The sequence below is a fragment of the Colwellia sp. E2M01 genome, assembly GCF_018860585.1.
Lineage (GTDB): Bacteria > Pseudomonadota > Gammaproteobacteria > Enterobacterales > Alteromonadaceae > Colwellia.
On the sequence record NZ_JAHKPR010000020.1, the window covers coordinates 1 to 57671 of the forward strand.

The window sequence follows — 57671 nt, forward strand, 5'->3', positions numbered from 1 at the left end:
CTAAACAAATTCGCCTTGTTATTGCACATCGGGCATAGTTCTGAGTTGGGAAGAAATTTAATCAAATTGGTATAAGTTTAAAACCAGAATTCAAAAACTAAAAAGGCTGATGAAATTTACATAATTTCATCAGCCTTTTTTAATCTTAACTTGAAGTATCAGTATAAAATAAAGTTTTTATATTAGTTAACAGTAATACGAGCAAATTTACGCTTACCTACTTGGTAAATAGCGGTAGAGCCAGCAGTGATCACTAAACTGCGATCTGTGATTTTTTCACCTTCAATTTTAGCCGCGCCTTGCTTGATCATTCTAAATGCATCAGAGGTACTAGCCACTAAGCCTGCTTCTTTAAGTAAGTTAGCAATCGCTATTTCGCCATTTTCAGCAGTGATAGTTAGCTCAGGCATTTCATCAGGCATTGCGCCTTTTTGGAAACGATTAATAAACTCTTCATGTGCGGCTTGTGCTGCTGCTTCATCATGAAAACGAGCAATAATTTCTTTGGCTAGATCAATTTTCACATCACGTGGGTTTTTACCGTTTTCAATATCGGTTTTATAACCTTCAATTTCTGCTAATGGTTTAAAGCTAAGTAATTCATAGTAACGCCACATTAATACATCAGAAATAGACATAATTTTACCGAACATATCGGTAGGGCTATCAGTAATACCAATATAGTTACCTAAAGATTTAGACATTTTTTGTACGCCGTCTAAGCCTTCAAGTAACGGCATCATTAATACTGTTTGTGGACGTTGTCCTTCAGATTTTTGTAATTCACGACCCATCAATAAATTGAATTTTTGATCGGTACCTCCAAGCTCAACATCCGCTTCAAGGGCTACAGAATCCCAACCTTGCACTAACGGGTACATAAATTCGTGAATAGCAATGGCTTGACCATTAGCGTAACGTTTTTTAAAGTCGTCACGTTCCATCATACGAGCAACTGTTTGACGCGAAGCCAATTGCAACATACCAGCAGCGCCAAGTTTTTCCATCCAAGTTGAGTTAAACGCAACCGTTGTTTTAGCAGGGTCTAATATTTTAAAAACTTGCTCTTTGTATGTTTCAGCATTAGCTAAAACATCTTCTTTCGTTAATGGCTTACGGGTAACATTTTTACCGGTTGGATCACCAATCATGCCGGTAAAGTCACCGATTAAAAAGATAACTTCGTGACCTAGTTGCTGAAATTGACGTAATTTATTAATTAAAACCGTGTGGCCTAAATGTAAATCTGGTGCTGTTGGATCAAAGCCCGCTTTAATTTTAAGTGGTTTACCCGTTTTAAGTTTTGCTAATAACTCTTCTTCAACTAAAATTTCTTCTGCGCCGCGTTTTAGCTCGGCAAATGCTTGGTTTACATCGGTCATGTATGACTCCGCTGACTGGCTTATTGTACTTAGTCTTTTACTTTTTTATAAAAGAAGTAATAACTCCGGCGTGACTAGGCTAATAATATAAGCGCTAAACTTGATAAATACGCGGTTATCTTGACTAGGTAAAGATTATTTAATGCTCGAATTCTACTGTACTTTGTAGCTAGGTTAAAACCTTAAAATGTGTTTTTGTGAAAGAAACCGTGATCTTTGAGGTAAATAAAGTTTATTGCCTAGTTTCCTTAGTGCTATATGGGTGTTAGTCGCCAAGATAATGAGATTTGCTAACTAACTGTTATGTGATAAATCACCTTTTTTAGTAACTATTTCAGGCAAAATATCAGATAATTAACTGAACAGAGTAATGTTTGAGCATATTATACCAATTTAATTAAATTTCGCTGAGTGGAAAATAACTTAATCAACTTGGTATTATCTAGTTATCGCCCGGACTTAAATATCACTTTGAGAAAAGACCTCAATTAAACCACTTAAAAATCTAATTAAATGAGTATTTATGAAAAATAAACTAATGACTCTTATTGAAAAGCCTAATGATGACTTTCCGTATTATAACGATCAACCTTGTCATATAAGCGGTATGCAATGGTTGTTTGTTATAATGGCCGTGTTTGTTGGTTTTTTCTTTCTGGTGACGCCTTTACCTTATGTTGAAACGTTAGTCGGAAAATTTGTTGTTAGTATACTGTTTTTTGCTGTACCCCTAGCCAGTTTGATAAAAGTTGCCCCAACTGGTTGGCGAGCTATTTTTAGAAAAGTTGGCGGTAGAGACATAGTCTCTATGTTTTTTTATGCTTTTTTAAATATTATCGTTACCTTGAGTGCTGGTGTGTTAGTAGTTAAATATTTTGGCGCCAATGCTAATGAATTGATTGTGAACCTTGGCGATTTGTCATCTTCTGAGCGTGTTGTATTTTTTATTAGAACAATCCCGCAGCTTTTTGGTGAAGAGGTTTTTTCAATTCTGATCTTTCTCGGGGTGTTACAACTGTTTTCATCTAAATTTAATTGCTCACGCTGCTTAGCGGTTTTCTTTGCTTGGCTTGTGTGTGCTATTGCTTTTGGCGCTATTCATTTACCAACCTACGGCTGGAATGTTATTCAAGCCTTTGTAGTTATAGGTAGTTCTCGACTAATATTGACTTTAGCGTATATCAAAACAAAAAATATTTGGGTTTCCACAGGAGCGCATATTATTAACGATTGGACGCTTTTTGGTTTAGCTATCTTAGGCGCAAGCCGAGCCGCAGGTTAAGCGATAAAATAACGCTATATGAAAGCTTGGTAATGACTTAAGTCATGCACTGTTTGATTTTAATTATTGTTGCAACGGGTTGTAACAGTATTTTTTCTGTAGTTTATAACAAGTTTTGATATAGTGATGAAATTGTCAGTATCGTTAACTATTTATCTTTTTCTCTATATGAAATCTCAGATCTCCTTATTATTGCAAAAGCTGCTTATTACCTTTAATAATCTTCCTAAAAAGCACCGCTTAATTATTATTGGTATTAGTTGTTTTTTATTACTTTTGTTAATTCTTCCGTCGAATGATGACAAACAAAATACAAACGACGTACAGGTAAAAGAACGTATTCAGTTAGCTTTACCTGAAGATATAGTACCTGCAGGTAGTAATGCTCCACAAAGTGCTTTGCCACAACGTGCTATTATTAGTAAACCGAAAAAAGACGTAGTAACCACTGAAGAATTACCCTCTTTAGTCGACGTAACAGACCCCTCACAAGCAAGTGCTTTACCAACAGGCGCGCTGCATAAAAAGATAAAACCACAAGATCCTATTGAAGAGTTAAGTAATTTAGATTGGCAAACCATTAAAGTTCGTAGTGGTGACTCATTGGCATTAATCTTAAAGCGTTTAGGATTTACAGCACAAACCACTTATGCGGTGAGCACAGCTAAGGGCGAAGACAGTAAATTATTACGCAGAATTAATGTTGGTGATGAATTACGTATTGCCAAAAATGCAGAAAAACAACTTGCTGCACTTGAATATCCACTTTCTAAAACCGACACTTTGTTTATTCACTTAGTGGGTGACAGTTATCAATCTCACCGGGAAAGCAAAGAAGTAGAAATACGAGAAGATATTAGTTACGGCACTATCTCTTCTAGTTTTTGGTACGCAGGTTTAAAGGCGGGATTAAACGATACGCAAATTATTAACTTTGCTAATATATTTGGTTGGGATATGGATTTTGGTATGGATATTCGATCGGGTGATAGCTTCTCGCTTACCTATGAAAAAAAATATATTGATGGTGAATATATTGGGCCAGGCAATATATTAGCGGCAGAAATTACTAACCAAGGTGAAGTTTTTCAAGCTATCCGTTTTACAGATGGTGAATATTATAGTGCTGATGGACGAAGTATGCGTAAGGCTTTTTTACGGGCGCCAGTAAACTTTAAATATATTAGTTCTAGCTTCAAACCTAGACGTTTTCATCCGGTACAAAAAAAATGGAAAGCGCATCGCGGCATAGATTACGCTGCCAAAACAGGTACGCCAGTAGTGGCTGCAGGTAATGGTAAAGTTACTGACTCTACTTATAATAAATATAATGGTAATTATGTATTTATTCAGCACGGTAATGGCATAGTAACTAAGTACTTACATTTTTCTAAACGTGCGGTGAAAAAAGGACAGCGGGTAAAACAAGGGCAAACTATTGGTTATGTAGGTGCCACAGGTTTAGCATCAGGACCACATTTACATTATGAGTTTTTACTTAATGGTGTACACCGTAATCCTAGAACCGTTAAATTACCTGATGCTCGACCAATCGACAAAAAGTATAAAACTAAATTTTCAGCGCTAGCTGATGAACGCTTATCGGTATTAGCTAGCGCCAAAAATGCGTTAATTACGAGCCAACATAGCGATACAGCAACTGCAGTTGCAAGTGAATAGTAGCGTGAGTAGTAACCCCGCAAAGGCAGTAGCTCGTTACTATATAGGTTTAATGTCAGGAACTAGTGCTGATGGTATTGATTTGGCACTGGTTGATTTTGCAAATCCAGATAATAAGGCACAATTAGTTGCTAGCTATTACCAGGCTTACAGTGAAGCTTTAGCGCTAAAAATCACTTCACTTTATCAATCAGGTGATAATGAAATTGATCGCGCTTTTCATCTGGATATTGAACTTGCGCAGTTATTTTCTCAAGCTATTAGTGCATTTCTACAACAAGAGAATCTTACTGCAGCAGATATTATTGCTATAGGAAATCATGGCCAAACTATTCGCCATCGTCCTTGTGGTGAAGAATTAAATGGCAAAAATGCATTTACCTTACAAATTGGTTGTAGCCAAACGTTAGCAACGTTAAGTAGTATTCGCGTTATTGGTCAATTTCGTCGTAAAGATATGGCCTTAGGTGGCCAAGGCGCGCCATTAGTACCTATTTTTCATCAACAGTTGTTTAAGAGTAATGCTGTTTCTGTTTTTATAGTAAATATTGGCGGTATTGCCAATATTACTTTTTTGCCAGAAGTCGCAGAAGAAATAGCGCAAAAAAATAAGGTACTGGGTTTTGATACGGGACCGGGTAATGCGCTGCTTGATGACTGGTTTAGTAAGCATCATCCAGAAAGCGATGTTAAGTTTGATAAAAGTGGTGCTTGGGCTGCAAAAGGTAAGGTAGATGAAGGGTTATTGACTTGGTTAATGCATGATCAATACATTCAAGAAAAAGCACCTAAAAGCACCGGCAGAGAATACTTCCATCTCAGCTGGCTTGAACAACAACTTGTTTCATATGATTCTTCACTTAGTCAGGAAGTTACACAAACTATTAAACCTGTTGATGTTCAAGCGACCTTACTCGCTTTCACAGTGCAAACTATTCATGACGATATTCATGCCTTAGCGACACAGGGTAAGATTTATTTGTGTGGCGGCGGGGCACACAATATTGCTTTAGTTAATTTACTTAAACAAAAGTTTACTAGCTCAATAACCAAGTTTGCGGTGAACACTATGCAAGCAGTAGGTATTGATGGTGACCAACTTGAAGCCATGGCATTTGCTTGGCTTGCGTATGCATTTGATCATAGCTTAAATAGTAATATGCCTGCGGTTACAGGAGCTAGAGCAAGTTGCACTTTGGGTACTGAATTTTTGCCTTAATAGCTTCAGCTACTTGTTTATCTTATCTTCTAAAGTATCAAAATTAATTAATTTTTCTTTTATATAAATAATAATTACTTAGCTTAATTTACCCTCTGAATTTGAGCACTATTCAAAAATCCACTAGTAAATTAAAGACCCGAGCCTATACTTAAATACGGTACGGTTAAAAAACAGCCGTATTAATTGTCTTGCGTGAAAACGCATAATATTTCGAAAAAGCGCGATACAATAATTGTATATAGTCGCTAATATTACGGATAGAGGAGGGCTTATGGAATTTATAGATATTCATATCGGCATGAAGTGTGGCAGTAAAAAAGGGAGTGGTACTGTTACTTGGGTTGATGGTTCAACGCATACTATTTATATGGTTGATGCCAATAATAACAATAATTTTGAAGTAAATATCAACGAAATTATTGAAGATCCACAAGCACACAATAAAGAAGATGAATACTATTAACAAATGCATAAGCAGTAAATAATAGTCTTCTAACAGATAATCCAAGAGCCTAACAATTGATGAAATTGTTAGGCTCTTGCTTTTTATGAATGAAAAATAATCTGAATGTGCTTTTATATGAAGCATTGAATTTATTGATATAGATCAATTTTTACTGTCTATCATCATCGTTATCGGCTAAAATGCGCCGCATATTTTTAAGCAATTATTTTTTAATAGGAAAACTAAACCATGGCAAACCATGATGAAGATTTTAAAGATACTACCTCTGTATTAAGCTTAGTTACGATCCTTACGGTATTAATTTTCATGCCTTTACTCCCAATGCTTATGGGTTGGTTTACAATGTTACGTTAAGTAACAGAAAATATTGCAAGCCTAGTCATTTATCACTCACTCTTGATGCAGGCTACAATTAACAAATGTATTATTAAAAGATTTATTATTCAGATAATACTAAACATTAAAAAGGCTGCTAACGTAAATTACGTTAGCAGCCTTTTGCTTAGGCTCTGTTGATATTTTCAATAAAACTTGAACCGCATGTAATTGCTTTTATCACTCAGTAAACTTCAAAGTATTATTGTTAATAGCATTGAATCTAGGGTTATTAACTAACAACGAAAATAGTGCTCGCGATCCGACTTAAACTTTGTGAGTACATTGCACTATAGTAAATAAAGACTATGCTTATTAACACTATAGTAGTGTTAATAAGCCGACTTTTTATGGCTTCAAATAACTTGAAACATGCTCCATGAAAATTGTGCAATTATGAATAAGATGACTTTTAAAACACATCCTGATGTAATCATGATTTATCAAGATAAAGAAACAGTCGAACCTGCAATTCAACAAATTGTAGGTCTATCACTTAAGTTTAAAGCCTACAAATACAATCCTGAAACCATACATAAAATCGCAGCAATGAGTCCAAAAGTTTTATTGTTAGCCTCTAATAATGTCAAAAGAACAATAAAATACTATATTGATTATTTAGAAGATTATGAGCAAAACATATCACCACATAGAGCCATTTTACTAATTAATAACCGTGAAACTTCTCGTGCTTATTTAGCTTGTGAAAATGGCTTATTTGATAATTACGTCATTAGTAACCCATTAAACGAACCGCAGCGATTGAAACTTGTATTATTACAAGAATTAAAGTTAATAGAAAACCATCAAAATCATAGTCTAGAGCAGTTAGTTTTAGAAGGAGAAGACGAATTAGCTTCCTGTATAGAGCACGGTGTAGTCTTGAAAAAATCTTTTATTCAAGAAGTAACTAAGTGTGAAGTTGATATTTTGTCTGCGACCAATCAAGTAGTTGATATAAATAAAGAAGCTAAAGAGGTGCTACAGAATTTAATTGGGGTTTCGTTAGACGAAATGAATGAAAGTGTATCTAGCGGCATTCAAAATATTGTTGATCAATTAATTCAATTGAAAGCGAATAGTCAATCAATAAAGCAAGGGTTGTTGCATTCACAACACAAACAGTTAGCAACAAATAAAGCAACCGAACAAGATATTAAGAAAAAAGTATTAATTGCTGAACCCTCTAATCTATTTACTCGTGTCATTAAAGAGATATTTGAAGACACTTTGTTATATGAATTGGTAAATGATGGCCAAGATGCTATTGAAAAAATTAACAACTTTAAACCTGATGCAATATTACTTGCCTATGATTTACCTACAGTAAACGGTATTGAAATTACTAAACTCATACGTTCCGCGGGAAACAAGGTGCCGATTATTGCGTATGTGCACGAAAAAGATAAATTAGTGATTAAGCAGTGGATCCCATTAGGTTTAAATAATTACTTAATTAAACCCTCGAGAAAAAGCAAAATTTTACAAAGTGTTAATAAAGCAATAAGCAACCCATCGAATATTATTTTTCATAAGAAAGCCGCTGATAAAACTCATATTGAATGGATTCCAGAGTACTCTGTAGGTAATCAAGCTCTTGATGAACAACATAAAGTTCTTTTTACCATGGTAAATGAATTTTTACATGAAGAGAATAAACAGGGGGCTATAGCACTTTATCAAAACCTATCGTTATATATTGATTTGCACTTTGATGCGGAAGAAAACTTATTAAGACAAATTAACTATCCTGATACTGAAGATCATATAAAAAAACATGCTGAATTAAGAGAAAAATTTAATTTACTTGAAACTAAATTGGAAAATTATGATGTTGATATACATCACAAAATAGCTATTTTTCTTTATAACTGGTTAGCGAATCATATTTTAAAATCTGACATGGAATATAAGCATTACGCGTTATCGATAGAAGAAAGTAGCTTTATAGAGTAGTTCAATCCCATGAGTTAATTCATTAGAGAAATATTATGGTCGCCATGATAGCAGAGCAGAAGTCCTCCAACTTAAAACTGCCTACGCCCTACCAAAATTTTGCTGAACAAATTAGTCAATTTATTCCCCAAAATCGAGTGATTACTGATTATGCTCGTCGTTTAGCGTACGGAGTTGACGCCAGCTTTTATCGTTTAATACCGCAGTTAGTACTCATTTTAGCCAATGAAACTGAAGTTATTGAAGTTATGCAGAGGGCGGCAAAGGCCAAGTTAGCCGTAACCTTTCGCGCTGCAGGTACTAGTCTTTCAGGACAAGCACAGTCCGATTCTATTTTAATTATGCTTACCGATGCTTGGCGCGATCATCAAATATTAGATTTAGGTAATAAAATTAAGCTCGGTCCAGGTGTTATAGGTGCTGATGCTAATAGCTATTTATTACCTTATGGTCGAAAAATAGGTCCTGATCCCGCTTCTATTAATACCTGTAAAATTGCTGGTATTGCCGCCAACAATGCCAGCGGTATGTGCTGCGGTGTTGCCCAAAACAGTTATCAAACACTGGATAGTATAAGGCTTGTTTTACATGACGGCAGTGTGCTCGATACAGCTGATGAAACAAGTATTATGGCTTTTACACAAAGTCACCATCATTTGTTAGCACAGCTCAACATGTTAGCGGAACAAACTCGTAGCGACGAAGTATTAACGGCGTTAATTAACCATAAATATCGATTAAAAAATACTACAGGTTATGCGATTAATGCTTTGGTTGATTTTGAAGACCCAATCGATATTCTCGCACATCTTATGATTGGCTCTGAAGGCACCTTGGGCTTTATCTCATCTATTACTTATAACACGGTTGTGGAGCATAAATATCGTGCTTCTTCTATTGTATTCTTTCCCGATATGCCAATTACTTGCTCAGCGGTAAGTGCTTTGGCTGATGCCAATGTTTCGGCGGTTGAGCTTATGGATAGGCGCTCGTTGGCATCTGTTAGCGATATGCCAGGTTTACCTAACTTTATTAAAACACTCGGTATGAATGTTGGTGCATTATTAATAGAAACACGGGCAGCGAATCAGGATTTATTGAATAAGCAAATAGCGGAATTAGAAATACTACTAAGTACTTTTGAACAAACCAATGTTATTCCATTTACCGATATTGCAAGTGAGTACTCACAACTATGGGCGATACGTAAAGGCACTTTTCCTGCGGTTGGCGCAGTGCGAGAAACAGGCACAACGGTTATTATTGAAGATGTTGCCTTTCCGGTTGCACAACTTGCTGATGCGGTGGCTAAGTTACAAGCATTATTCACAAAACATCATTATCACGAAGCCATTATTTTTGGCCATGCGCTCGATGGTAATTTGCATTTTGTATTTACCCAAGATTTTTCAACAGCTGCAGAGGTAAAGCGTTATCAATCTTTTATGGATGATGTATGCCAATTAGTTGCGGTAGATTATAAAGGCTCTTTAAAAGCAGAGCACGGCACTGGCCGTAACATGGCGCCTTTTATCGAGCTAGAATGGGGTAAACAAGGATTCGCCTTGATGCAACAAATAAAAGCCTTGTTTGATCCAAACTTTCTGCTTAACCCCGGCGTTATTATTAATGATGATCCACTCGCACATATTAGTAATTTAAAAAACTTACCTGCCGCGAATAACATCGTAGATAAATGTATTGAATGTGGTTTTTGTGAGCCTGTTTGTCCATCAAAAGGTTTGAGTCTTACACCAAGGCAACGAATTACTACGTTTCGAGAAATTAAGCGCTTAACTGCAACTGCAGACAATCCTGCTTTATTAAATGAACTTGAGAACAGTTTTGCGTATTTAGGTGTTGATACCTGTGCAACTACCGGTTTGTGTGCAGATCGTTGTCCTGTTGGTATAAATACTGGCGATTTGGTTCGAGAGTTGCGCCATGTTAAAAACACTAAGCACCAAAGTTTATCAAAAAAATTAGCCGATAACTTTGCTGGTATCGAAAAGGCAACACGCGCTACATTAGCTATTGCGGGGTTTAGTCAGCGCTTATTAGGTAATAAAGCAATGGCTGGTTTAACGGCTAATATCCGTAAACTATCAGCAAACAACATTCCGTTATGGACTCAATACTTACCAAGTAAAGCCAAATATCAGCAATCAACTATTTCAACTATTTCAACTAAGCAATCAACTAAGCCAAAAGTAGTTTATATACCAAGCTGTTCTAGCCGAAATATGGGGCAAGCGCTTAATGCCAGCGAACAGCGCTCGTTAACTGAGGTAACTTTTGCAGTATTAGCGAAAGCAGGTTTTGAGGTGATCAGCCCAGACTTTAGCGGCGAGTGTTGTGGTATGCCATTTAACAGTAAAGGCATGTTTGACCAAGCAGTACAAAAGCAAAGTTCAATGTTAACCATGCTCACTACTTTAAGTGAAAATGGTCGTTATCCTATTTTAATGGATACCAGCCCATGTAAAGCGATGTTACTTGAAAATAAAGAGCTAACCGCGAAGTTAGCTATTTATGAGCCCGTCGGTTTTGTAACTGACATATTGGCAGAGCATTTAACATTTAAACCGTTAGATGAAACCATTATGTTGCATGTAACTTGCAGCAGCAGGCGAATGGGCTTAACGGATAAAATGCAAAAGCTAGCAATGCAGTGTAGTAACAAGGTTATTATACCTGAACATATTCAATGTTGCGGTTTTGCTGGCGATAAAGGTTTTACCACGCCAGAGCTAAATGCCAATGCTTTAGCTACCTTAAAAGCACAAGTACCAAGTAATTGTTCGGTTGGCTATAGTAATAGCAGAACGTGTGAAATAGGCTTATCGCACCATGCAGGTATCGATTATCAATCCATTTTATATTTGGTAGATAAAGCGACTTAAAGTGGGTAGATATATGAAAATTTTAGTCTATATTTAAGTTACTGGATATGGATCTTCTCATTATTATATTACTTCATGAGAAGAGATATAAATTTAATGGAAATGTTCGGCACTACAGCCGTCAAATTGAGAAATATATGTGCTTTTTAAAATGGATTTATTTTGTCTGCTGCTTATCTAAAGTGGTTAAAAGCCTGACATCGGTTACCGATGTAGGTACAAGTAATAATGAAGTTATATATAAAAGCATGAACACGCTTACCGACTGGCCAACACTTTAATTATTATAGGTACACATAATATGTTTGGCTCACTCTCAATACAAACCCGCTTTTTAATTGCACCGATTATTGGGGTGTTACTGACCTTGATACTTTATCTCACCAGTAATCAAGTGATTCGTGAAAATACCAAACTATTTCAAGAAATTAGTGAAACCAACTTAATTCAAATAAGTGAAATTAGTGAATTAACGCAATTAATAACTGCCAGTAATAATGAAATTATTACCTTGTTACTTGCAGCAGAACAGCTTGATCAGGAAGCTATTTACGCTGCGGGAAAAGTGCAACTAAATCACTTATATCAAATAGAGCAACGCGTACATAAAGACCTCAATGATAACGACCTGTTAATTATTGATGGCGACAATATCTTTAAGCAAGTGAAAATAGCTTTTTCTGATTACTTAAAGCAAGTAGTCTCTGCAATTGAAATGTCATCTGTCGACGTAAAGCAAGCACCTGCTGAACTGGTTTTAGTTAATGAAAAACTGAAAATGGTGAACACTTTATTGTTAGCACTATCTAAATACCATTCAAATAAGTTAACAGAACAATATCAATTGGTTGAAGGTACACTTTATAAAAAGACTTATATCACCGAAATAACCATAGGATTATTGATCTTAATGTTGGTGTCGGCGTTTCATTTTGCCAAAAACACTTCAGCTAGGCTTAACCAAGTTTATAACGCCTTGATCAAGCTATCAGCGGGTGATACCAATATAAAGATTTATGGTAATAAAGATGCTTACGTACAAAATATTTGGAATGCCGTAGCTGAATTTAAAGACTCTATTGAGCAAAGTGAAATTTATAAGAATGATTTACTCACGCAAAAATTTGCTTTTGATCAACACGTCATTATCGCAACAACAGATTTAAAGGGTACTATTACTTCTGCCAATGCTAAATTTTTGGAGATTAGTGGCTACAGTGCAGATGAGCTAATTGGTAGCAACCACCGAATGATCAACTCTGGACATCATTCAAAAGCCTTCTGGAAAAATATGTATAAAAGGGTGTCTCAAGGAAAAGTTTGGTCAAGTGAAGTCTTAAATAAGGCTAAAAGTGGTCAGTTTTATTGGGTGGATACCACTATTATTCCGATGAAATCGATAGCGGGTAAAGTGACAGGTTACATGGCTATTAGAACTGATATATCTATGCAGAAATATCAGCATAAAAAATTACTCGACGCTAAAGCTGTGGCTGAGTCAGCAGTGATTGCAAAGTCGCAATTTCTTGCCACAATGAGCCATGAAATTCGTACCCCAATGAATGGGGTTATTGGTATGCTAAGTTTGATGTTAGATGACAAGTTAAGCCACAAGCAAGAAAAGCGAGTACAGATTGCCTTAAGTAGCTCAAAATCATTACTGCATCTAATTAATGATATTTTGGATTTTTCTAAAATTGAAGCAGGTAAGTTGGAAATAGAAGCTTTAGATTTTGATTTAAAAACCATGATTGAAGAGCTAATACAGTTTATGCACTTTCAGATAAAAGGAAAGCCACTAACACTTACTGTGGACTGTAGTGACATGGCAGAGTCTATGGTGATTGGCGACTCTAGTAGAATACGACAAATACTCACTAATATTATTAGTAACGCCCTTAAATTTACTCATGAAGGGGAGGTTAAAGTAGTAGGTAAGCTTGTATCATTAAACAAAAAAAAATGGCAGTTTCAATGTAGTGTAACGGATACGGGCATTGGTATTGCAAGTCATAAAATAGCTAACTTATTTGATGCTTTTAGTCAGGTAGATATCTCCAATACGCGAAAGTATGGTGGATCAGGTTTGGGGTTGGCTATTTCTAATCAGCTTGCTAAGTTAATGGATGGCGATATAACCGTTACTAGTATTGAAGGTAAAGGTAGTTGCTTTACTTGTACAATCAACATAGATAAAAGCACAAAATCGTTAGTCGTTACCACAAAGGATGATGATAACTTGTCTACGGTTATTATACCGCAATGGCCGACAGATATTCGATTGTTATTGGTTGAAGACAATCGTGTAAATCAACTTGTCGCGCAAGGAATATTAAAACGTTTCGGCTTAACAGCAGAGGTTGCCGTGAATGGAGTAGAGGCGTTAGCATTATTAAAAAATCACCAACAACCGTTCAGCGTTATTTTAATGGATTGCCAAATGCCTGAAATGGATGGGTATGAAGCAACTCGGAAAATTCGTGAAAATAAATATAATGAATTTGATAACAGTATTCCAATCATAGCGATGACCGCTAATGCAATGAAAGGGGATCGAGAAAAATGTATGGCAGTAGGCATGAATGATTATTTAACCAAACCAATTAACCCTGATTTATTATTAGAAAAATTAAAGCATTGGATTTTAAAGTAACTTGAGATCGATTTAATAAATATTTTTCTACTCCCATCGTTAAATTTACTTGCAATAGAGCTACTGCTGACATGAAGTTTTTTGAAAGTAAAACAACTATCAAACGAGGTAGGTAGATAAAAAAACCGATTATTCAGTAGTTTAATTTTAATGGTGTTAATGAGGAGCGTTTAATATTTTGGAAATATTTGATTTCTACCCGCGTTTTTTGCTTGATATAAATACTTGTCAGCACGATTTATCACTTCATCAATGCTTTGCTCAGCTTTAAATTGAGAAATGCCTATACTGACTGTTACCTTGATGCTTTTACCTTGATAAGTCACTATATGATGTTCTAATTTATTTTGGATCTTTTTGGCAATATTATTGGCGTTTATAGCAAGGGTTTGTGGCAAAATAAATAAAAACTCTTCACCGCCCCAACGAGCAACACAATCTTGTTCTCTTATAGAATCAGTAAATAATTTCGCAAGATCTTTTAAAACAGCGTCGCCAGCATTATGTCCGTGTTGGTCGTTCACTTTTTTAAAATGATCAATGTCACATATAATGATAGATAGTGGTTCTTTGTTACGGGTAATTCTTACTCGCTCTTGCTGTAATATCCGAAGCGCGTCACGACGATTAGATAGTTGTGTTAATTGATCATAGTGAGCTAGTTGTTGGTATTGCTTTGTTAATTCTAAGATATGTTTGAACGACTGACCTCTTGAATATTCGTATAACGCAGATAAAGAAGTGACAGTTAAAAAAGAATAAATTAAGCGTAATTTAAATTCAGTACTGTATTGAGCATGTATAATGAGCTCGTTGGGTATAAACATTATGGCGCTAATTATGATCATAAACACAGTAATATCAATTAAACCTCGCTTCAAACCATGAATAAATAAAGATACTGGAGCAACAATATATATCCATAAAGGGCCTGTATTCTCAACACCACCTGAGAAGACGAGATAAAACATTAATAAATAAAGTGAGTAGAGAATAATTGCCGAGCTTATGACTAGGTTGTTGAATTTTTTATGAGCATAATAACCGATGAAATAGGTCAAAGACGCTAAAAATAAGCCTGAAGCTAAAATATAATTTTGATTAAATAGCGCAATAATCCCCATTATTGCAGTAATTGTCATGCCGACTAATGAAAATACAGACACTACATGTGGTTGCTTGAACTTTAGATTCTCGCTGCTATCTATTTGGGAAGGCTTAATCAAGTAATATAATCCAATAGTGAGTCGTATTAATTATTAATTAAGTATATGAAACTTTCTACTAGTCTGCATTTTATATGTGCTTTTATCCTGAAGTTTTATGTATTTAGTAAAGTAATTTTAAAGTACGGAGGCCAATGATTAAGAGTAATAAATTATTTATATCTAATTTCTAATGTTATTTTTCAGCATTTAAAATATCTTCAAATTTCAAATCTGTGAGTTTCATGATGCTTCTCACCACATAAAACATGATCGCCATTAGCATTACCATAGACGGTATTGCAATAACCGGATAACTATACAGTGTCATCTCACCTAATTGCTCGTTAAACTCAACGGTACCTGCAGGGCTAGTGACTACCCATTTGGCTAATAAGTAATTCATCGTAGCAGAAAAAACAAAAGTCATTGCCAGTAAGTGATTTGCGCGTTGAATAATGGCTTTAAAAATGTCAGTTTTATTTCTGTCAGTTAATGTTTGATAAATCAAATCTAAATTAAACAACATTGGGTTTAATAGTAATTTAGCAATTAATGGTTTACCCCAAAAACCTGATACCAATACAACTAAACCAATAACTGAAGGAATAGCGGCTTCTTTAATGGCTAACCATTGCACGTCTAATTCGAATAAACCAATACCGCCGGTTAATAAGGTGCTTAAAAAACCAAGTAGTGAGATAAAGTTCATCGACTTGTTTTGTATAAAATCATACAAGCCGTAGCAGAGTGGGAATAATAGCGCTAGAATTAGAGCGTTTACTGAGCCTAAATACTCATCTCCAGATAGCTTCATTAAAATAATAGATGGCACGGCAATATTAAATATTATTTCTAATAAAGTATTAGGGCGTTTAGTTTTTGTTTGAGTCGACATTATATGCTTATCTTGAATTCAGGAAGTAGGAAGGCCAATAAAAGTTAGCCGTTTAGGTTAATTTATCAGCTCTATATTATCTAATAAGCGCGACAATGTCATATTGTTATATTATTACAGCTCAATTAGCTTTTGCTTGGTTGAAGCTTGCTATACAGCCAATTAGCTTTTGTTTGGTTGAAGCTTGCTATACAGCCAATTAATTATGTCTCGCCAGGTAATAATTCCTACCGGTTTATTGTTGCTATCTATCACAGGTAGACAACTAACCTTGGTATCATGAAAAACTTTAATTGCTTCATTAAATGAAGTGAATTGCTTAATGGAAACGAGTTTTCTGGAGATAATTTGATGCACACGCTTGTTTAACATCGCTAAGTCTTTTTCATTCGCGGTAGGTAACTCTATATTTGAGTTAGTAGCTTTTAAATAATCTCGCTCAGAAATAACGCCGACAAGTTCATTTTTTTCATCAGTCACCATTAAATGGTGAAACTCATGCTCAATAAATAATTCTCTAACGACTGATAAACGCTGGTCTAAATTGACACACGTGATATTGCTACTCATTATTTCTTCAATTTTCATCGTGAAACTTCCAAATTAAAAATTTCTCATAAATAGGGTTTAGGCATCATAAAATGTTCATATAAAAACAATATCATACTAATAGTAATATACTGTTTTTATGGTTATAACACCTAAAAAAGTATTATTGATTTTATTTATAGTAAATATTTATGTTAATAAGCATATTTTTAACGTTTATTGCAGCAATTTACCTGAAAATTAACTACAATACGCGCAAGAAAAATGAGCAAAACTGACTCCCCTTAATTTGTGAATGGAAATATGACTAAAAAAACTAAGATTGTAGCTACCGTATCAGACCTTAAAGGTGACGTAGCATTTATAGGTGAATTATTTAAACGTGGCGTAAACGTTATTCGTTTAAACACTGCTCACCAAACTCCAGAAGACACGCGCGCAGTAATTAAAAACGTTCGTGAAGTGAGTGAAAAGTTAGCTGTTTTGGTTGATACCAAAGGCCCAGAAATGCGTACTAACTTAAAAATCGAAGAAGACTTAACCATTAAAACTGGTGATAAAGTGACTTTTCGTGCTGACGGTTTAGACGCTGTAACCACTAAAGATGCTGTGCAAGTTAACTACTTAGGTTTTGTTAAAGACGTTCCAGTTGGTGCTCATATCTTAATTGATGACGGTTTATTAGAATTAGTTGTTGATAGTAAAGATGAAGAAAATCTTTACACAACGGCGTTAAACAACGGCAAAATTAAGAAAAAGAAATCAGTTAACGTTCCAGGTGTTGAAATCAACCTTCCTTCAGTAACTGAACGTGATAAAACATTTATTGAAATGGCAATTGATGCTGGCGTTGATTTCATCGCTCATTCATTTGTTCGTAACAAGCAAGACGTTTTAGACGTACAAGAAATTTTAGACGCGAAAAACTCACCTATTAAAATCATTGCTAAAATCGAAAACCGTGAAGGTGTAGAGAATTTAGATGAAATCTTAGAAGTTGTTTACGGCGTAATGGTTGCTCGTGGTGATTTAGGTATCGAAATCCCAGGTTACGAAGTTCCACTAGTACAAAAAGACATGATTGAGCGTTGTATTAAAGCTAAAGTGCCTGTAATTACAGCAACGCAAATGCTTGAAAGTATGATTCAAAACCCACGTGCTACACGTGCGGAAATTTCAGATGTTGCTAACGCTGTATTAGATGGTACTGATGCATTAATGCTTTCAGGTGAATCTGCATACGGTGATTACCCGTTTGAAGCTGTTGAAACTATGGCGAACATTGCTAAGCACGTTGAAGAAAATACAGCGAGCGGTATCAACCTTGATTCAGAAGATACTAACAAAGATTTACAAGCTTACATCGCTAAATCTGTTGCAAAATCAGCACGCGATTTAGATGTTGATGCGATTGTTGTTCCTACAGCTACAGGCTCAACGGTTCGTCAAATTGCTTCACATCGTCCAGCTGCACCAATTTACGCAGCATGTTACAAGCCTGAGTCATTACGTTTATTATCATTAAGCTACGGCGTAGAAGCTTACTTAATTGATGTACCAGAGCGTAAAGATGTTATTAAAACGTCTGTAGCACCACTTATTGAAAATGGTGTATTAACAAATGATAGCCTTGTAGTTATCGCTAAAAGTGCACAAGGTGCACCTAAAGGTGAAACTAACCGCATGGAAATCAACACAGCAGCATCATTTGTTAACCGCGTAAACTAATAGACTTACTTAGGTAATGTAAAATTAGTACACACTGCACATTAAAAGCTTAAGCCGAAAGGTTTAAGCTTTTTTTTCTTTTGAATTAAGTACTCAACGTTATTACAATCATCCACAGCCAATGAGAATGTTAAATATATTCAAGTGACTAAATCATTGAGTAGGCTAATTGCTATTTGAGTTGGTCATTATATAAGTCAAATGGTGTATGAAGGTTAAACTCAAGCTCTGCTAGGTAAATTCTATTACGAGTAACCTCAAAAAGCTGCTATTCTTATCGTTAATAAAAAATTATAACTAGGTATCGACTTTGTCTAGAGCAAAAAACTTTTCAATCATAACAAAGGAACACCACTTTTTTAAAACTAAGCATTTATTGCAGTTTATTTGGTCGATAGAAATTACATTATTTCTTGTTATCTTACAAAGACTATACTTAGAAAAATATACTACAGCACTTATTATTTTCAGTGTATTTCTTACTCTTCTCGGTGTTGCCTTTCTCGCTAAAAAAAACAAAGTTGAACAATCTGCAATACTACTGTTAGTTATTATGACTGGCCTTATTAGTTATTTTATGTGGTGTTATAGCGGTATCTACGATGAAGCTGTAATAGCCTATCCCTGTGTGTTGATTATGACAGCGATGTTGGGGAATAAAAAATTATTCATTAGCTTGTTTGTTTTTATCTCGCTGTCAATTTTACTTAATGGTGCGGTAAATTCTTACGGTATATACACCAATGAAATTTCTCAATCTCAATTGAGTGGTGCTATTTTAATTATTTTTATCTTTTCGCTCATTAGCTACACAATTGCCATTATGGCAAAAGACTTTAGAAAAATTTTAGCGCAATTAGATAGTGAAAATAAAACTGTTAAGCAATCTAAAAGTGAAATTGAGATCTTATTACGTCACGACATTCTTACCTCGCTGCCTAATAGGTTAATGGCGAATGACTATTTTCAAAGTTCAATTTCTCAGTCAAGCAGAGATGATAATAAAATTCATATAATGTTTATTGATTTAGATGATTTTAAATTAATGAACGACGCGCTAGGGCATCAAGCGGGGGATTCATTATTAATTGAAATTGCCGACAGATTAAAAAAGACAGTTAGAAAAGAGGATTTAGTTTGTCGTTTTGCTGGCGATGAATTTATTATCATTTTGGATTCTTTTGCCAAGCCTGAATTAGTTGCGAATATCGCCAAAAAAATCATTTCAGCAGTACAAGAACCTTTTTATTATCAAGGGCATCAATTTATTTGTGGTTGTTCAATTGGTATTTCAGTAACACCTGATGATAGCCTTGATTTTAATACGTTAGTGCGTAATGCCGATACAGCCATGTATCATTCTAAATCAGTAGGCGGCAATAGTTTTCATTATTTTAACGATGAGATGAATACTTACGGGCATGAATATTTAAGTTTAATCACTGATTTGCGAAAAGCCATTAAAGATGAGCAATTTTTCTTGGTGTACCAACCTAAGATCGACTTAAAAGAAAATAAAATTATTGGCGCAGAGGCGCTTATTAGATGGAATCATCCCGAAAAAGGTGTGATCTTTCCTGACTTTTTTATTGAAAAAGCAGAGAAGGCTGGATTAATTTGTGACATTGGTGAGTGGGTTTTAAACGAAGTCTGTAGAGTCTGTAAAGAATGGATTGATTGTGGTGCAAAAGACTTTGTGATAGCCGTCAATATTTCATCTAAGCAATTTGCTAAAGGTAACTTAGCCGAAGTGATTAAGTCTGTTTTAGAAGATAATGACTTAAGAGGTAAACACTTAGAGCTTGAAATGACTGAGTCATTATTGATTGATAATTCGGAAGAATTAAAAAATACCTTTAAATACATTCGTAAGTTGGGTGTTCTTTTTTCGGTTGATGACTTTGGCACAGGTTATTCTAACTTAGGGTATTTAAAAGAATTCGATATTTCGACGTTGAAAATAGATCGTTCTTTTATTTATGACATTCCGAATAAAACGAAAAACCAAGCGTTAGTAAAAGCAATAATACAAATGGCTAAAGGACTTGAGTTAAACACAGTAGCAGAAGGTATTGAAGACTTAGCCACTGCCAATATGTTAATTGACTTTGAATGTGACTCTGCCCAAGGTTACTTTTGGTCAAAACCTATCGTTAAGCGTGAATTTGTAAAACTTGTAGAAGAATTTAATAACGAAAGTGAAAAGTTAGCGATAAGTTAGTATAGCCAGTTTATATTGATATCAGCTAGCAGAAAACTGATTACTAATTCAAAGTTAAAAGCCAGCTTGAATACACAAACTGGCTTTAATTCTCTAACTTTTATGGCCTAATTTCGCGAACTAGCTTTCACGACCTAACTTTCACGAATAATATAATCAAACGCTGATAATGATGCTTTTGCGCCTTCTCCCATTGCGATAACAATTTGTTTATACGGTACGGTTGATACATCACCTGCGGCAAATATACCCGGCTCGCTAGTATTACAACGCTCATCAATCACTATTTCACCGTGTTGAGTGCGCTCTACCACGCCGTCTAAAAAGCCACTGTTTGGTAGTAAGCCAATTTGTACGAAAATACCCGCTAATGGTTGTTGTTTCACTTCACCTGTTTCACGGTCTTCGTAAGCAAGAGCAACTACTTTACCATTTTCAGCAATCACTTCTTTTGTCGCTGCATTTTTGATAATGGTAATTTTGCTGTGCGCTTCCGCTTTTTCTACTAATACTTTATCGGCTTTTAATTCAGGTAAAAACTCAAATACTGTTACATGATTTACCATGCCCGCCAAATCTAACGCGGCTTCTATACCTGAGTTACCACCACCAACAACGGCAACATCTTTACCTTTAAAGAATGGACCATCACAATGAGGACAAAAAGCCACACCGGAACCAATGTTTTCTTTCTCGCCCGGTACACCTAGTTCGCGCCATTTTGCACCTGTGGCAACAATAATGGTTTTAGACTCGATAATTTCACCGCTTGATAAGTGCAATACTTTTGGCGCTTTTCCTTGTAGATTGCCTTCACCTTTATCTATTTTATCAACACGTAAAAACTCTTTAATGGTAACGTCGTAATCACTTAAATGCGCTTGCATGTTACCCGTTAGTTCTGTACCTGTTGTTTTTGGTACTGAAATTAAATTTTCAATACCTACTGTATCTTTTACCTGCCCGCCAATGCGGTCAGCTATCATAGTAACGTTTAACCCTTTACGTGCAGCATAAATAGCGGCTGCAACACCAGCAGGGCCACCACCTATTACTGTAACGTCTTGTAAAGGAAGTTGTTCTTGCTCATCGCCACCAACAATATATGGAAAGCGAGCAATTAATTTATCAACTAACTGTGCGGTGTCTATTTTACCGTTCGCGAATAACTCGCCATTTAAGTAAACACTTGGCACACCTTGAATATTGCGCTCATCAACAATACTTTGGAATAAGGCACCATCAATCATTTCTGAACTAATCACATCATTTAATAAAGCGAATTGGTTCAGTGACTGCACAACGTCAGGACAGTTGTGGCAACTTAATGAAATAAATACTTCAAAATGTAATGGCTCAGCAATTTTCTCAACCATTTTAGTTAGGCTGCTATCAAGTTTTAATGCAGTACCTGATGATTGTAATATCGCTAAAATTAATGAATTAAATTCATGACCACTTGGGATACCAGAAAAATGAATACCGTTATTGCTACCTTCAACTTCTACATAAAAAGTGATTGGGCTACGTAAGTTTTCGTCACGTTCAACTAATGCTAAGTTTTCTGAAACAGAACATAACTGTGTTAAAAAATCTACTAGCTCTGCACGTTTTGCATGTTCACCAGTTTGTAATACAAGGGTCACCTTGTTAGTCATGTTTGCTGCGTATGTTTTTACTGCGTTTAAAATGTCTTGGCTTAACATAGTGTTATCCTTCTACTGCGATGAGTTGTTTCAATAAATTATTGCTTAATGCTAACAACTCATAAATCTGATGAAATAGGCGGACTAACATATCGTTGAGTCCGCCCTTACTACTTAGTACTTGCTTGGATTAAACGTAGGCTTAGATTTTGCCAACTAAGTCTAGGCTTGGTGTTAATGTTGCTTCACCTTGCTCCCAAGCTGCAGGACATACTTCACCGTCGTTAGCACGCACATACTGTGCAGCTTTTACGTTACGAACCATGTCTTTAGCGCTACGGCCAATACCACCAGCGTGGATTTGAGCTACTTGAATAACGCCATCAGGATCCGCTAAGAAAGTACCGCGGTGTGCCATGTGGTCTTCTTCAATCATTACGTCAAAACCGCGAGTAATGTTGCCTGTTTGGTCGCCAATCATAGGGAACTTGATTTTGCCAATAGCGTCTGACGAATCGTGCCACGCTTTATGAGAAAAATGTGTGTCAGTTGATACTGCGTATACTTCAACACCTAACTCTTGTAGTTCTGCGTATTGGTTTGCCATGTCTTCAAGTTCAGTTGGACAAACAAAGGTAAAGTCAGCAGGGTAGAATAAAAAGATAGACCATTTACCCTTAACGCTTTCTGATGTTACTTCAACAAATTCGCCATTGTGAAATGCTTGTGCTGTAAATTCTGGGATAGTTTTGCCGATCTGTGCCATGAGTAATTCCTCGTTAATATAAATAAAATGTTTAATGTTTCAAAAGCCTGTTTGCTTTCGATGGAGTTATATTAAGTTTAATTTTGTGATTAATAAAATTAATAAAATCTATTTTTACCATCTATAAAATAGAATGTTGATTGCTTTGGTTATTCATAAATTTGATCTAAAGTAATACGCATACCTGCTTATTTTCTTATACTTATTTAACTATCATGTATTTTTATTAGCGGGTTAAATAAGGTTTAAGTAAGCATACTGAGAGCACTAACTAAGTATTTAAAAATCAACTATTAACGTAAAGGAATGAAATCATGTCTGATAAAAAGTTAACCACCGCATCGGGTTGTCCTGTGGCACATAACCAAGATGTAATGACGGCAGGTCCGCGTGGCCCGCAACTATTACAAGATGTATGGTTTTTAGAGAAGCTGGCACATTTTGACCGAGAAGTTATTCCAGAGCGACGCATGCATGCCAAAGGCTCTGCAGCATATGGTAAGTTCACCGTAACTCACGACATTACACAATATACACGCGCTAAAATATTTTCAGAAATCGGCAAAGAAACCGAATTATTTACTCGTTTTTCAACGGTTGCTGGCGAACGTGGTGCGGCAGATGCTGAACGCGATATTCGTGGTTTTGCTATTAAATTTTACACTGAAGAAGGTAACTGGGATTTAGTGGGTAACAACACCCCAGTATTCTTTTTACGTGATCCTCTTAAATTTCCAGACTTAAACCATGCGGTTAAGCGCGATCCAAGAACCAACATGCGTAGCGCAACTAACAACTGGGACTTTTGGACATCATTACCAGAAGCACTACATCAAGTAACGGTTGTAATGAGTGATCGTGGTATTCCTGCAACTTACCGTCACATGCATGGTTTTGGTAGCCATACCTTTAGCTTTATTAATGCCGATAATGAACGTTTTTGGGTTAAATTCCACCTAGAAACACAGCAAGGTATTAAAAACTTAACTGATGCTGAAGCTGAAGCATTAGTAGGACAAGACCGAGAAAGTCATCAAAAAGATTTATTAGAATCGATTGATAATAAAGACTTTCCTAAGTGGACACTAAAAATACAAGTGATGCCAGAAGCTGATGCGGCTAAAGTAAGCTACAACCCGTTTGATTTAACTAAAGTTTGGCCACATGCCGACTACCCATTAATTGAGGTGGGTGTAATGGAGCTTAACCGTAACCCAGAAAACTATTTTGCTGAAGTGGAACAAGCCGCATTTAATCCTGGGAATATCGTGCCAGGCATAGGTTTTTCACCAGACAAAATGCTACAAGGTCGTTTATTTTCATACGGCGATGCACAGCGCTATCGTTTAGGGGTTAATCATAATCATATTCCAGTGAATGCCGCTCGTTGTCCTGTACACAGCTACCATCGGGATGGAGCAATGCGCACAGATGCTAATTATGGTGCAACTATTGGTTATGAACCAAATAGTCATGGAGAATGGGCAGAGCAACCTGATTTTTCAGAGCCACCGCTAGATTTACAAGGTGCAGCCGCGCATTGGGATCACCGAGAAGATGAAGATTATTTTACACAACCCGGCGATCTATTTAGATTAATGACACCAGCACAACAACAGGTATTATTTGATAACACAGCAGCTTCAATGGGCGATGTGCCAGAACATATTAAGCAGCGTCATATTAAACATTGTACCGCTGCAGATCCTGCTTATGGTGCAGGTGTTAAAAAGGCATTAGGTTTATAAGTTATAGTTATATAAGTTAAGCCTAATAAAATTTTAAATGCCCCATTCAAAGTTACTTGAATGGGGCATTTTTGTTTTTATATGTTCAAACTTTATATTGTTTGATATTTATGTGATAGCTTTTTTAGATTAAACTGTTATTTAAGTTTAATTAAATTAATCACAGCTAAACTCAGGTATTAAAAAGTTATTATGATCACACTCAAGCAATTACATTACGCTCTCGCTGTTGAAAAAACCTTACATTTTAAGAAGGCAGCTGATGCTTGTAACGTATCGCAATCCGCGTTAAGTACTGCAATCAACGAACTCGAAAAGCAGCTCGGTTTAAGTGTTTTTGAGCGTAACAACAAAAAAGTATTAGTAACCAGTAAAGGCCAGTTGATACTTGATAAAGCTAAGCGTGTTAAGTTGGAAGTTGATCAATTAATGCAAACTTCACAACTTGATAAAACGGCATTCTCAACACCAATGTCTATTGGCGTTATTCCTACCATTGGCCCATATTTATTACCGAAAGTATTACCTGAGGTAAGAAAACAATATCCAGACTTTAAGCTAAGAATACATGAAGACCAGTCGCATGTACTGGTTGATATGGTCAGAAATGGTGAATTAGACGCGGCAATACTAGCATTACCTTACCCAATTGACGGTTTAATGAATTTTGATTTTTGGCAGGAAGATTTTTATTGGGTAAGTCATAAAGATGGCTGTCCGAGTCAACTACAAGAAATAACTACAGAAGAGCTCGCCGTAGAAAAATTAATGTTATTAAAAGATGGTCATTGTTTGAAAGAGCATGCACTTGCTGCTTGTAGTTTAAAAAGCCAAGAGCAAAATACTGACTTTAATGCAGCAAGTTTATATACCTTAATACAAATGGTTGCCGGTAAATTAGGGACGACTATTGTGCCGCACATGGCACTAGATCAATTATTACATAATGAATCAGAGCTTCGCGCTGTGCATTTGAACGAACCTGGGCCGCATAGAACCATAGCGTTAATCATTAGACCCAACTATGTAAGAACAGGTGAATTGACGTTATTGAAAGATATATTTAAAACAGAGCTTAGCAAGAATGTTGTGCACGCTTAGTTAGGGGAACTTAAGATAAGAATTCAGTATTTAATACGTCATCCCCGTGATGTCTTAATCGGGGATCCATAAGTTATTAAACAATGGATTTTCGACTAGACACTGCGAAGATGACGCTAACTACAGTTTAATTAAAGGCGCTTACTTAGTAGCAAACTCTTTCTTTAAGACTGCTTTGTTGATTTTATTCTTATCAGTTTGCACTAACGGTAACGATTTTTTATAAATAACTCTGCTCGGTACCATGTAAGACGCTAAGTGTTTTTTCAACTCAAAGATGATTTCTTTTTCAGGGACCTTACTTGCTGCAGAATAAACCATTACCACTTCTTCTTCTATTTGCTCGTTGTCGATACCAAACACTGCGCACTGCTTGATTTGTGGTAAGTTTTTAGCAACAACTGACTCAACTTCTAGTGGTGATAATCTAAAGCCACGGGTTTTGATCATGTCATCTTGTCTTGAGCTAAAGTAAAAGTAACCTTCTTCGTCTTTGTAAACGTAATCACCAGTCGCGACGACGATTTCATCGGTTAATTGGCCTTCAATGTTAATCACATCTTTAAGGATTTGTACTGATTTAAAACGCAGAGCATTTTGCTCTGGTGCATTCCAAAAACCTTTATAGATATAACCGCCACGGTGAATCAATTCACCTACTTCGCGTGGTGCACATTCTTTACCGTCCTCATTGATAACGTAAAGTTCAACGTCAGTAATCGGCTTACCAATTGAATCAGGACGAATTTCAACTTGTGACGGGTCAAGGTAAGTTGAACGAAATGCCTCGGTTAAACCATGCATTGAATAAAACTTAGCTTGTGGGAAAGTGCGTTTACAATCTTTAATCATTTTAGCCGTTACATTACCGCCAGAAGAGGTGATGGTTTTAACGTGCGAAAATAACTCAGGGGTTGGTAGTCTGTGCTCATCTTCATCGAACATTTGTGAAATATGCACAGGCATTACCGGGATCACAGTCACTTTATCGTTAATTAAATGATTGAAAAAATCATCAGGTAAAATTAACCGATGTAGTGCTAATGTTGCTTTTTTATATAATGAACAAAATAATTGATTTAAACCGTAATCAAGATTGAAAATTAATGTGCCTGAAATAACATCTGTTTCATCTAAATCTAAGTATTGTGACACAGCACGAGCGGAATCAATTAAGCTACGATGCGATATTACAATACCTTTTGGCTTACCTGATAAACCAAACGAGTAGGTAATTACGGCGTTGCTGTAACTGTTAATATCGCAGCTATAAGGCTTGTTGTAATACTTATATATTTCTTCAAAAGAAGGGATGTCTTTACCTGCAGTATCATATGAAATAACTTTGCCAGAAAAGTTAATTACAGCAATACTTTCAAGATGCTTTTTGTCGGTAATAAGGCATTGAATATCACAGTCATCCACTATGTACTCTACTTGCTCTGGTTTTAATAACGTTGTTAACGGTACTAAAACATAATCAGTAGACAAAATGGCTAATATAGCAATTACTTGGTCAATGCCTTTATTTGAATAAATACCAATGCGTGAGTCTTTTGGTAAATCAAGTTCTTGCAAATAAAAAGCAACTTGGTTTACTTTATTCAACAATTCAGCATAAGTAATACTGCTATTTTTAAAGCATACGGCGGTTTTATCGCTGTGTGAGTCGGCAGCATTTTCAATGATGGTTCTTATACAGTTTATTGACATAGTTATTTTCCTTCCGCTATCTCGTTTGCTGAAAGTGTCCAGATATCATAATTAGTATCGAGTACTGTTGCAGGATTATGCTCAGAGTTAAGTATTTTTTTATAGAAGAATGAAATAATGTCTTCAATCTCTTCTACTGTTAATACTTTGGTGATACCGCCCGTTAATACAAATGAGTTCACTGATAATAATTTTAGATTAATATAGCCTTTTTGGTAGTGCGACATCTTACATAGCACTAAAAATATTGCTAATTGCATCAAGATTTTAGTGGCTTTTTCGCTTTGCACTTCAAAAATATTTTCAGTTACTTTTAAATGCATTAATAACTCGTAAACAAACTCATTCGCTTTAGCTGCAAAAATTAATGATTGTTTTGATTTATATACACCTAACTTCTTAAATACTAAACGGTCATATTCATTTTCAGTCACGATGTTTTCATCAACCAAGTCTTTTGAATAATGAATATCAGTCGTTGCGCCGCCAATATCTAATAATATAAAGGGGTCAACTACTGCGTACTTAGTGTGAATATACGGTAATGTTTTATTTACTACGTAAGGCGTTGAAAATATTTGATTATCAGTAATAGTATACAAATCTTTAATATCTTCTTTACCTTCAATATCTTGCTGATAAAGATTAGTTAAATATTCTCTTAACGACTCTTCTACAATATGCAGACGGTTATCAATAATGTTCGGTAGAATTACTACGTCTTTAATATTTTCTTTGATGGTTGGTGCGTCAAGTTCACTACCCACAAACACCACATTTGAATAGGTTAAGTTTTCTAAGTAGCGATACAAGCTATCAGAAAAGTTATCAGGGTTTGAATCAATACCACCAACAATAATCACTACATCAATTAAATCACTTGGTACTGAGTACTCTTCAATGTTTTGAAAGAGCACGGTATCAATAATATTAATACCTGAGTTAAAGGCAATGTTGGTTGCAAACTTTAACGAGAAAGATTGTGTTACACCGATAATCAGCGTGCTTAAACCGCCGTTTGCTGAAGAGCAAATATGGATGTCTTTTTTGTCAAAACCTTCTATTTTATTGCCACATTTATAGGTTAAATCATCTAATATTGATTTATTAAAGTCGCGAAAATGTTGTTCAATGTCAGTGTTGTTACTGATTTTAAAGTAAGTACTACCGACATCGATAAGTAACTTGCCTTGGCTATTTTTAGCCGTGTTATTTGAAGAATCTATCTGGCTCATTGCATAATTCCTATGTCATGAATAATGTCGTTAACAATGCTGGTGGTATCTTTGGTTAAATCACATTGGCCTTTTTCGTAGGCGTAACAACGATCAGGAATTGGTACATTACCGCGCTTGATGATACGGATATTCTTCTTCGCATCACGAATAGTGATCATATTATTGTGGTTAATAATATGCGGCGAGAAAGGTACATCGATAATGCCGTTTTTAATAGAGTTAAAAACTTTACGCCATAAAGTGTCAGCAGGATCGTTAAATACCGCTTCCATTATTGCCATAACTTCGAGGGTAAGAATTTCTTCTTCTTCTTCGTCAACCACATTCGGTAAGCCATTTAAAATACCTAGCGTATATTGGGTATTGGCTACGGTTTTAGCGTTAGCTTCTTTAGTTGGAATACCAGAGGCTTCTTCACGGGTTTTAGTGATAATTTTGTCAGCGCTAACCATGCGAGCAATAACGGTTGCTAAGTTAATTAATTGCTCAGCGTAGTCTTTGTTCATTGGGAATGCGCCCATCCATTGGTGATAAACCAAGTTGATGGCAGCGTCTTCACAGTTAATTTCGGCAGCGTAATGTTTTGCTAATTTTTTAAGTACAGCACCGGTTACAATATCTTGGTTCATTGAACCTTGTTGTGCGAAAGATACTGAGAAAGATTTAACGCCTTCTTCTAATGACAACAACATTTCAAGTAATTGAATTACAATGGTAATTGACGGCGGCACTAAGGTCGCTGTTAATGGACCAAAAGACTCACGGTTAATTGGTTCATTCAAACCAGAATAATTAGCACAAACACGCTCAACATATTTCCAGTAAAGGAAAGCTTTGTCTAACGGGAAGTTTTTTGAATAAGGTAAAAGGTAAGTTATTGGACCACCTTCAATTTCAAAAATACCCGAGGCAAGGGCGGTTTCAATTAATAAACGTGCATCTGGTGTACCGTGACGTAAACTTACTGGTTTATCAAAATGGGTGATCATTTTACGAGTAGTACGGTAACCGTGATTCACTAACGGGTAGCCGTTAAGCATATCAATGTCGTTTTCTTCACTTAAACGCAGCATTTTTTTTGCGGTGCCGTAATCATTTAAACGCGTATTCGAATCAATGGTTAGCGGCAGAACATCAACATTGGCATCTACGAAAAACTCGTATAGCGCGTATTGCTTTTCGTAAGTTGGAAAACCACCACGCGGCTGAACCAGCATTTTATCTTCAGCTTTCTTTTTAAAATGATGCGAAATAAACAAATTTTTACTCGCATTGGTAATAAATTCTTTCACTTCGGCAAAATCAAAGGTATCAACGTATTCGTTGTTAAGAATTATTTCTCTTTCTTCTTGCAGCAAACTCATTTTAATTTTCTCTCTATCAGCATCTCTTCCAATGAGTCTAAGCCGGTATTCAAATCTACTTGATGACAAACAATATCAAAGCCGTAACCCTTGTAACGCGGTACAATATCTTCAGCATTACCTGTGCCTACCACTAAGTTGCCGCCGATCATCATAATCACGTCGTCTAGTTTTTTATATTTTGCTTTTAAGCGTGGTACTTCTCGACCCCAACCCTCTGCTTCACCGTTTAGTGAAGAGATCAGTAAAACTTCTGCGCCAGTTTCAATAACCGCGTCAAAAAATTCTTCTAAATAGGTATTAACGCCAAGGTTAAATACCTCGTAGCCTCTTGCTTGTAGAGAAAGATCTATCAATCTATTAGCTACCACGTGGATATCATTACCCACAACACCTGTTACTACTTTCATATGTTTTTAAGCCTGAAAATTATGCCAGTATACTTTTAAAATTTTATTGGCAAGATGATATCAATTTTTGGAAGAAAACGCTCCTTTGATGTTAGAATACTGTCATATAAATTAGAATAGGAAAGGTATATGACAATTTTTACTGCGGATATATGTGATGAGCATAGCGAAAAAGCCCAAGTTTTAGCTGCGGGTTATAAAAACTATGGTGGTGCAGAAAACTGCCAAGGCGAAATTACTACGATAAAGTTAGATAAAAACAACTCAGATTTAATCAAATTACTACGTGACGAAGACGGCACAGGTAAAGTAGTTGTTGTTGATGTTGACCAAGAATACTTTGCCGTTGTTGGTGAAAACTTAATGAGGTTTGCCCATAAAAATAACTACGCAGGTATTGTGATTAACGGCTACATTCGTGACACATTCCAAATTAAAGACATTCCAGTTGCGTTATACGCGCTAGATACTTGTCCACGTAAATATATCCCAGTAACTTCTGGTGAGCGTGAATTAACGTTATCTTTTGGCGGTGTTGAGTTTACTCAAGGCGCTTACTTATACGCAGATACTGATGGTGTAATTGTTACACCTGAGAAAATCGCCTAGCTTGCAATTGCTGATAGTTAATAGCTGTTAGTTAATATTCTGTTATTAAAAATGCCGTTCACCTAAAGTGAGCGGCATTTTTTTATCAACAGATTTAAGTCTGCTATTTAATAAGTATTTCACTTATTAAATATACCGTTTCATAAGTAGATGTTTTAAGCGACTAACATCATAAACATTGTCATCCCCGAGGTGTCTTGTCGGGGATCTAGTTTTGTAGCTATTTTTTAAAGAGAAATGGATCTTCGACAAAATATCTCGAAGATGACGTTCGAGAAGTTTGGTGTCAACAATGTTGCCATCCCAAGAAGTACAATTATGGATGAGTGTTACCTTTATTTTTATGAATGGTTTGTAGTTGCCTGCGTATAAAAGCGGTGCTAACATTTGTGTGTACAAAATAAATTAAAGGTAACATATTATGGATACTCGCATTCAATTTAGAGTTGATGAAGAAACTAAACGCCTAGCTCAGTTAATGGCTGAAAGCCAAGGTCGAACATTAAGTGAGGCGTGTAGAGAGCTGACAATAGGCTTAGCGGAAGAGCAACGAAAATCAATGACCCATGATCTGTGGTTAACAGAGCAAATAAATGCGGCATTTGATAAGTTAGATAGTGGTAAAGCAAACTTTATTTCACATGATAAAGCTAAAGAGCAAATGGAAGCCAGAAAGAATAAGATCCGTAATAGAGATAAAATATGATTTTTTGGGAAGAAGAATCACTAAATGATCGTGAAAAGATATTTGAATTTTTATTTGATTTTAATCCTGATGCAGCAGAAAAAACTGACCAAATAATTGAATCGAAAGTTGAAAATTTACTTGAACAGCCATTGATGGGTGTTCAAAGAGATATTTTTAGAGGACGAATATTAATTATTCCCGAAGTATCAATGCTCGTATCTTATTGGGTTGATGGTGAAACTATTCGTATTATGCGTGTTTTACACCAGAAGCAGAAGTTTCCACAAGATTAATAAAGGTGACTACGCTTTGTTAAGCGGTCATAATGGTTGGTTAAAATGTTGAGCTGGACTAAAAAAACAACTGTTTGAGTCCAGCTCAATAGACTTGTAGCTATTTAATTTAACCATACACTTTCAAAAGTATTTACCATATTAAATGGCTGCTTAAGCTCAGAAATATTATTTAAAATAGCTTTAGTTTTATTCGGTAGTTCTTCGTATTTTTGCTCTACAACAAACTCCCCGATGGGAAATAATAATAACTTAATATTAGCAATTTGATTTTCGACATCGATAATTTTTAATTTTTTATTTGCCACCTCTAAATTAAGTAATATTCTGATTAGATCATTATATTCAGGTGAAGCACAGCGTTTAATTGCTTTAATGTTTAAATAGCCCAAGCTTTCACCTGTTGATATAGGTAGTTTTTTTAGTGTATTTATACTATCAGTGGAGAGCTTGTTCTTTTTTGATTGTTCGATACACGAGGCATGACGTAATTTAAAGGATTCAAATTTTTTAGACAACAAATCACTACCAAAATGTATCAAGTCATCTTGATGGGAGTTAGCATTTAACGACATTACAAAAAATAGAATAAATATTATTATTTTCATTTTACCTTACACCCAGAGTAAACAGCTTTCCAAAAGCTTCTTTCTTTGGCTGTTATATTCCCTCTTAGAACTTGAAGGCCAGCAATTGTTTCAATTTGATTATTGGCAAACTTATCAAGTGCTGTAAATGCTTTAAAAAAATACTCCCAGTTGATTGAGTATATATTATATGACGTTTGATTAGGGGTACGTGATATTACTTTAAAGATGTGTGTATTTTCGATCGCAGTTCCACCATTTTTTGCTTGAACAGCTAAACCTCCAAAAATAAGAAGTAAATGACCAATAGAGCTAACCCATAAGCCCGTATTTTTACTTTCGAGAATATTATTTATTGATTGAATAGCTTCTTTACTAGGTGTATCGAATTCCAAACCAATGATAGTTGGGCATACTTTTTTACTCATGTTTAATCCTTTATGTGAGAAAATTAATTTTAATAGTTAAAACTTATTCCATTAGCTAAAAAATACCATGTTATAACGCAAAGGTAAATTTCATTTAAATAACTAACGAGATTTTAGAGCTTCTATTTTTAAAATACAGCCTAAAACCTTACTAAACGGTGTATAATGGTTGGTTTAAAAGTGCGAGGAAAGAAGAGTAGGAAATTATGGATGAGTGTCCCCTTTATAATTTGACTGTTTAAACTTTAAGTGTGTTTTAACCGACAGCCATTCAACATTAATGATTGAGAATACAACCGTATCTCGATAACCACCACTTTTCATTTTTTGATGATTTCTAAGAACCCCATCCTGTTTAGCTCCTAATCGGGCTATAGCAGCTCTAGATGCATGGTTATGCCAGCTTGTTCTAAACTCTACTGCAATGGAGTTTAGTTTTTCAAAAGCATGAGTTAAAAGTAGCAACTTACACTCAGTGTTATACGAAGTTTTTTGGTAACTTTGACTATACCAAGTGTATCCAATTTCTACTCGTTGATTTATTGGATCAGCATTACAAAAACGAGTAGAGCCAATGATTTTTCCATTAGATTTGTCTACAACAACGAAAGGGAGAGCTAAACCTTTAGACTTTTGCTCAAGTGCACTTGAAATATACTCGTTAATGTTCTCTGAATTTGGGACTGATGTGAACCATAAATTCCAAAGCTCTCCATCCGTTGCAGCTTCAACTAAAGGATTGCTATGTTCTAGTGCTAATGGGATTAGCTTTATATTCTCAGACTCTAACTCAAGGTCTTGAAACCACATTTTACTCTCCATGTATGCCCAAATTTAATGAATACAGCTAGTAGCTTATTATGGCTACTTTTAGTAATGTCCGGGCCATAACTTATATTTATAATCTCTTTAATATCCCATATTTTCAATATATTAGAAACTCTAAAATTATTAAAATTTACGTGATTTGATATTACGATGAACTAAGAATAACTGTCTAATTAACACCTAACTAACAGCTAAGCAAAAAGTGTCATCCCCGAAGTCTCTTGTCGGGGAATCCAGTTCTTGCATTTATTCTATAAAGTACAATCGATCTTCGATCAGACACCTTGAAGATGACGAGATCACAGGTATAAGTTTATCTTAGCTGAGCATCATATATCGTAGTGTCATCCCCGAAGTCTCTTGTCGGGGATCCAGTTTTTGCATTTATTCTAAAAGTAAAATGGATCTTCGATCAGATATCTCGAAGATGACGAGCTCATAGGTATAAGTTTATCTTAGTTGAGCATCATATATCGTAGTGTCATCCCCGAAGTCTTTTGTCGGGGATCCAGTTTTTGCATTTATTCTAAAAGTACAATGGATCTTCGATCAGATACCTAGAAGACGTTTTGAGTAGGGTACTGCCGTAATCACGCTGTAATAAACACAAAAAAGCCCGCTTTACAGTGATGTAAAGCGGGCTTTTTTATTGAATCGATTTTGCTAATCGTTATTAAAGTACTTTAGCAATTGATTGCGCTAAGTAATCAACGTTGTCAGCTGAGATACCAACAAGGCTGATATGCCTAAAGCAACAATGTAAACACTGTAATTGCCTAGTTTAACTTTGATACACATTTATAATATAAATCATAGAATGTAATATATTGGTTATTGTATCAATGACCCGCATCGTATTTTCGAGCTTGATAAGTTATGACCGATTGTCACCTCTATTATCAAGCATCCCACTATAACGCGTTAAAATAAGAGCGACTAAAACAACAATGGCGGCTACCCAAGGTGTATTCATTAACCCATGTTCAGCAACAATATTACCACCTCCCCATGCGCCTATTGCAATACCCACGTTAAAAGCAGCAATATTTAACCCAGATGCTACATCTACAGCATCTGGAGTGTGCTTTTCGGCTAGTTTAACCACGTATACTTGTAAACCTGGAACATTTCCAAAAGCAAACGCTCCCCAAACCAAAATAGTAAGTACTGCTGCTATGGGGTTGTAAGCGGTAAAGCTCAGCATCAATAATATACCAGAAAGGCCAGCAAAAATTATTGTTAGGGCTTTAATTGGCCCCAAGTTATCAGCCATTTTACCTCCCCAGATATTACCAACAGCAACAGACACACCATAAACTAAAAGTATCAGGGCAACAGAACTAGAATCAAAACCACTCACTTCATTAAGAATTGGCGCTAAGTAAGTAAAGGCGATAAATGTTCCACCGTAGCCAATAGCAGTTATTGCATAAACTAATAGTAATCTAGGATGAGTTAATACTTTTAATTGTACTGAGATTTTAGTCGGTTTGGCTTGTTTTAAATTACTAGGTACTAATATGCCGCTGCCAATCATAGCTAGTAAACCTAAAATAGATACTGTTAAAAATGTTGCCTCCCAGCCAAAAATTTGACCGATATATGTACCTAGTGGCACCCCTGTAACTAAAGCCACAGTTAACCCTGTAAACATGATGGCAATAGCACTTGCTCCTTTTTCCTTCGGTACTAAACCTGTCGCAATAGTCGAACCAATTGAGAAGAAAACACCATGTGCTAATCCTGTTATTATTCGGGCTACTATCAATGCTTCAAAGCTTGGTGCTTGCCAAGCAACTAAGTTGCCAATAACAAATAAACCCATAACGAATAGTAAGACATGCTTTCTATTCCATCTACTGGTTAGCGCTGTTAATACGGGGGCTCCTATGGCGACGCCTAAAGCATAAAGGCTAACCAGTAAGCCTGCTGAAGGTATAGTTACATTAAGGTCTTGTGCCATTGTTGGCAGTAATCCAACAATCACGAATTCTGTTGTTCCTATGGCAAAGGCGCTAAGCGCTAATGCTATCAATGCGAGTGGCATTTTGTTCTCCAAATTAATTTGTTTAATAGAAATAAAGTAATGGCTTAATTAAACTCATTACTTTATTTGTTGATGCAATTATTAACTGATAAACTTTTGTAATAAATAGTGCTATTTACAAAATATATTTGTAGTAAATGAGGTTAATGTGAATTTAAAAACAAGATCCGATGACTTAGAGCTTTTATTAGCTGTTATTGAGTTTGGGGGGTTCTCTGCAGCAGCAGATGCACTTAATATTCAAGTAGCTCGTATATCTCGTTCAGTTACTAAAATAGAAAAAGCACTAAATACGGCTATTTTAATTAGAACAACTAGGCGAGTAATGCTAACAGATGAAGGAAAAAGGTTTATTGATGGGGTAAATTTAGGCCTGAAACATATCGAAAATGCAGAAGCAGATATAATTGTTAAGGGTAAGCTACCTCAAGGAAAGTTGCGTGTTGACGCAGCGAGTCCGTTTATACTTCATCAATTAGCACCTCATATGAATGCATTTATTCAGGCCTACCCTGAAATAGAGATTGAATTGAATTCTAACGAGGCTATTGTTGATTTAATTGAAAAGCGCACTGATGTAGCAATAAGAATAGGAAAATTAGAAGACTCTACCTTACATGCTAGAGCATTAGGAAAAAGCCCTCTTTTTATTGTCGCATCACCAGAGTATCTTGCACAAAATGGTTTACCAAGAACGCCTAATGATCTTAACAGTCATAAATTAATTGGTTTCTCAAATATAAAATCACTAAACCGATGGCCTGTTAAAGGTTTGGATAATGTAAACCCGACAATAACAGCGAGTAATGGAGAAACTATCCGGCAACTAGCTTTAGCTGGAAGTGGTATCACTTGTTTATCTGGTTTTATGGTTAATACAGATATTGAATCAGGTCAGTTAATCTCACTCTTTGAACCATATAGACTAATCGGTACTGATCGTGAATTAGTAAATGCTGTTTACTATAAATCTTCATCTGTTGCTGAAAGAGTTACTGCATTTATTGATTTTATTAGGCCGAGATTAACATTGTAATAATTGATATTTTTTCTTCTTTATCTACCGAAACCAAAAGAGAAAAAATCTAAATGCTGCTTGCAGCTCATTGTGGCATCACATTATAAGATGAACTATTGTAGCTTTGCCGGTAACTTACTTCATGAAATGCAAAGAATATAACTTACCTGTGTAAATTCAATAGTAACTTCTTAAGATTACTGATCAAGCTATAGGTAATGTTGTGGCTCAGCGTCTTTAATGAGCATTTATCATAAAACTAACGTTAAAACACAAAAAAGCCCGCTTTACATAACGTAAAGCGGGCTTTTTATTAACTGAAATATTGCTACCTAAGGTTCGAATATTTCAGTTAACTATTACTTTATAAATAATTAAAAATTAAAGTACTTTAGCAATTGATTGCGCTAAGTAATCAACATTGTCGCTTGAAATACCAGCAAGGCTGATACGGCTAGAGCCAACAATGTAAATACTGTAGTCGTCTTGTAATTGCTGTACTTGCTCAGGGGTTATACCTAAGAAAGAGAACATACCGTTTTGTTTAGCAATAAAGCTAAAGTCACGAGTTACACCGTTTTCAGCTATTTTATCAACAAGTAGCTGGCGCATGTCGTTAATGCGGTTACGCATTTCAGCTAGCTCGCCGTGCCATTGTGTAGTTAATTCGTCAGAGCCTAAAATAGTCTCAACAATTGCTGCACCGTGAGCTGGTGGCATTGAGTAAACAACACGCACAACAGATAATAATACTGAGCTGATAATGTCTGCAGCAATGGCGCTACGACCAATGATAGAACAAGCACCAATACGCTCACGGTATAAACCGAAGTTTTTAGAACATGAACTACAAATAATCATTTGCTCAACAGTGTCAGCCATTAAACGTAAACCGTAAGCATCGCTGTCTAAGTCTGTACCAAAACCTTGGTAAGCCATGTCAACAACAGGCATAAAACCAATTTCTTTAGTTACTTGAGCAACTTGCTGCCATTGCTCTTGGCTTAAGTCCATACCACTTGGGTTATGACAACAAGCGTGTAATAACACGGCATCATCTTTAGATACTTGTTTTAATGCGTCAAGCATTGCGTCAAAGTCTAAACATTTGTTTTCGTAATCGTAGTAAGGGTAAGTTTTAACGATTAAACCTGCAGCTTCAAACACACCTTTGTGGTTTGCCCAAGTTGGGTTACTTACCCAAATTGTTGCGCCCGGAGTACATTTTTTAATGAATTCGCCCGCAACACGTAAAGCGCCTGTACCACCTGGAGTAGATACTGTTTTAATACGTTTTTCAGCAATAACTTTATGGTCGCCTAAAATAAGGGCTGTCATTCGGTCATTAAAATCTGCAGAGCCAGCAGAGCCTAAGTAAGCTTTGCTTAATTCGTTATCTACACGAAATTGCTCAGCTGTTTTAACACAAGCTAAAACAGGTGTATTACCTAAAGCATCTTTATAAATACCAGCACCAAGATCTATTTTGTTAGGGTTAGTATCTGCTTTAAATTTTACTGACAAACCTAATATAGGATCTGCCGGCAGTTGCTTTAATTCTGAAAACATACGTTTTGCTACCTTTGTTTAAAATTTTATTTGATTCCCATGCGCTAAGGGAAAACTATGAACGATAATGGCGGCGATTATACCTTAATTTATGTGAATACCGCAGCTTTTATACGCAAAAAACACACAAAAAAAGCATTTATCTATTCGATAAATGCTTTTTATAATTTAATACTTTTGGGACGTAATTTTTACTTGTGTGTTAAGACGCTTTAACTACTTTTAGCTATTTTTAAACCCTGCGAACATGAAACACGTGTTCAACGCTAGATAGCTTTTCAAGCAACGCTGGCGTTGGCTCTTGTTCAATATCCACAATGGTATAAGCAATGTCATCACGGCTTTTGTTAACCATATCAAGTACGTTGATATTTAAGTCAGCTAACAGGTTTAAAATAGTGCCTAATACTTTAGGAATATTGTCGTTGGCAAAGGTTAAGCGGTAACCTGTAGTCCGCTCCATAGCAACAGCAGGGAAGTTGACTGAATTAACAATATTGCCATTATCTAAAAAGTCAATTAATTGGTTGGCACCCATTACTGCACAATTTTCTTCGGCTTCAACGGTACTTGCACCTAAGTGAGGGAATAACGTTGATTTACCGTGATTAATTAAGCCTTCACTCGGAAAATCTGAAAGGTGCGCACCTAGTTTACCTGAATCTAATGCGCTAATAACCGCTGCTTCGTCAACTAGTTCACCACGCGCTAAGTTAATTAACACCATGCCATCTTTCGCGGCTGAAAACGCATCTTCGTTCATCATCCCAATAGTTGGCTTGATAGCAGGTACATGTAAAGTTACATAGTCAGAACGCGCTAATAAAGAATTAAGGTTTTCAGCACGGCTAACTTGTGATGATAATTGCCAAGCAGCTTCTACGCTTAATGCAGGATCATAACCAATAACTTTCATGCCTAAGCTAATAGCCATGTTGGCAACTTTTGCACCAATTGCGCCTAAACCGACAACACCTAAGGTTTTACCGATAAGTTCAGTGCCGCCATATTGCTTTTTACCGGCTTCTACTTTTTTATTTAATTCTGCGGCATCGGTTTCTGAAGCTAATGTAGCAACATAATCCATACTTTGGGTAATACCACGAGAGCCTAATAATAAACTCGTTAATACTAATTCTTTAACAGCGTTGGCGTTGGCTCCTGGTGTATTAAAAACAACAATACCTTTTGGCGTATAATCAGAAACAGGAATGTTATTAACACCAGCGCCAGCACGAGCAATGGCAAGTACAGAGCTAGGTAACACTTCATTATGCAATTTATGGCTACGTAATAAAATAGCGTCGGGTGTTTCGCAAGCGGCGTCAACTTCGTAATGATTTGCAGGGAATTTATTTAAACCGACGGTGGCGATGTTATTGTATGTTCTGATCTTTTTCATATAAGTCTCTTTAATTTTTATTGTTGAAATAAATGAAATGAGCCATTTTATAGGTTAACTCGATGAATTTATTAGATTGAATTTATTCGATACTTTATACTTCTGTTGTGAGGGGGGCCTTGATAAGGCAGTCTTTATACTTAAAATATTTAGGTAATAAAAAGCCTGTTATTTCTTCAAATAACAGGCTGATATAGTTAGGCCGTTGCTTGTTGGTATGCCCAAGTTAGCCATGGCAGTAGTGCAACAAGATCTGATTTTTCAACTGTTGCACCACACCAAATACGTAAACCTGCTGGTGCGTCACGATAAGCGCCAATATCAAAAGCAACTTCTTCGCTATCAAGTAATTTAACAATAGTTTTTACTTGGTCTTCATCCGCTTTTAAGACGAAACAAACGCTGGTATTTGAAGTGATTGCTGGTGTTTTCGCTAAGAAATCAATCCAATCGTTTTCTGCAACAAAATCAGCTAATACCTGTAAGTTAGCTTCACTCTTAGCAACTGCGGCAGGTAAACCACCAATTTCATCAACCCAGTTTAAAGCGTCGAGGTAATCTTCAACACATAGCATTGAAGGAGTATTAATGGTTGCGCCTTTAAAAATACCGTCGATTAATTTACCGCCTTTGGTTAAACCAAATACTTTTGGCACAGGCCAAGCTGGCGTGTAAGACTCTAAACGCTCTACTGCACGAGGGCCTAAAATTAACATACCGTGTCCACCTTCGCCGCCAAGTACTTTTTGCCAGCTAAAGGTTGCGACATCAATTTTGCTCCAATCAAGTTCCATGGCAAAAACAGCACTGGTTGCATCACAAATCGTTAAACCAGTACGGTCATCACTGATCCAATCTGCGTTTTCAACTTTAACGCCTGACGTTGTACCGTTCCATGTGAAAATAGTATCGTGATCAGGGTTAGCTTTTGAAAAATCAGGTAATTCACCGTAGCCACCTGTAAAAGTTTGAGCGTCGGCTAATTTTAATTGTTTAGCAACGTCAGTTCCCCAACCAGAGCCAAAAGACTCCCATGCAAAAACATCAACAGGGCGTTCGCCTAATAATGACCACATGGCCATTTCCATAGCGCCAGTATCAGAGCCTGGGACAATACCTACTTTATAACCTTCAGGTAAGTTTAATAAACGGATTGTTTCGGTAATGGCTTTTTCTAAACGTGCTTTACCTAAGCTACTACGATGTGAGCGACCTAAGCTGTCTGTATTTAAGGCAGCAAGACTATAACCAGGACGCTTTGTACATGGGCCTGAAGAGAAGTTAGGGTTAGCTGGTTTAGTATTCGGTTTCATTAATGTTCCTTGATCATTCGGTCGTTGATGTTGCTTCTAATTAAGGTAAAAAAGAGCAAAAATATTATTCGCTAAAATACTGCCCTAATTCGCATAAGTATTCAACACTATGATGAGGAATTGAGCGATAAGATGAACTTATATTAATTAAGTGATCTATTTTAAACGGAGCTAAAGTTATTAAATACAAGGCATTTATTTAATCACTAATTGTTCAGGACAGTTGCACCTGCATTGTCTAATAAGCTGCATCCATGCAGCGTTAATTATTAAATAAATAACGCTGTAGTTAGTGGTTTTAGGCCGTATAAATGTTCACTTAGTTTGTGAGGTTGGTATTAATCACATATTTATAAAAACATTGATTCTGTTGAGTTTTCAAATTAACTATGTCACTTCAATTGATATAAGTGAATTTAAAGGGATTTAAGAAGGAAATGAGCAGAAGGTGGATTGATGCTTAGTGAGTGACATATTTAAAAATACTGTCACTCACTCGTGATTGCAAGGTTACCTTTCGCTTTGAGCAACAATAGCGTCAATGCGCTTTTGTAGGTGGGCAACTTTTTCTGGTTGCGCTGATGCGAGGTTATTAAGTTCGCTTGGATCGTTGGCCAAATCAAAAAGTTGAGCAGCATTCATCATACCACTTTCAATATTTTTTCCATTGCGTATCCAGCCGTCGTCATTTTTCGTAGGACTAATGTATTTAAAATTATGCTCACGGATAGACAGTGTGTACGCTTCTTCAATTAACTCTGTTCGACCCTTTTGTGAAGCGTTAAACCAAGCTGATAAATGGTTTTGGCTATCAATGGCTTCATCATTGGCTAACGGTAAGTTAAGTAAATGAGCTACTGATGCGTAAACATCAATTTGACTCATTAAAGCATTGCTGGTGCCTGGAGATACTTTATTTGGATAGTGCACAATGGTCGGCATGCGTGTACCTGCTTCATAAGCGCTATACTTTCCGCCACGGTAAGGTCCAGCAGGTTTATGCTCACCTAATAACTGAATTGCCTCGTCATGATAACCGTCGGTTAATACTGGACCATTATCACTAGTGAAAATAATTAGGGTATTGTTTAATACTCCTTGCGCTTTTAATTGATTAACCACTTGCCCTGTTATCCAATCCATTTGCACGATAGCATCGCCACGAACGCCCATTGAACTTTTACCTTTAAACATGTCATTAGGTAAGCGTGGAACGTGAATGTCGTGGAATGAAAAGAATAAGAAAAAAGGGTTTTCTTTATTTTTAGCAATAAAGTGATTTGCTTTGTTAGTGAAAACAGTATGAAAATCCTCATCAACCCATTCTGCACTTTTACCGCCCGCCATATGGCCAATGCGGCTAATGCCGTTAATGATGGTTTCATTGTGTTGATCGTCTGCAGCTTGGCGTCTTAAGTCAGGGTTTTCATAACCGGTAGGGCGGTTACCTATTTTACCCGTGTAGCTAACGGTTAAAGGATCATTTTTATCAAGATTAAGAACATGATGATTTTCAAGGTAAACGGCTGGAACTCGGTCTCCAGTTGCGGGTAATAAAAAGCTGTAATCAAAACCTATTTCAAGTGGTCCAGGGGTAACGGCTTCGTTCCAATTAAGTGGTTTACTACCATCGCCTAGACCTAAGTGCCACTTACCAACAACGGCTGTTTGGTAGCCCGCTTTTTTTAATAATTTAGGTAATGTCGGTTGTTCTGTACCAATAAGTAAAGGAGCATCACCTTTTAATACTTCTGCTTTTTTACGAAAAGCATGTTCACCCGTAAGTAACGAATAACGTGAAGGTGTGCAGGTTGCCGCAGAGCTGTGTGCGTCGGTAAAGTTAATACCATTATGTGCCAAGGCGTCGATATTTGGAGTTGAAACACCTTTAGCGCCATTAACACCAATATCGCCAAAACCTAAATCATCAACATAAAATATAACGATATTAGGTTTGTCGGTATTGTTAGTTGTAACCTTGACAGGTGATACCGATGTACTTTCTTTGTCATTATCTGACGTAGTATTACAGCCGACCAATGCGAATAAACTCAAAGGTACTAAAATATTTTTAGGGTTTATGAAGCAGCTGAAGACGTATTTTATTGTTTTTATCATAGTTAATTCCTTGAAATTTATTTATACCCGTTATCATTTAAGATGCATGTTTCAGAGCACTTTGAATAACGGGGATATATCCTACCCCAAATCAATATGTTCTTATATAGGGCATCCTATATAAAGGGCTTAAAGTAAGGTTACTTTATTAAACGAACTTTTGATTAAGATTATTAATAACACCAGGCCATTTTGAATCTGTAGCGCCTTGTTCGTATTATCACAAAGCGTTAATCCTAAACTAATCATTAACGCTAGTGCTAATCTTTTTTTGTTTCATTTGATTACATTTAATTAGTATTTTTTAGTATATAGATGAGGTGACTTCGCTAAAGCAAAGCTACTACTCAGCAAGTATTAAGATTTGGAAAGAACTTTAAAGAGGTTATTGGTTGTTAATTAATATTGAGCAAATATATGAACTTGGTATCTATTGCTTATTTGTATATAATATATATACGATTTATATATGTTTCGTTTCTTAAACATTTGTTCTGTTATCAATGAAAGTAGTGGATTAGGTTATGGGTATAGTAAAAATTTCAGAGTCATTACACGAAGAAATTAGAAAATCGAGTAGTGTTATGTCGCGCTCTATTAATTCTCAAGCAGAGTTTTGGATCAAAGTGGGAATGCTCGCTGAGTGCAACCCTACTTTGTCATTTCATGAGATCATGAAAAAAGAGCTATTAAAACAAGAACAGACAATAGCGGAGAGTTTTTATGAGTGATCATAGCTTTGAACAGAATAATCCCACCATAAAAACAGAGGCAGAAATCGCGTTGATGCGAGAATCTGGTCAGCTACTTGCGCAAGTATTTGCTATGTTAGATGATTTTATTGTTGAGGGAATTACGACCCTAGAAATAGACAGTAAAGTTGAAGACTTTATTACCAATACGTTGCACGCACGTCCAGCGAGTAAAGGTCAATACGGTTATAAATTTTCATTAAACTCATCGGTAAATGATGTGGTTTGTCACGGTATTCCTAATACTTATAAATTAAAAGGCAGTGATATTGTTAATATTGATATCACCTTAGAAAAAAATGGTTACATTAGTGATTCAAGCAAAATGTATACTTTTAGCAATACCAGCGTATTAGCAAGACGATTAGTGAAAGTAACCTACGATGCTATGTGGCAGGGCATTAAATTAGTTAAACCTGGCGCAACCTTAGGTGATATTGGTCATGCCATTCAAAAGTATACTGAAGCAGCAGGTTACTCGGTAGTACGAGAATATTGTGGTCATGGCATAGGTAAAGAAATGCATGAAGCGCCGCAGGTGCTGCATTATGGTAAGGCGGCAACAGGGCTAAAGCTAAAAGCAGGAATGACGTTTACCATTGAGCCGATGATCAACCAAGGAAGCTATAAAACCAAACAGAAGAAAGATGGTTGGACAGTGGTTACTCGCGATAAAAAACTGTCAGCACAGTGGGAGCATACTATTTTAGTAACAAGTACGGGTTTTGAGGTGCTAACTTTGCGCGAAGAAGAGCGTTAGTTTACGGAGTTTAGCTAACTGAGTTTAGTTTACTGAGTCCAGTTTAATTTGTGCTTTAACTATTAGTAGTTCTTCGCTCTTTTTTACCGGTAAACTCATCATATAATGCCGTATGCGTTTTGTGTGAAAAAGTGTCCTCCCGTTTTGTATATTGTCTAATCCATTCTATCAACATCCCTAAATTAGCATCTTGCGCGGCTTCGCTTTCATATTTGTGCGGCTCCCAAGGGCGTTTTTTAGCATTGTCTATACAAGCTTCCACAGGTAAATCTAAAAAAATAATGTTATCGGCTTTTGCTGTGAGTAATTGCAGCAAGTCTGCGTAACAGCCTTCAATAACCCAGCTTTTATGTTTATTAATATAGTCTTCGAGAAAAAACTTGTTGTCTGCAATAGGTGTACGCGTTGGCGGTGAGGTTACTTGCCACGCAATAGTGTCTAAATCTAAATGAGCAATATTATTGTCGGTGCTGATTTTTTTAGCTAATGTTGATTTTCCTGAGCCAGAATTGCCGAATATTAAGGTTTTTGTCAAAATTATCTCCTGATTAAGCGAATGGTTAACGAGATCCTAACGGATAGCTTAGTATGTTTTTACACAAGTCACCCAGCTTTATCAATGCCTTTAGCCTATGACCGGTAGTTGAGTGAGCGAAGCTGAGCCTGATGAAGTTTGAATAATTATCTGTAGAGGTAAACAACCTGCCAGGAGTAATGATTATGCCTTCGGCTAGGGCATTATTATACAGCTTGAGCGTATTAATTTGTTTAGGTAGTTCAATCCAAATACTAAGCCCGCCTTCGGGGGTGGTAAAATTTGTTGATACTTGCCAGTGGTTTTTAATGCCGTTAATTAGCTGGTTTCGTTGTGCTAATAATATTTTTCGATATTGCAGTAAATGCCGTTCAAAACTGCCATCAGCCATAAAACTTGTTAAGCCATTTTGAACTGCTTGGCTAGTTGATAATTGATAGACTAACTTAAGATGCGTTACTTTTTTGTAATGCTTCTTCGTTACTATCCAGCCAATACGTAAATCGCGTGATAGCGACTTTGAAAAAGAACTGCAAAGTATTACTTTGTCTTGCGTATCAAAACTCTTCAAGGGTTTTACATTACTATGAAAACCTAAATCACCGTAAATATCATCTTCAATTAAGGTGATGTTTTTCTCAACGGCTAAGGCAACCATTTTTTGTTTTTCATTATCTGTCATTAGTGCGCCAGTAGGCGTGGAAAAATTAGCGGTTAGCACGCAGGCTTTAATTTGCCATTTATTCGTGGCATCCCTTAATGTTTCTGCTGTTATACCTGTTGTGAAACTACTGGGTAGCTCTACCACTTTTACCTGTAAATGCTCTAGCAATTGTAATACACCATAAAAAGCAGGGCTTTCAATCGCGACAATATCTCCAGCTTTACAAGTTGAGGTTAGGGCGAGGAATAAGCTGTTTTGACAGCCTGAGGTAATACATATCTCGTCTGCTGCAATATTAATATCACGCTTTCTGTAATGTTTACTAATTTGCTGCCTCAGTTCTTCATCGCCTTGAGGAGCAGAGTAATATAAAGCATTACTGTGTGGTTTATTTCTTAATGAACGACTGATATGGCGATTGAGTAACAATAAATTTTGTGGTGTTTGTGCGTTGTCTATAGGTTTTGGCGCAATATCAAAAGCAGCACCTCGTTTCATTATTTCATAAAATAACTCAGGTACATTTATAAGGGTGGGCACACTCATTACTAAGGGAGCACTATTAATATACGATGCTTGTTTGCTGGCAGATACATAATAACCAGACTTTATTTTAACAAAAATAATGTCTCGAGCCTCTAAAGTATGCAGGGCTTTTTGCACGGATATTTTTGAACAAGAATAGGTTTTTGCTAACGCTCTAATTGAAGGGAGTTTTTCATTTTCTTGCCATTTACCCTCGTCAATTTGAGCTTTTAACGTATTAGCGAGTTGTTCGTATTTGAATTGTCGCACCTGCTTTCACCAATATAGTTTTTTAATCTGTACCTATTATAGTTTATTTGTGTGTATCTATTAATAACAGATTTGACCTTTAGACTGCATATATCGTAATTGGTTAGCGGAGAAAAAGGTGAGTTCACCCTATTTGTCAAACAACAATCTTATTTTTAAAACAGCTGTCACTGATGACAAAATTTATATTCGAGAGCAGCAAGGTCGTTTTCAAAAAATCCGACGGTTATTAAGTTCCTTATTGATGATTATTTTTGTGTTAACGCCATTTATTAACTACGACGGCGAGCAAGCAATACTTATTGATATTGGCCAACAAAAAATACATATATTTGCTTTTACTTTGTTTCCACAAGACTTAGTTATTTTTTGCTTATTTGGTATTTTTTCAGCCTTTTTATTATTTTATGTGACAAAAATATATGGTCGGGTGTGGTGTGGTTTTACTTGTCCGCAAACTATTTGGATGCTCATGTTCAACTGGGTTGAACGTAGAATTGAAGGTAGTCACAACCACAGTAAAGCATTAGACAAACAACCTATTAGCTTAAATAAAGTGACTAAAAAAGTATTAAAGCATGTTATTTGGGGCAGTATTTCATTATTTACTGCTTTGGTATTCATCTCTTATTTCATACCTGTAGATGAACTTTATTATTCTTTTTTTACGTTAAAATCTTCAGTTATTGTTTTCTCTTGGGTGTTATTTTTCGCACTATGTACTTATATCAATGCGGGTTGGATACGGGAAAAAATGTGTTTGCATATGTGTCCTTACGCACGTTTTCAGTCAGCAATGTTTGATCAGTCAACCAAGCTTGTTAGTTATGATGCTGTTCGTGGCGAAAACCGAGGAAAAAGAAAAATAACAGCGCCCAAAAATGCAAATATGGGCGATTGTGTCGATTGTAATTTGTGCGTGCAAGTATGTCCTGTAGGTATTGATATAAGAGAAGGGATGCAGTACGAGTGTATTAATTGTGGTTTATGTGTTGATGCCTGTGATATGACCATGACTAAGTTTAATTACCCTAAAGGACTTATTGCATTTTCCGCGACTAAAAGTACAAAATCTCCTTGGAAAAAACATTTAAGTTATGGTTCATGCGTTACTTTAAGCCTTGTTGCCATGGTTGTTTGGGGAATAAATTGGCAAAGTTTTGAGGTAAATATCATAAGAGATAGGCAGGCGCTGTATAGTGTTAATCAAGACGGTAAAATACAAAACACTTATTTATTTAAAATCAGAAATAAATCTAACCAAGCTAAGGTCTATCAAATTAACCTTGTTGACTTCAATAATGGTCATATTGTCGAAGACAGCAAAGAAAGTCATCATAAAATAGCAGTACAACCGCAGGAATTGAAAATATCAGCCATTAGTGTGGTGGTTGATGACCATCAAATGAAAAGGCGCCGTGATATTACTTTTGATGTGGTTGAAGCAGCGAGTAACAGTAGCATCACTAAAAACAGCTCTTTTTATAGTGGCAGTGGCGGCTGGTAATAGATCAGTCTATTACTGCCGCGGCGGTATGGAGGCGCTTTTTTCTGCTCAATGTTGGCTACTTGCTTAACTATACAGGCGCTGCGTAGAAAAATGGCTTTTACTTCAACTTGGTTCAATTAAATTAGACTGTAGTTTAATTAGCGTTATAGCTTAATATGCTGGCTAAAATTGTCTAATAACTCGTCTTGTCGGTGCGTTACAAATAAAATAGTTGAGTGGCTCTCCTGCATGATCATCTTAATGATTTTTAAAATACGCTGACGGTTAAACTCGTCTAAGCCTTGGGTTATTTCATCAAGTATTAATAACAGCGGTGCTTTAATTAGTGCTCGCACAATGAGTGTTAATCGCTGTTCCCCGAAACTTAATTCGTTAAACAAGGCACTTTCTTTATCGCCTAAACCAACCTTTTTTAACCATTGACGGGCGTAAGTTATTTGATAGTTTTCGGTAGTTTGATATAAACCGATAGAATCAAAAAGACCTGACAACACTACGTTTAATAAACTGCCATTAACGCGATATTGACGATGTAATTCAGGGGTAACTATGCCCATATTAGCTTTTAATTGCCAAATGCTTTCACCGCTTCCGCGTTTAATACCAAACAGGGTTAAGTCATTGCTATAACATTGGGTGCATTCGCCGGTAATTAAATTTAATAAGGTTGATTTACCGCTACCATTTTTGCCTGTTATCAAGGTGTGTTGTTGCGGTTTTACACTGACATTTAGCCCTTCAAAAACCGCTTTATTTTGATAACGCACAGTGCCATTCACTAATCTGAATAAATATTCATGGCTATAAGAAGAAAGGGTTTTAAACTCTTCAGGTAGGTCTATCTGTTCTGCATTAGAGTTAAAATAATCATTTAATTTTTGCTGAGTTTTTTCGTTACCTTGTGCGCCAATAACCGTAAATTCATTCTTTTTGATAATGGCGATTTGTTCACACCATGCGGGAATATCGCTACGATTACCTAATAGCAGTATTAACGTAATACCACGGTTATCGATAATTTCTTTAAATAAGTTAGACAGTGTTTTACAGCTTTCGCGGTCTAAACTGTCGAACGGGTCTTCACAAACCAGTAATTTTTTACCCTGTAAAATAGCGGCAAGTATTAGTAATTTTCGACCTTCACCACTACTTAGCTGGCGATAACCTGAATCTAATAAATTATCTAAACCTACCGTTTTAATGAGCGGATCGTTTAATTTTTTTTGTGGTAAAAACTCACGAACTAGGGTGCCAATATCTTGTTGGTTTATATCATCAGTCGCTTCAATTTTTAATTCATGTTCATAAATTTTTTGCTGTTCTTCAAAGGAAATGACTGCAATATCATTTTTGTTAGGCAACATTAATGTATCAACAGTAGTAGGTTTAATTTCGCTTGTTAATACATGAGCAATAGATTGCTTGCCAGAGTCTATTGTGCCGAGAACACACCAAGACTTAGCTTGCCCTATAGTCCAGTTTTCTATCATTATTTCTGGGTGGTAATAATTGTTAATGGTTGAGTTTAATAGACTAGACATGTAATACCTTTGATAAACTTAAGTGAGATAACTATTTAGTGTGAGCCATAAATGTATTGTGAGCTAAAAAATAACACGGTTGTTTCCTGAATTTTTAGCCTTGTAGAGTTGTTTGTCGGCTAAATTTATCAACATTTTTAAGCTCAGTATTATTGTTATTGTGGTAAATATATTTTGTTGAGTAATATCTGAGGCTTGGCTGAAGCTTAGCGGACTAAAGAGTACGGTGCAAAGAATACTCAACCAGAGAACTTGCATTTTAATACTGTCATTCATCAATATCAGTACTCAATGGTAAATAATAAGAAGACTATTAGACCTATTGTAACTTTAAAAATGATTATACGAAGTGGCCACTAAATTAATTTAAGTATAAAAAACAGCCGATAATATGAGTATTATCGGCTATATGAGGTATGAATGTAGCTAGACCTTTAATTAAGCGGGGTTAATAAACGCTTCAATCGCCTCAAGTGATAGTTCAGGAGTGGCTCCTTGATTTTCGGCTACCATAGCACCAACAGCACAAGCAAAATCAACAGCATATTGAGCATCGGTTGTACTACATAATTGGTAGATTAAGGAGCCTAAGAAAGAATCACCTGCTCCCACGGTATCAACGACGTTAATTAAAAAACCCGAGTTATAATAATTGTTGTCGTTAATTTTCAGTAATGCACCGTGTTGACCTTTGGTTACACACAAATAAGCGGTATTGGTTTGCTCGGCAATAAAGTTTAAGTTCTGTTCTAATGAGTTAAATTTTGAGCCCATTGCATGGGCTATTTCATATAATTCATCGTCGTTGAGCTTAATAAAATCAGCACTTTTCATTAAAGTTATTAAAGTTTCAAGTTGGTAGTGTGGCTTACGTAAGTTAACGTCGAATATTTTAAAGTTTGCTACGTCAATAAGCGCATTTAATGTGGTTAATGACTCTTGTTGACGCCCAACTAAGCTGCCATAAACAAAAACGTCTGAACTGCTCACTTGGTCAATAAGTGCAGGTGTTAAGGCGATATTGTCCCATGCTGTATCGCTAACTATTTCATAAGTTGCTGAGCCGCGTTTATCTAAAGTCACTTCAACGGTACTGGTACCTTTATCAGAATTGATCGCGATAAAGTCGCTATTAATAATGGCTGCATCATTGTGTGGCGTAGAAAAATTACGTGACTTTATCTCAGCAAGTAACTCATAACCTAACGGATCATTGCCAACAGCACTGATTATTTGCGTGTTAATTCCTAAGGAGTTCAAGCGTAAACATACATTTAAAGGTGCGCCACCTAAACGTTTTCCGTCAGCAAAACAGTCCCAAAGTACTTCACCAAAACAAGTAATTGATATATCGCTAGCGGCTTTATTATTAATAAATAAACTGTTCATTATTTTGCCTCCTCAGTAACAGTAAGACGTTTTTGTATGAGGATATTGCCCATAATGTTTTTTATATTACTCGCCGGCGCATAAAGAGCATTAATCGCATCACTATATAATTCAGTAAAGGCGGGTTTATTCATTAAATCGCCGAATAAGCTGTTTAGTTTTAAAAAGGCGAGGCTATCAGTCTGCGTATTTTGTGCGTATTGCGTTAACTCTGTTTGCATCGCATCTTGAATAGTTAATGGCTGTTGCGCTTGATTTACTTGTTTGTCGCTATATAAACACCAAGTAGCAATCACTAATGCCGCTAAAGAGCAGTCGCGATTCGCGGCTAGGTTTTCATTAATGGTAGCAATTAAAAACTTCGGTAACTTAGCTGAGCTTTCAGAGCAAATACGCGACAAACTGTCTTTGATGTTAGGGTTGGCGAAACGCTCAATTAAAGTATTTTTGTATTGGTTTAAATCAATACCGTCTAACTGGTCTAGCAAAGGTGTGACTTCTAAATCCATAAAAGCACGTAGATACTCGGCAAAGTCTTTATCTGACACAGTTTCATCTATGGTTGCATAACCATGAATTGATCCTAATAAACCTAGTACAGAGTGACCTGCATTTAATAACCGTATTTTCATTTTTTCAAACGGAGTTACATCAGCCACAAGTTGTGCGCCGACCTTGTCCCAATTTGGGCGACCGTTACTAAAGTTGTCTTCAATTACCCATTGTGAAAAAGCCTCGCAAGTGATTGGCCATTCATCGCTTAATTCAAAGTTTTTTGCTACGTAATCAATATCAGCTTTAGTGGTTACTGGCGTTATACGATCGACCATGGCATTAGGAAATTGAACATTTTGTGCAATCCAATGACTCAATCCTGAGTTGTTGTGTATTGTATCTTGATGAAAAGCATCTTGTTGTGCGGTAAAGGTTAAGAGCATTTTACGGGTAACGTTGCCATTGTGTTGAATATTGTCACAAGACTGTATGGTAAATGCTTTCATGCCTTTAGCTTTACGCACTCGTAATGCGGCGGCAATATAGCCAAACGCGGTTATAGGATCATTCGGATGAGCAATGTCATGGGTAATATCTGGGTTAGTTACATCTAACTCACCTGTGCTCGGGTGAACGTTGTAACCGCCTTCAGTAATGGTTAACGAAACTATTTTAGTGTCAATATGTGCTAATTTATCAATTACAGCTTGTTTGTTGTCAGGGGCAAATATGAAGTCGATCATTGAGCCGATAACTTTGTTATCAATTTGTCCATTAGGATGGCGTACCACTAATGAGTATAAGTAGTCTTGCTTTACTAAAATATCGCGTAAACCACGGTTATTTTCTAATAAACCAATACCACAAATTGCCCATTGCTCTGAGCCAGGTGTTTTTAATAATTCATCACAATAAACCGCTTGATGAGCACGATGAAAACCACCGACACCAATATGCACTATGCCTGCTTTAAGTTGGCTACGGTCATAGCTTGGGAATTCAATATTGTTAGGTAAACCAGTTAAGCTTGCTTGGTTTAATATTGCTTGATTTAATGAATCAGTCGTCATGTTTTTTTCCTTACTCAATAGCCTTGAGTCTAACTTTAGGCTGGCTAAAGACGTATGCTATGCCAGCGTATATTTGTATAAATACGTTAATAATAGCCACTCTCTACAGGGCGGTTAATTAGGTATTGAGTGCTTTTTGTCTTTTAAGTGACATATAAGCACTGGCAAAATAGGTGATGGTAAAAATGAAACAGTAAAACTCAAATTGGCTTTTATTGGTTTCATAAATCGCCATGGTTTCGCTGAAGAACATCACCTGACAAGCAAAGGCGGTAATCACTAATAATGAAATAACTGAGACAGCATTCAACAGTTTGCTTATACCGCTAGTATCTTCAATAAAAGGTTTGTCGTTAATGGCTTGCTTGGCTTGATAAGCAACAATTTGTTGTTGTTCAAGCGCTTCTGCGGCAACGTCTTCACTGTAGTCTTGATCTGCGCCATATTTTTTCGCTAATAAGGTATAAACAACAATGCTGAATAGCCAAGTAGGGATGAACAAGTAATAAAACGACATCACATCGAGAATATTTAATCCAAAGCCAAACACTAAGGACAGTGCCCAAGTGGCAATAGCAGGAATGCTGCGTGATATTTTTTGATATTTAGCCCAGTAGCGAGTTAAACCAATTTTTGGGAATATTACATGTTCAGCAAATACAATGCCGCCTACAGGTACAACTAATAGTCCTGCGTAGGTAAGTAGTGGTAGCATTTGTGAAAATACAAAGGGAAAGCAAGCAATAATTACCGTAACAATGCCTACAATGGCGGTAGTTTTTTCACGGGTTTGATTAACAAAAATAGACTGTGCCGCTAAACCGGCACGATATAAATTAGCGTTAGCTGTAGTCCAACCGGCAATAATAATAATGACAAATCCTGTTAAGCCTAAGGCGTGATAAGCCACATCACCGGGATCTAACTGTACTATGGTAGTTTTAAGTAAAACCGCCGCACCAGCGCCCATAATGCCCGCTGAGATCCAAGCAATATAATGTCCGAAGAACATACCAACACCTGAAAATAAACCGTAACTTTTACGTTTAGCAAAGCGAAAGGTTGCCATGTCAATTAAACCAAAATGGGTAATAGAGTTAGCTGCCCAAGCAAAGCCAATCACTTCGAAGAGACCGATACCTTTTTCGCCATCACTGGTAAATCCTGTCCAAATAGAGCTGTCTCCAATAGCGAGAAAATCTGCCCAACCTGTTGCGGTTGTTGTGCCTAATACATGATTAGATAAGGCAGGAAATAAAGTAAATGAACCGGCAATGAAAATAACAAATAACCAAGGGGCACACACTTTAGAAAAGTCGGCTACGGTTGAAAAGCCATACATAGCAACAAACACCACGATAGAGCCTACTGCGAGTACAATCATCACAAACCAAAAACTACTGGGATACCAATTGAGCTGCGCGGGAATATCAAAGGCAAACCTGACCGCAGTGGCGGATACGGTTATCATGGCGGCGGAGATCACCGAAAATATTACCACATTCGCCCAGTTATAGAGCTTGGTCATTGAATTACCGGCAATTTTATTGAGGTAATTATATAAACTTAAACGTGTTTCTACGGCGATTGGTGCGGTTAATAACCACCAAGAACACATAGCTAGTAGGTTACCAATTAATAATCCGAGTAAAATATCTTTAGTTGAGGCGCCTAAGGCTACAAAAGTTGCGCCAATAACAAATTCGGTAGCGGCAACATGCTCGCCTGCATATAAACCTGCGAAATGTTTCCAACCATGGAGCTTATTTTTTGCAATAGGCATCTGTTCTTCATTTATTTCACTAAATGAATTTTCATTTTTAATGTTTGACATCTGTTCTTTCCTCGTATCATTTGCACTTACCTTCGGTACGACTAATACTAGTCTCCTAGTTAAATGCTTGTAGCTGTTTTGAGCGCTACTCTTTTATGTCGACTACCTTTCTTAGGTTTATTGGCAGTACTATTTATTATAAGATGTTAAGTTATTATAAGATTTTAAGAATTGCTTTAGCGGTATGCTCATTAGTTATTAAGGCGTTAATAAGCTTTCCTTTAAGTGCAGCGTGTATCGCATTCACTTTGTCTGTACCTGCGGCAATACCATAAACAGGGTTACTGGCATTGATGGTTAATGGGGCACTTACTACACGTTCATTGGTTGCATTGGCTAGTAATTGTCCATTTTTGTCGTATAGCCAACTGATTATTTCCCCTATGGCGCCTTCATTTTTAATGACATCAAGGGCATTATCATTAATAAAGCCATCCATTAATAAAGGTGCATTTTCAGTGATTTGTCCAATACCTACAAAGGTTGCATCAGCTTCTTGTACTAAGCTAAAAATACTCTTTACTGGTTGTAGGCTATGTAAAACTTGTTTTTCTTCAACGCTGGAGGCTATTACTGGTAAAGGCATTGGGTAATGTTTGGCGTTTACGCGATTAGCCATTGAGATGACAATATCATAGGCTGACGCTGAGCCATCAGCCATCATGTTGCCTAACATAGATACTATGTTATGTTGTGGAGATTGCATTGTTGGTAATTCGTCAATACAGGCTTTTAGTGCTCTACCAGTGCCAAACGCTAATGTCTTTGGTGTCTCTGATTTTAAATAACGCTCTAAAATCGTTGCGCCACATTGGGCTAAACCATGATTTGAATCAGGGGTGTTAGGATCGCTTGGTACTATTTCACATTCAACTAAATTAAATTTATTCTTGAGCTGTTGTGCTAATTCCATACATTGAGCGATAGGGTGATCTAAGCGCACTTTTATCAAACCTTCACTCACTGCTAGGGCAACTAAACGTTGTGCTGATTGACGTGATACTTCCAGCTTTTGGGCAATTTCTTCTTGAGTATTTTTGGCAACATAATAAAGCCAGGCTGCACGAGCGGCATCTTCTAAACGCTGCAATTCTGTTGTTGATTTGTTTTCCATAAAGGCACCTGTTGTAATTATCTGTATGTATTTTTTATATTTTTTAAAGCGTTTGACGGTTAAATTCTACGTTGAGCTTTATTAGTATTCGTGGTGATTAATTTAGGTTGTAATTGGAGGAAATCTTGCCAGTGTCGCATTATCTTGGTTTCTGGGTATGTAGTAGCAATTGCTTGGCTAGTGGCTTCAGTCATATGTAACCCCCCTTGATAATGAATAACCTGCATACCGGCAGCGACAGCCGCACTAACACCCGCGACACTGTCTTCAATGACCAAACAATGCTGTGGTGCTACTTGCATCGTTTTTGCTGCGTGTAAAAATAAGTCTGGTGCTGGTTTACCGTTTTCAACTTCTGCAGCGGTAAAAACCTTGCCACAGAAAAAACGGTCGAGACCAACAATATTTAGAGCGCGATCAGTGCGTGTTGGACTACTGCTAGTCGCTAAACAAAACGGAATAGCTAAGTGCGGTAGTAGTCCTGTAATACCTTGGGTCGCTTTTAAACCCGTTGAAAATTTGCCAAGTAAGGCAATGCGGTACTCTTCTTCAAATGAATTAGCCAGCTGTATGTTAAAAGCACTATCCAGTTTTTCTTTTACCGAGCTAAAGCTACAACCTAAAAAGTGTTGTTGAACATAAGCCATGTTAATTTCGACGCCTAAAGGTAATAACTGTTCAATCAATACCTGAGCACTGATGATTTCACTGTCAATTAAGACACCATCACAGTCAAAAATAATTAGTTCAATTTTGTTTGTTATTGTCATTTTTTATGCCTGTATTTTTATTATTAACTTGTTTATTAACTTGTTTATTAACTTGTTTATTAACGTAACTATTTATAAATATATATTTAACAGTGACTTATTGTTTGTTGGAAGTTACCTTAAAACATGTTTGAGCACAAGCTCTTGTATTGGGCTTTTGCTCAGGGGTGGGGCATAATCGCACTAGGAAAGTGCAGTGTCAATCTTTAGATGTGTTTTTTTTAAACAACTTTAAGGTTGTTATTTGAGAGGAGCTATTTTTGTTGGCCTATCGGCAAGGTGTTTTTTGAAATTAATATGGCTGAAAATAACTTGTCGTGGTGTTTGATTAGTTATTTTGAGGAAAGCAAGCTTGAGAATCTAGAACCTAGATTCTAGAACCTAGATTCTAGGTGGTAAGTTCTAAGTTGTAGTTTTTAACTCATTGGCTTTATAACTTGCCAGGCTGCAGCGGGTTTCCAGTTGTTAACCCAATCAGGAAAATCACTTGCCGGCATTGGTTTAGCGATACCATAACCTTGCGCAAAGTCACATCCTAGCTGTAACAGCACAGTGCCATGTTCAATGGTTTCAACCCCTTCTGCAATAACGTCTCGTTTGAACGATTTAGCTAAAGCTATTACACCTTCAACAATGGCTAAATCTTCAGGATCGTATAACATATCACGCACGAAGCTTTGGTCTATTTTAATAACTTTTGCTGGTAGGCGACGAAGGTAAGTTAGAGAGGAGTAACCGGTGCCAAAATCGTCTAAAGAAAAGCTAATCCCTAGTTTTATACAGTTACACATAACTTCAGAAACATGTTTTACGTCGTCTAAAGCCGTTGTTTCTAAGACTTCCAGCGCTAAGTAACTAGGATCTACATCAGCATGTTCACTAAGTAACTGGGTTAATCTTTCTGTAAAATCAGGTTGTTGTAATTGCACAGCCGCTAAGTTGACACTTATGCGTAATGGTAAACCGGTTACCATGTTTTGCCACTGCCTAATTTGTAACAGCGCGCTCTTTATTACCCATTCACCTAATTCAATAC

46 protein-coding genes (1 of these 46 running past the window's edge) are annotated in these 57671 nt (G+C 36.4%); 19 read left to right on the forward strand and 27 right to left on the reverse strand.

The annotated features are described in order from the left end of the window. Positions 1-182: 182 nt before the first annotated feature. A complete protein-coding gene (gene tyrS, locus KO502_RS03775) occupies positions 183-1382 on the reverse strand; it encodes a tyrosine--tRNA ligase (protein ID WP_216021231.1) in 1200 nt (399 codons plus the stop codon). 523 nt (positions 1383-1905) lie between these two features. Between tyrS and KO502_RS03780 the strand changes: the two genes are divergently transcribed. The 8 genes from KO502_RS03780 (at position 1906) to KO502_RS03810 (ending at position 13919) form a co-directional block, all read left to right on the forward strand. Further along, the gene (locus KO502_RS03780; RefSeq protein WP_216021232.1) at positions 1906-2664 is read left to right on the forward strand and encodes a type II CAAX endopeptidase family protein; all 759 of its coding nucleotides are present in this window, start codon (positions 1906-1908) and stop codon (positions 2662-2664) included. Positions 2665-2790: 126 nt separating this feature from the next. Beyond that, positions 2791-4344 carry a peptidoglycan DD-metalloendopeptidase family protein gene (locus KO502_RS03785; protein ID WP_252730490.1) on the forward strand — a complete coding sequence of 518 codons (1554 nt, stop codon included), beginning with the start codon at positions 2791-2793 and terminating at the stop codon, positions 4342-4344. Between the two features lie 4 nt (positions 4345-4348). Continuing rightward, a complete protein-coding gene (locus KO502_RS03790; RefSeq protein WP_354668298.1) occupies positions 4349-5563 on the forward strand; it encodes an anhydro-N-acetylmuramic acid kinase in 1215 nt (404 codons plus the stop codon). A gap of 274 nt (positions 5564-5837) precedes the next feature. Then, a complete protein-coding gene (locus tag KO502_RS03795) occupies positions 5838-6029 on the forward strand; it encodes a hypothetical protein (RefSeq protein ID WP_216021233.1) in 192 nt (63 codons plus the stop codon). 231 nt (positions 6030-6260) lie between these two features. Then, the gene (locus tag KO502_RS17205; RefSeq protein ID WP_289846770.1) at positions 6261-6386 is read left to right on the forward strand and encodes a hypothetical protein; all 126 of its coding nucleotides are present in this window, start codon (positions 6261-6263) and stop codon (positions 6384-6386) included. 426 nt (positions 6387-6812) lie between these two features. Further along, positions 6813-8363 (forward strand): bacteriohemerythrin, encoded by a 1551-nt coding sequence (locus tag KO502_RS03800; protein WP_216021234.1) that lies wholly within the window; start codon positions 6813-6815, stop codon positions 8361-8363. 35 nt (positions 8364-8398) lie between these two features. Then, a complete protein-coding gene (locus KO502_RS03805; protein WP_354668299.1) occupies positions 8399-11266 on the forward strand; it encodes an FAD-binding and (Fe-S)-binding domain-containing protein in 2868 nt (955 codons plus the stop codon). 301 nt (positions 11267-11567) lie between these two features. Further along, the gene (locus tag KO502_RS03810) at positions 11568-13919 is read left to right on the forward strand and encodes a response regulator (RefSeq protein ID WP_216021235.1); all 2352 of its coding nucleotides are present in this window, start codon (positions 11568-11570) and stop codon (positions 13917-13919) included. 170 nt (positions 13920-14089) lie between these two features. On the opposite strand, the gene KO502_RS03815 is transcribed toward KO502_RS03810, so the two are convergent. The 3 genes from KO502_RS03815 to KO502_RS03825 all read right to left on the reverse strand — a co-directional run bounded on the left by KO502_RS03815 (position 14090) and on the right by KO502_RS03825 (position 16610). Next, a complete protein-coding gene (locus KO502_RS03815) occupies positions 14090-15145 on the reverse strand; it encodes a GGDEF domain-containing protein (RefSeq protein ID WP_252730491.1) in 1056 nt (351 codons plus the stop codon). 175 nt (positions 15146-15320) lie between these two features. After that, entirely contained in the window at positions 15321-16022 is a 702-nt protein-coding gene (locus tag KO502_RS03820) for a VC0807 family protein (protein ID WP_216021236.1), read from the reverse strand. Between the two features lie 162 nt (positions 16023-16184). Beyond that, a complete protein-coding gene (locus tag KO502_RS03825) occupies positions 16185-16610 on the reverse strand; it encodes a CBS domain-containing protein (protein WP_216021237.1) in 426 nt (141 codons plus the stop codon). A 264-nt stretch (positions 16611-16874) separates the two neighbouring features. Here KO502_RS03825 and pyk point away from each other — a divergent pair, with 264 nt between their 5' ends. Both pyk and KO502_RS03835 read left to right on the forward strand, forming a co-directional pair. Next, positions 16875-18299, forward strand: a complete 1425-nt coding sequence (gene pyk, locus KO502_RS03830; RefSeq protein WP_216021238.1) for a pyruvate kinase — start codon at positions 16875-16877, stop codon at positions 18297-18299. Positions 18300-18609: 310 nt separating this feature from the next. Further along, positions 18610-20520 (forward strand): EAL domain-containing protein, encoded by a 1911-nt coding sequence (locus KO502_RS03835; RefSeq protein ID WP_216021239.1) that lies wholly within the window; start codon positions 18610-18612, stop codon positions 20518-20520. 134 nt (positions 20521-20654) lie between these two features. Here the strand turns inward: KO502_RS03835 and ahpF are convergent, their stop codons facing one another. After that, positions 20655-22226, reverse strand: a complete 1572-nt coding sequence (gene ahpF / locus KO502_RS03840) for an alkyl hydroperoxide reductase subunit F (protein WP_216021240.1) — start codon at positions 22224-22226, stop codon at positions 20655-20657. 142 nt (positions 22227-22368) lie between these two features. Then, entirely contained in the window at positions 22369-22932 is a 564-nt protein-coding gene (gene ahpC, locus KO502_RS03845) for an alkyl hydroperoxide reductase subunit C (protein ID WP_216021241.1), read from the reverse strand. Positions 22933-23246: 314 nt separating this feature from the next. Here ahpC and KO502_RS03850 point away from each other — a divergent pair, with 314 nt between their 5' ends. Then, complete coding sequence (locus KO502_RS03850; protein WP_216021242.1) at positions 23247-24680, forward strand: catalase; 1434 nt, start codon at positions 23247-23249, stop codon at positions 24678-24680. A 192-nt stretch (positions 24681-24872) separates the two neighbouring features. After that, the gene (locus KO502_RS03855; RefSeq protein WP_216021243.1) at positions 24873-25781 is read left to right on the forward strand and encodes a hydrogen peroxide-inducible genes activator; all 909 of its coding nucleotides are present in this window, start codon (positions 24873-24875) and stop codon (positions 25779-25781) included. 141 nt (positions 25782-25922) lie between these two features. Here KO502_RS03855 and KO502_RS03860 read toward each other — a convergent pair whose 3' ends face one another. Genes KO502_RS03860 through glmS form a run of 4 tightly spaced genes read right to left on the reverse strand, consistent with a single transcriptional unit; the run spans position 25923 to position 30506 of the window. Then, positions 25923-27494: an AMP-binding protein gene (locus KO502_RS03860; RefSeq protein ID WP_216021244.1), complete on the reverse strand. Its 1572-nt coding sequence runs from the start codon at positions 27492-27494 to the stop codon at positions 25923-25925. A gap of 2 nt (positions 27495-27496) precedes the next feature. Continuing rightward, positions 27497-28729, reverse strand: a complete 1233-nt coding sequence (locus tag KO502_RS03865; RefSeq protein WP_216021245.1) for a glutamate mutase L — start codon at positions 28727-28729, stop codon at positions 27497-27499. Continuing rightward, positions 28726-30096: a hypothetical protein gene (locus KO502_RS03870; protein WP_216021246.1), complete on the reverse strand. Its 1371-nt coding sequence runs from the start codon at positions 30094-30096 to the stop codon at positions 28726-28728. Before KO502_RS03870 ends, KO502_RS03865 begins: the two co-directional genes overlap by 4 nt. After that, complete coding sequence (glmS, locus tag KO502_RS03875) at positions 30093-30506, reverse strand: methylaspartate mutase subunit S (RefSeq protein ID WP_216021247.1); 414 nt, start codon at positions 30504-30506, stop codon at positions 30093-30095. The genes KO502_RS03870 and glmS overlap by 4 nt, the downstream gene beginning before the upstream one ends. 129 nt (positions 30507-30635) lie before the next feature. Here glmS and rraA point away from each other — a divergent pair, with 129 nt between their 5' ends. From rraA to KO502_RS03890, 3 genes are all read left to right on the forward strand, one after another. Continuing rightward, positions 30636-31115, forward strand: coding sequence for a ribonuclease E activity regulator RraA (rraA, locus tag KO502_RS03880; RefSeq protein ID WP_216021248.1), 480 nt, complete (start codon positions 30636-30638; stop codon positions 31113-31115). A gap of 421 nt (positions 31116-31536) precedes the next feature. Continuing rightward, positions 31537-31821 carry a damage-inducible protein J gene (locus KO502_RS03885; protein ID WP_216021249.1) on the forward strand — a complete coding sequence of 95 codons (285 nt, stop codon included), beginning with the start codon at positions 31537-31539 and terminating at the stop codon, positions 31819-31821. Continuing rightward, positions 31818-32096, forward strand: a complete 279-nt coding sequence (locus KO502_RS03890) for a type II toxin-antitoxin system RelE/ParE family toxin (protein ID WP_216021250.1) — start codon at positions 31818-31820, stop codon at positions 32094-32096. Before KO502_RS03885 ends, KO502_RS03890 begins: the two co-directional genes overlap by 4 nt. A gap of 104 nt (positions 32097-32200) precedes the next feature. Here the strand turns inward: KO502_RS03890 and KO502_RS03895 are convergent, their stop codons facing one another. The 4 genes from KO502_RS03895 to KO502_RS03910 form a co-directional block, all read right to left on the reverse strand. Beyond that, entirely contained in the window at positions 32201-32704 is a 504-nt protein-coding gene (locus KO502_RS03895) for a hypothetical protein (RefSeq protein ID WP_216021251.1), read from the reverse strand. Next, positions 32701-33111 carry a hypothetical protein gene (locus KO502_RS03900; protein ID WP_216021252.1) on the reverse strand — a complete coding sequence of 137 codons (411 nt, stop codon included), beginning with the start codon at positions 33109-33111 and terminating at the stop codon, positions 32701-32703. Before KO502_RS03900 ends, KO502_RS03895 begins: the two co-directional genes overlap by 4 nt. 204 nt (positions 33112-33315) lie before the next feature. Next, positions 33316-33921, reverse strand: a complete 606-nt coding sequence (locus KO502_RS03905; protein WP_252730492.1) for a GNAT family protein — start codon at positions 33919-33921, stop codon at positions 33316-33318. Positions 33922-34813: 892 nt separating this feature from the next. Next, positions 34814-35986, reverse strand: a complete 1173-nt coding sequence (locus KO502_RS03910) for an MFS transporter (RefSeq protein ID WP_216021254.1) — start codon at positions 35984-35986, stop codon at positions 34814-34816. Between the two features lie 148 nt (positions 35987-36134). On the opposite strand from KO502_RS03910, the gene KO502_RS03915 reads away from it, so the two are divergent. Then, positions 36135-37022: a LysR family transcriptional regulator gene (locus tag KO502_RS03915; protein ID WP_216021255.1), complete on the forward strand. Its 888-nt coding sequence runs from the start codon at positions 36135-36137 to the stop codon at positions 37020-37022. 363 nt (positions 37023-37385) lie between these two features. On the opposite strand, the gene KO502_RS03920 is transcribed toward KO502_RS03915, so the two are convergent. The 4 genes from KO502_RS03920 to KO502_RS03935 all read right to left on the reverse strand — a co-directional run bounded on the left by KO502_RS03920 (position 37386) and on the right by KO502_RS03935 (position 43406). Then, a complete protein-coding gene (locus tag KO502_RS03920) occupies positions 37386-38573 on the reverse strand; it encodes an amino acid aminotransferase (RefSeq protein ID WP_216021256.1) in 1188 nt (395 codons plus the stop codon). A gap of 232 nt (positions 38574-38805) precedes the next feature. Next, on the reverse strand, positions 38806-39975 hold the full coding sequence (locus KO502_RS03925; protein ID WP_216021257.1) for a phosphoglycerate dehydrogenase: 1170 nt from the start codon (positions 39973-39975) through the stop codon (positions 38806-38808). A 197-nt stretch (positions 39976-40172) separates the two neighbouring features. Then, the gene (locus tag KO502_RS03930) at positions 40173-41288 is read right to left on the reverse strand and encodes a phosphoserine transaminase (RefSeq protein ID WP_216021258.1); all 1116 of its coding nucleotides are present in this window, start codon (positions 41286-41288) and stop codon (positions 40173-40175) included. A gap of 510 nt (positions 41289-41798) precedes the next feature. Further along, positions 41799-43406 (reverse strand): arylsulfatase, encoded by a 1608-nt coding sequence (locus KO502_RS03935; protein ID WP_216021259.1) that lies wholly within the window; start codon positions 43404-43406, stop codon positions 41799-41801. Positions 43407-43930: 524 nt separating this feature from the next. Here KO502_RS03935 and KO502_RS03940 point away from each other — a divergent pair. Beyond that, on the forward strand, positions 43931-44137 hold the full coding sequence (locus KO502_RS03940) for a ParD-like family protein (RefSeq protein WP_216021260.1): 207 nt from the start codon (positions 43931-43933) through the stop codon (positions 44135-44137). Continuing rightward, positions 44130-44918, forward strand: coding sequence for a type I methionyl aminopeptidase (gene map, locus KO502_RS03945; RefSeq protein WP_216021261.1), 789 nt, complete (start codon positions 44130-44132; stop codon positions 44916-44918). Before KO502_RS03940 ends, map begins: the two co-directional genes overlap by 8 nt. Before the next feature lie 55 nt (positions 44919-44973). On the opposite strand, the gene KO502_RS03950 is transcribed toward map, so the two are convergent. Both KO502_RS03950 and KO502_RS03955 read right to left on the reverse strand, forming a co-directional pair. Beyond that, a complete protein-coding gene (locus KO502_RS03950; protein WP_216021262.1) occupies positions 44974-45453 on the reverse strand; it encodes an AAA family ATPase in 480 nt (159 codons plus the stop codon). 25 nt (positions 45454-45478) lie between these two features. Continuing rightward, a complete protein-coding gene (locus KO502_RS03955; RefSeq protein ID WP_216021263.1) occupies positions 45479-46912 on the reverse strand; it encodes a PLP-dependent aminotransferase family protein in 1434 nt (477 codons plus the stop codon). A gap of 133 nt (positions 46913-47045) precedes the next feature. Between KO502_RS03955 and ccoG the strand changes: the two genes are divergently transcribed. Further along, positions 47046-48419, forward strand: coding sequence for a cytochrome c oxidase accessory protein CcoG (gene ccoG, locus KO502_RS03960; RefSeq protein ID WP_252730493.1), 1374 nt, complete (start codon positions 47046-47048; stop codon positions 48417-48419). Positions 48420-48565: 146 nt separating this feature from the next. On the opposite strand, the gene KO502_RS03965 is transcribed toward ccoG, so the two are convergent. From KO502_RS03965 to KO502_RS03995, 7 genes are all read right to left on the reverse strand, one after another. Then, positions 48566-49963 (reverse strand): ATP-binding cassette domain-containing protein, encoded by a 1398-nt coding sequence (locus KO502_RS03965; protein ID WP_216021265.1) that lies wholly within the window; start codon positions 49961-49963, stop codon positions 48566-48568. Positions 49964-50401: 438 nt separating this feature from the next. Then, positions 50402-51352: a carbohydrate kinase gene (locus KO502_RS03970; RefSeq protein WP_216021266.1), complete on the reverse strand. Its 951-nt coding sequence runs from the start codon at positions 51350-51352 to the stop codon at positions 50402-50404. Continuing rightward, positions 51352-52917 (reverse strand): mannitol dehydrogenase family protein, encoded by a 1566-nt coding sequence (locus KO502_RS03975; protein WP_216021267.1) that lies wholly within the window; start codon positions 52915-52917, stop codon positions 51352-51354. Before KO502_RS03975 ends, KO502_RS03970 begins: the two co-directional genes overlap by 1 nt. A 118-nt stretch (positions 52918-53035) precedes the next feature. Continuing rightward, positions 53036-54751, reverse strand: a complete 1716-nt coding sequence (locus KO502_RS03980) for a hypothetical protein (RefSeq protein WP_216021268.1) — start codon at positions 54749-54751, stop codon at positions 53036-53038. A gap of 154 nt (positions 54752-54905) precedes the next feature. After that, positions 54906-55865, reverse strand: a complete 960-nt coding sequence (locus KO502_RS03985; RefSeq protein ID WP_216021269.1) for a sugar-binding transcriptional regulator — start codon at positions 55863-55865, stop codon at positions 54906-54908. A 59-nt stretch (positions 55866-55924) separates the two neighbouring features. Continuing rightward, on the reverse strand, positions 55925-56629 hold the full coding sequence (locus tag KO502_RS03990; RefSeq protein WP_216021298.1) for an HAD-IA family hydrolase: 705 nt from the start codon (positions 56627-56629) through the stop codon (positions 55925-55927). A 422-nt stretch (positions 56630-57051) separates the two neighbouring features. Continuing rightward, positions 57052-57671, reverse strand: the final stretch of a protein-coding gene (locus KO502_RS03995) for an EAL domain-containing protein (RefSeq protein WP_216021270.1). It continues 2845 nt past the right edge of the window; the window shows 620 of its 3465 coding nt (coding positions 2846-3465); the start codon falls outside the window, past its right edge; it ends in the stop codon at positions 57052-57054.

Excerpts from the sequence above, each read along its gene's own strand:
- tyrS (WP_216021231.1), bottom strand. The coding sequence starts at position 1,382 with ATGACCGATGTAAACCAAGCATTTGCCGAGCTAAAACGCGGCGCAGAA.
- KO502_RS03780 (WP_216021232.1), top strand. The coding sequence starts at position 1,906 with ATGAAAAATAAACTAATGACTCTTATTGAAAAGCCTAATGATGACTTT.
- KO502_RS03785 (WP_252730490.1), top strand. The coding sequence starts at position 2,791 with ATGAAATTGTCAGTATCGTTAACTATTTATCTTTTTCTCTATATGAAA.
- KO502_RS03795 (WP_216021233.1), top strand. The coding sequence starts at position 5,838 with ATGGAATTTATAGATATTCATATCGGCATGAAGTGTGGCAGTAAAAAA.
- KO502_RS17205 (WP_289846770.1), top strand. The coding sequence starts at position 6,261 with ATGGCAAACCATGATGAAGATTTTAAAGATACTACCTCTGTATTAAGC.
- KO502_RS03800 (WP_216021234.1), top strand. The coding sequence starts at position 6,813 with ATGACTTTTAAAACACATCCTGATGTAATCATGATTTATCAAGATAAA.
- KO502_RS03805 (WP_354668299.1), top strand. The coding sequence starts at position 8,399 with ATGGTCGCCATGATAGCAGAGCAGAAGTCCTCCAACTTAAAACTGCCT.
- KO502_RS03810 (WP_216021235.1), top strand. The coding sequence starts at position 11,568 with ATGTTTGGCTCACTCTCAATACAAACCCGCTTTTTAATTGCACCGATT.
- KO502_RS03820 (WP_216021236.1), bottom strand. The coding sequence starts at position 16,022 with ATGTCGACTCAAACAAAAACTAAACGCCCTAATACTTTATTAGAAATA.
- KO502_RS03825 (WP_216021237.1), bottom strand. The coding sequence starts at position 16,610 with ATGAAAATTGAAGAAATAATGAGTAGCAATATCACGTGTGTCAATTTA.
- pyk (WP_216021238.1), top strand. The coding sequence starts at position 16,875 with ATGACTAAAAAAACTAAGATTGTAGCTACCGTATCAGACCTTAAAGGT.
- ahpF (WP_216021240.1), bottom strand. The coding sequence starts at position 22,226 with ATGTTAAGCCAAGACATTTTAAACGCAGTAAAAACATACGCAGCAAAC.
- ahpC (WP_216021241.1), bottom strand. The coding sequence starts at position 22,932 with ATGGCACAGATCGGCAAAACTATCCCAGAATTTACAGCACAAGCATTT.
- KO502_RS03850 (WP_216021242.1), top strand. The coding sequence starts at position 23,247 with ATGTCTGATAAAAAGTTAACCACCGCATCGGGTTGTCCTGTGGCACAT.
- KO502_RS03855 (WP_216021243.1), top strand. The coding sequence starts at position 24,873 with ATGATCACACTCAAGCAATTACATTACGCTCTCGCTGTTGAAAAAACC.
- KO502_RS03860 (WP_216021244.1), bottom strand. The coding sequence starts at position 27,494 with ATGTCAATAAACTGTATAAGAACCATCATTGAAAATGCTGCCGACTCA.
- KO502_RS03865 (WP_216021245.1), bottom strand. The coding sequence starts at position 28,729 with ATGAGCCAGATAGATTCTTCAAATAACACGGCTAAAAATAGCCAAGGC.
- KO502_RS03870 (WP_216021246.1), bottom strand. The coding sequence starts at position 30,096 with ATGAGTTTGCTGCAAGAAGAAAGAGAAATAATTCTTAACAACGAATAC.
- glmS (WP_216021247.1), bottom strand. The coding sequence starts at position 30,506 with ATGAAAGTAGTAACAGGTGTTGTGGGTAATGATATCCACGTGGTAGCT.
- rraA (WP_216021248.1), top strand. The coding sequence starts at position 30,636 with ATGACAATTTTTACTGCGGATATATGTGATGAGCATAGCGAAAAAGCC.
- KO502_RS03885 (WP_216021249.1), top strand. The coding sequence starts at position 31,537 with ATGGATACTCGCATTCAATTTAGAGTTGATGAAGAAACTAAACGCCTA.
- KO502_RS03890 (WP_216021250.1), top strand. The coding sequence starts at position 31,818 with ATGATTTTTTGGGAAGAAGAATCACTAAATGATCGTGAAAAGATATTT.
- KO502_RS03895 (WP_216021251.1), bottom strand. The coding sequence starts at position 32,704 with ATGAAAATAATAATATTTATTCTATTTTTTGTAATGTCGTTAAATGCT.
- KO502_RS03900 (WP_216021252.1), bottom strand. The coding sequence starts at position 33,111 with ATGAGTAAAAAAGTATGCCCAACTATCATTGGTTTGGAATTCGATACA.
- KO502_RS03905 (WP_252730492.1), bottom strand. The coding sequence starts at position 33,921 with ATGTGGTTTCAAGACCTTGAGTTAGAGTCTGAGAATATAAAGCTAATC.
- KO502_RS03910 (WP_216021254.1), bottom strand. The coding sequence starts at position 35,986 with ATGCCACTCGCATTGATAGCATTAGCGCTTAGCGCCTTTGCCATAGGA.
- KO502_RS03920 (WP_216021256.1), bottom strand. The coding sequence starts at position 38,573 with ATGTTTTCAGAATTAAAGCAACTGCCGGCAGATCCTATATTAGGTTTG.
- KO502_RS03925 (WP_216021257.1), bottom strand. The coding sequence starts at position 39,975 with ATGAAAAAGATCAGAACATACAATAACATCGCCACCGTCGGTTTAAAT.
- KO502_RS03930 (WP_216021258.1), bottom strand. The coding sequence starts at position 41,288 with ATGAAACCGAATACTAAACCAGCTAACCCTAACTTCTCTTCAGGCCCA.
- KO502_RS03935 (WP_216021259.1), bottom strand. The coding sequence starts at position 43,406 with ATGATAAAAACAATAAAATACGTCTTCAGCTGCTTCATAAACCCTAAA.
- KO502_RS03940 (WP_216021260.1), top strand. The coding sequence starts at position 43,931 with ATGGGTATAGTAAAAATTTCAGAGTCATTACACGAAGAAATTAGAAAA.
- map (WP_216021261.1), top strand. The coding sequence starts at position 44,130 with ATGAGTGATCATAGCTTTGAACAGAATAATCCCACCATAAAAACAGAG.
- KO502_RS03965 (WP_216021265.1), bottom strand. The coding sequence starts at position 49,963 with ATGTCTAGTCTATTAAACTCAACCATTAACAATTATTACCACCCAGAA.
- KO502_RS03970 (WP_216021266.1), bottom strand. The coding sequence starts at position 51,352 with ATGAACAGTTTATTTATTAATAATAAAGCCGCTAGCGATATATCAATT.
- KO502_RS03975 (WP_216021267.1), bottom strand. The coding sequence starts at position 52,917 with ATGACGACTGATTCATTAAATCAAGCAATATTAAACCAAGCAAGCTTA.
- KO502_RS03980 (WP_216021268.1), bottom strand. The coding sequence starts at position 54,751 with ATGTCAAACATTAAAAATGAAAATTCATTTAGTGAAATAAATGAAGAA.
- KO502_RS03985 (WP_216021269.1), bottom strand. The coding sequence starts at position 55,865 with ATGGAAAACAAATCAACAACAGAATTGCAGCGTTTAGAAGATGCCGCT.